The following is a 55,082-nucleotide window of genomic DNA, read 5'->3' on the forward strand; positions in this document are numbered from 1 at the left end:
CGGTCGTCGGCATCGCCTTCGGCGGCACCTTCCTGCTCCGCGTCGGGAACGGCACTGTGCCGGCCAACGACCTGCAGAAGACGTTCTTCAGGGCGGGACACGCCCACGCCGGCGTTCTCGTGACCCTCGGCCTGCTCGTCGCTGTGCTCACCCACGTCGCCGGTGCCTCGCCCGGCTGGGGGACGGCCGGAGCCGTCGCCGTGCTGCTGGCGGCAATCTTCGTTCCGGCGGGATTCTTCCTGTCCGTGCTCGGACCGGACCCGCAGCGGCCGGGACCGATGATCGCGTCGGCGTGGATCGGCGCGGCGACGCTCGTGGCCGGACTCGTGATCTCAGGCGTCTCGGTTCTCGCCGCGGGCCTCGCCGCTGTGTGAGTGTGGCTCGATCCGCGCGATCTCCGCGGAACGCGGCTGCACCGGACCCGCGGTGATCGCGCGGCGCGGCGCCCGCTCCAGATGTTCGCGCGCGAACTCGAGCGCACGCCGCAGCAGCACCGTCCGCTCCGCGCGGGTACGGGCACTCTGGGTGCTCACCTCGAGTACCACCTGCCCGGCGAAGTCGCTGTCGGCGAGCCGACGGCAGATCTCTTCACACGGCTGGGTGCCGTCGCCGGGAATGAGATGTTCATCGAGCGACGCACCGCGACCGTCCGCGAGATGCAGGTGGGCCAGCCGCTCCCCCATCCGGTCCGCGAGCGCCGTCGCATCCATGCCCGCGGTCGCGGTGTGCGACAGATCCAGCGTGTAGTTCGCGAAGCCGGTGTCGGTCGGGTCGATCGACGGACTGTACGCCGACACCGCCCGGCCCGGCCCGCCGCGGCGACGCAGCCGCTCGGCGCTTCGACTGCCGAAGAAGGCATCGGCCCGCATCGGGTACATGTTCTCGACCGCAACCGACACATGGCTGCGTTCCTCGAGTCGCGCGACCTGGTCGGAGAATCCGTCCGCGTAGCGACGCTGCCAGCGGAACGGCGGATGCACCACCACCGTCCGCGCCCCCAGCTGCTCGGCGGCCCGAACCGAACGGTCCAGCTTGGCCGCGGGATCCGCACCCCACACGCGCTGGGAGATCATCAGGCACGGCGCGTGCACGGCCAGAACCGGCATCGCATATTTGCGGATCAACGACTGCACCGCCCCGACATCCTGGCTCACCGACTCCGCCCAGACCATCAGTTCGACACCGTCGTAGCCGAGGTCCGCCGCGAACCGGAACGCCGCCTCGGTCGTCTCCGGATACACCGACGCGGTGGACAACCCCACCAGGATCCGCTGCGCCGTCCCCATGCCTGTGCCGACCTCAGCCGTTCGGCAACAGGAACAGGAGCGGGCCGAACGTGACGAACGCCCCGACGGCCAGTGCGATGAGCTGGCTGGCGATGTCGTCGGTGCGGCGCAGGATGCGCACGACCGCCACCAGCCCGACGATCACCAGCAGCGCCAGCGCGAACGCCACCCACGGCAGCGAATCCCACAAGCGCTCGAAGCCCTTGAACAGCAGCGCGCCGGCGACGATCGCGGCGATGCTTTCACCGGCCAGCATCGCCCACTGCTTGAGACCACCGCCGTCGCTGTCGTCGGAGCCCTCCGAGCGGACGGTCTCGTCGGTGTCGGCTGCGACACCCGTGTCCTTGCCGTCGCGATCCTTGACGGCACCGCGCCGTCGCTTGCCCCGGCCGCGGGAGGCGTCCTTCGAGTCGTCGGCGTCCGCTGCCGAATCCTTCGCGCTCTTGGCACCCGCGCCCGTCGACTTCGCCTTCTTCGGATCGGCAACGCCGGCACCACCGATCAGATCCGTGTCCTCGAGCGAGTCCGCGTCGTCGGACCCGGTTCCGCGCAGGTCGCTGGCGGGTCCGGACAGCAACCTCGGCTCCGGCACGTCGGCCGGTCGCGGCGGGAGCGGCGCGGCAGGCACGACCGCGGGGGCGGCGGCGGTCGTCTCGAGGTGTGCCCGCGCACGACGCGGCAGCACGGACGGGCGGATCACCTCGGTCGGCGATTCGACCTTCGCGCTGTCCGCGGTGGTCGGCGCATCCTCGACGGTATCTCGCGACGGTCCGACGACGGGTGCCGGCTTCACCGCGGCCGGTTCGGGCTCGGACACCCTCGCAGCGATCGGCGCGGGCGCCGGTTTCGGCGACTCGACCACCGCTGCGGCCGGTGTCGGGGGTTCGAGCCTCGGGGGTTCGACGACCGGCGCAGGGGTGGCCTTCGTCTCGACGACCGGTTCGCCATGCGGCGGCACCGACGCCCGCGTGATCGGGATTTCCCCGGTCAGTTCCGCCACCGAGATACCACCGCTGGAGCCGCGGCGCCGGCGCCCACCCGCACGCGAGTCCACCTTCTTGCCATTGCGCGCGAGCAGTTCGGCAACCGAGATCTGCCCGGTATCGGGTTTGCGCTCGGTCATCGGGCCGCCACCACCAGTTCTCCCCCCATCTCCGTGTCCAGCTTGCGCAGGATAAGCCCTTCCCGCAGCGCCCACGGGCAGATCTGCACCGACTCCACTCCGAGCGCCCGCATACTCGCCTCGGCGACGAGTGCACCCGCGACGAGTTGCTGCGACCGGTCCGAGCTCACCCCCTCGAGTTCCGCGCGATCCGACGTGGTCATGCGGGAGATGAACGAGATGAGCTGACGCAGCCCGCTCACGGTCAGCGTCCGGGGTGCCCGGATTCCCGCCGACGACGGTGCCGCGCCGGTCAGCCGCGCCAGGGTGCGGAAGGTCTTCGACGTCGCGACCGTCAGGTCCGGGTCACCGGCGCCGCGCAGGTGCTTGGCCGGTCCGGCCAGCTCCGCGTCGAGCCAGTCCCGCAGCGCCGCGATGCGCCGTTTGCCCGGTGGGTCCTCGCGGAACCAGTCGCGCGTCAACCGGCCGGCACCGAGCTGCAGCGAGTACGCGACCTCGGGATCTTCGTCGCCGCCGAACGCGAGCTCGAGGGATCCGCCGCCGATGTCGAAGTTCAGGATGCGCCCGGCGCTCCAGCCGTACCAGCGGCGAACCGCGAGGAACGTCAGCCGGGCTTCGTCTTCACCGGAGAGCACGTCGAGCGTGACCCCGGCCTCGGTAAGCACCCGGTGCAGCACCGCGTCGGAGTTGCAGGCGTCGCGTACCGCGGAGGTCGCGAAGGCCATCAGCTCACCGCACCCGGAGGTGCGGGCGATGCTCTCGAATTCGCGCACCGTCTCGACCAGCCTGTCGGCGCCCGACGTGCTGATGTTGCCGTCCCCGTCGAGGCTCTCGGCGAGCCGAAGGGTCGCCTTGGTCGAGCTCATCGGCGTCGGGTGTCCGCCCCGATGGGCATCCACCACGAGCAGATGAACCGTATTGCTTCCGACGTCGAGTACCCCAAGGCGCACATACACAAGGTACTGGGTCTACCGTCGGACACTGTGACAGCAGGTATGTCCGGCAGCGAACGCAAGCTCGATCCGGCCCCGGAAGTTCCCCTCGATTTCCCACGAGAATGGGTCGAGTTCACCGACCCAGACAACGACGAACATGTGATCGCCGCAGATCTGACCTGGCTGCTTTCGCGCTGGACATGCGTGTTCGGCACGCCCGCCTGCCAGGGCATCATCGACGGCCGGCCGGACGACGGCTGCTGCTCGCACGGTGCGTTCCTGTCCGACGACGAGGACCTCGACAAGCTCAATGCGGCAGTGAAACATCTCACGGCCGACGACTGGCAGCTCATGCACAAGGGCCTCGGCAAGAAGGGCTATCTCGAGGAGGACGACCTCGAGGACGAGCCTGCATTGCGCACCCGCCGCTACAAGGGTGCGTGCATCTTCCTGAACCGTCCCGGCTTCGAGGGCGGCATCGGCTGCGCCCTGCACAAGATGGCGCTGCGGCGTGGCATCGAGCCGCTCGAGATGAAGCCCGACGTGTGCTGGCAGCTGCCGATCCGCCGGACGCAGGACTGGGTCGAGCGTCCGGACGGCACGGAGATCCTCCGCACCGTCGTCACCGAATACGACCGGCGCGGCTGGGGCGAGGGCGGACACGACCTGAACTGGTACTGCTCCGGCTCCCCCGACGCACACGTCGGGTCCAGGCCGGTGTGGCAGTCGTACGCGCCCGAACTGCGCGAGCTGCTCGGCACCGCCGCATACGACGAGCTGGCACGCCTGTGCCGGCGGCGCGAAGGCCTGGGCCTGATCGCCGTGCATCCCGCGACAACCGCCGCCGCCGAGAAATGACCCGTGCGTGGTTTCGGTAGCAGCCGCTACCGAAACCACGCACGAGGATCAGGCTTCGAGCTTGTACCCGAGACCCCGGACGGTGACCAGGTGCCGGGGCTTGGCGGGATCCGCCTCGATCTTCGATCGCAACCGCTTGACGTGCACGTCGAGCGTCTTGGTGTCGCCGACGTAGTCGGCACCCCACACGCGGTCGATGAGCTGGCCGCGGGTGAGGACTCGGCCGGAATTGCGCAGCAGGTATTCGAGCAGGTCGAACTCCTTGAGCGGCAGCGTGATCTGTTCCCCGTCCACATGGACGACGTGCCGGTCGACGTCCATCCGCACCGGGCCCGCCTCGAGGACCGCGTCGTTGAACTGGCTCTCGGCCTCGCTTTCGGCGCCGCGGCGCAGCACCGCGCGGATGCGCGCGATCAGTTCCCGTGCCGAGTACGGCTTCGTGACGTAGTCGTCGGCGCCGAGCTCGAGCCCGACCACCTTGTCGATCTCGCTGTCGCGCGCGGTCACCATGATCACCGGCACGCTGGATCGGCTGCGTAACTGCTTGCACACATCGGTGCCGCTCATGCCGGGCAGCATCAGATCGAGCAGCACGATGTCCGCGCCGGCGCGGTCGAACTCCGCGAGAGCCGACGGACCGTCGGCGACAACGGTGGTTTCGAAACCCTCCTTGCGCAGCAGGAACGCCAGCGGATCCGCCAACGACTCCTCGTCCTCCACGATCAGCACATTCGTCACCGCTGGGCCTCCGTACCTTTCGTCGTGCGCGACCGTGACGGTCGCGTGGTTCGCCACACGGCGTGCGGCAGTGTCCTTCTTCGCAGCGCGTCCGAGGTCCTTCTTCGCAGCGCATCCGAGGTCTTCATCGCTGTCCGGCCCCTGCCTCGTGTCCCGCCGGGGCCAGGTCCTCGTCGGTGCCGCTCTCGAAGTGGGCAGGGATGAGCAGAGTGAACGTCGAACCGGTTCCGGGACGACTCCACAGGACGATCTCGCCGTTGTGGTTGGCGGCGACATGCTTGACGATCGCGAGACCGAGGCCGGTACCGCCCGTCGCCCGCGACCGCGCCTTGTCGACCCGGAAGAACCGCTCGAACACCCGTTCCTGGTCTTCCTTCGCGATGCCGATTCCGCGGTCGGTGACCGAGATCGCGACCCGCCCGTCGCGCAGCGACCGGCTCACCGAGACGGGTGAGCCCTTCGGTGAGTACGCGATCGCGTTCTCGATGAGGTTGGTGAGCGCGGTGACGAGCAGGCTCTGGTCGCCGAGCACCTCGTATCCGGTGGCCCGGTCGGTGGCGACGGCGATGTCGGCGTTCTCTGCGGTCAGCGCGGTGCGTTCGAGTGCTTCCTCCACGACGGTGTCGACATCGACGATCTCGAGGTCGGGCAGCTTCTCGGCGCCCTGCAATTTGGACAGCGAGATCAGTTCGGTGACCATGTTGCCGAGCCGGTGGGCTTCGCTCTGCACCCGCTGCCCGAAGTGCCGCACCGTGTCGGGGTCGTCGACGGATTCGAGCAGCGCCTCGGCGAGCAGGGCTATCGCACCTACCGGTGTCTTGAGTTCGTGGCTGACGTTCGCGACGAAATCCCGTCGGGTCGCTTCCATGCGCACCATCTCGGAGTCGTCGTAGGCGTAGAGCACGACGAATCGGGGGTCGTTGTCGAACAGTCGGCGCGCGAGGCCACGTACCGCGATGCGGTCCCGGCCCCGCGGGTTCTTCCCGCTGAGGTCCAGTTCGACGACCTGGTCACGGTCGAGCACCCGGTTGGCGGCGACCCAGGCACGATCATCGATGAGCCGGTCGCGGACGAGGCCGAGATCTTCGGCCCGGGGATTGAACAGGATCACGTCGTGGAACTTGTCGACGACCGCGATCCCCGTCGACGCGCTGAAGACCACCCGGTCCAGCACCTGCGCCATGGTCAGTTCGCTCTGGTCCGGGCCGCTGTTCCGGGAGCGCGCGATCCACATCAGTCCGGCTCCGACGGCGACCCCGACGACCGCGGCCAAACCCGCGAGCAGAACGCCCTGCAACACACTCACGTCTCGAATCGTACGTACGACCGAGCGGGCAGTGACGGCGGGTTCGCCCGTTTCGGCGCACGTCACACCCGATTTTTGGGAGGTTTGCCGGTTGTTAACCCGGCGTTTGCCGGGGCCGCACGGTGTCGCCGCGCGGCCCCGGCGGGTGGTCGCCCGTTCCGCCTACGGCCTGAGCTCGGCTGACCTCGCCGGAGCGAACGTGCCATTCGTCTTCTTGAAGAGACGGAATGTACCGTTCGCTCCGGGGAAAGGCGAGGGCTACTACTTGCCGCCCTGGCCGGCGACAGCGGCGGCACCGGCCGCGGCGGCCTCGGGATCGAGGTAGGTGCCACCCCGGTTCAGCGGTCGCAGGTTCTCGTCGAGGTCGTAGCGCAGCGGAATGCCGGTGGGGATGTTGAGGCCGGCGATCTCCTCGTCGGAGATTCCGTCGAGGTGCTTGACGAGCGCGCGCAGCGAGTTGCCGTGCGCGGTGACGAGCACGGTCTTGCCGGCGAGGAGGTCCTTCGAGATGGTCTCCTCCCAGTACGGGATGAGCCGCTCGACGACGTCCTTCAGGCACTCGGTCAGCGGGACCTCGTCGACGTCGGCGTAGCGCGCGTCGGTGTCCTGGCTGTACTTGCTGCCGGCCTCGATCGGCGGCGGCGGGGTGTCGTAGCTACGACGCCACAGCATGAACTGCTCGTCGCCGAATTCGTCCTTGATCTCGGCCTTGTTCTTGCCCTGCAGCGCACCGTAGTGGCGCTCGTTGAGGCGCCAGTCTCGGACGACGGGGATCCAGTGGCGGTCGGCGGCGTCGAGCGCGAAGTTCGCGGTGCTGATGGCACGGCGCAGCAGCGAGGTGTAGAGCACGTCCGGGAGCAGGTCGTGTTCCTTGAGCAGTTCGCCGGCGCGCTTGCCCTCGGCGATGCCCTTGTCGGTCAGGCGCACGTCCACCCAGCCGGTGAACAGGTTCATCGCGTTCCATTCGCTCTCGCCGTGGCGGAGCAATACAAGTGTTCCGATACTCATAGCCCTCAATCCTGGCACGTGACGATCGCCATTCGGCCACGGGAGGGCCGTCCCGTCGACTATATGTGACAACACGCGTTTTCACTCATCTCGCGAACGCTGGGGGTTCCACATGATCGACGCCCGCTTCACCCGCCGCACCGCCCTCACCGCCCTCGGGCTCCTCGGCGCCGCCGCCGCGCTACCGGGCGGTGCCGCGGCAGCGCCCGCACCACGCCCCGGACCGCGGTCGCCCGCACTGCGCTCGACCGGTCGACGGGTCGCGGTTCTCGGTGGCGGCATGGCCGGACTGACCGCCGCGCACGAACTGATCGAGCGCGGATTCGACGTCACCGTCTACGAACCGACCGCGCTCGGCGGAAAGGCCCGGAGCATCCCGTCACCCGGCACCGGCGCGGACGGCCGGCTGGACCTGCCCGGCGAGCACGGATTCCGGTTCTTTCCGGGCTTCTACCAACACATTCCCGACACGATGCGGCGAATCCCGTTCCCCGGCAACCCGAACGGTGTCTTCGACAATCTCGTCGCAGGCGACGCGTTCCGGCTCGCCCTGCCCGGCGCCCCGGATCTGACGGCAACGGCCTCGATCGCACCGTTACGCACCGACATCTACGATCCCGCGACACTGCAGCAGTCGCTGGCCGCGGCGTTCTCCCTCGGCGGCGCGATCCCGCCGCACGAGCTCGCAGTGTTCCTGCGCAAGCTCGTCATGTTCCTCACCAGCAGCCTCGAACGACGCACCGGGGAATGGGAACACCAGACCTGGTCGCAGACGCTCGAGAGCGACGGAAAATCGCAGGGCTACCGCGACATCCTGGTATCGGCGCTGACCCGGCAGCTCGTCGCGGCCCGGCCGGCGGTCGTCTCCACCCGGACCATCGGGATCATGGGACAGGCATTCGTGTGGAACGCAATGGGCACCGTCCCCGCATACGGTCACCTCGATCGCCTGCTGTCCGCCCCGACCAACGAGGCGTGGATCGATCCGTGGGCCCAGCTGCTGCGCGACCGCGGTGTCCGATTCGAGATGGGTTGGGCCGCAGAGGCACTGGAAATGTCGGGCGGACGGATCAGCTCGGTCCGCATGATCGATCGCTCCGGCGGAGCCACGACCGTCGAGGCGGACTGGTTCGTCGCGGCGATGCCCGTCGAACGCGCGGTTCCGCTGTGGTCACCGCAGATCCTCGCCGCGGACCCGCACCTGGAAGGGATGCGACAGCTCCACACCGACTGGATGGTCGGCATCCAGTACTTCCTGCGCCGCCCCGCCCCGATCGCGAAAGGCCATGTCGCCTATCTCGGCTCACCGTGGGCGCTCACATCGATCAGTCAGGCGCAGTTCTGGCGCGGCGACTTCGCCGCGCGATACGGTGACGGCTCGGCACACGACTGCCTGTCGGTCGACATCTCCGATTGGGACACCCCCGGCATCCTGTTCGGGAAGACCGCCAAGGAGTGTTCCCGCGAGGAGATCGCGAAGGAGACGTGGGCACAGATGACGGCCTGCCTCGCCGACAGCGGCGATGCACTCGACGAGAACGATGTGGCGTCCTGGTTCATCGACCCCGGATTGCACTGGGGCACAGGAGGAATCGCCAACGACACTCCGCTGCTCATCAACACCGTGGGATCGTGGGCGAACCGTCCCGACGCGCGGACCGCGATCCCGAACCTGTTCCTGTCCGGCGACTATGTGCGCACCGACATCGACCTGGCGACGATGGAATCGGCGAACGAATCGGCCCGCGCCGCGGTGACGGCCCTGCTCGAGGCCGCCGACTCCCCCGCCGCCCCACCGTCGCTGTACCGGCTCCACGAGCCGCCGGAACTCGAGCCCGCGCGGCGCATCGACGCCGACCGGTATCGGGCGGGCCTACCGCATCTGCTGGCGTAGCGGCAACCTGCACCGGTCCGGAAATGCCGCGCAGCGGGGATCGCGCAGGATCCGAGTCCCGAGACGCTCTCGCGGCGCATCCGGGCCGGATCCTGCGCGGTTGATCGCATTCGGACGCTAGGCGCCCGTCCGCAGGTCCTTCCGGAGAATCTTGCCGGCTGCCGACTTCGGCACCAGGTCGATGAACTGCACCTGGCGGATCTTCTTGTGCGGGGACACCCGCTCGGCGACGAACGTGATCACGTCGTCCTCGCTCAGTTCCGCGCCGGGCTGCAGCACCACGAACGCCTTGGGAACTTCCTCGCCGTCCGCGTCGAGCACGCCGACCACGGCGGCGTCGGCGATCTTGGGATGCGTGAGCAGCAACGCCTCGAGCTCGGCCGGCGGCACCTGGTAGCCCTTGTACTTGATGAGTTCCTTGAGCCGGTCGACGATCGTGACCACGCCGCGTCCGTCGACGGTCGCGATGTCACCGGTGTGCAGGTAACCGTCGGCGTCGAGGGTCTCGGCGGTGGCTTCGGGGTTGCCGAGATAGCCGACCATGATGTTCGGCCCCTTGCACCACAGCTCTCCCGGCTCGGACACACCGGCGCCCTCCGGGTACGCGACCTCCTGCCCGGTGACCGGGTCGACGAGCTTGCATTCCATGTTCGCGACCGTAGGGCCGACGGAGTCGAGAGCGGTCTGGTCGTCGTCGAACGGGATCGCGTGGCTGACCGGGCTCATCTCGGACATGCCGTAACCCTGCCGGACCTTGCAGCCGAGCCGGCGCGCGACGGCCCCGCCGAGTTCCCGGTCGAGCGGCGCCGCACCCGAGAAGATCGTGTGCACGCTGGACAGGTCGTAGTCGTCGACGAGGGGATGCTTGGCCAGCGCAACCGCGACCGGCGGGGCGACGAACACGTAGGTGCACTTCTGCTCGGAGACGAGCGTGAGGAATTGGACGAGATCGAACTTGGGCATCGTGACGAGCGTCGCCCGATTGCACAGGGCGGCGTTGAGCAGCACGGTCATGCCGTAGATGTGGAAGAACGGCAGGACGGCGAGGATGCGATCATCGGCGCCGATGCCCATGCGCGGATTGATCTGGCACACGTTGGCCACGAGGTTGGTGTGGGTGAGCATCACGCCCTTGGGCCGCCCGGTGGTGCCCGACGAGTACGGCAGCACCGCGAGGTGGGTGGCGGGATCGAAACTCACCTCCGGGGCCGGGGCGGCCTCGGTGAGCAGATCACGCAGCGACGGGTGACCCTCGGCGCCGTCGAGGACGATGAGCAGCTCGTCCGGGATCCCGATCTTCGCGGCGGCTTCCTTCGCATGCGGGAGCAGCGGCGAGACGGTGACGAGGATCTTCGCGTGTGAGTCCTGGAGCTGCTTGGCGATGTCCTCGGCGGTGTACAGCGCGTTGATGGTCGTCGCGGTCGCGCCGGCCCGCAGGATGCCGTGGAACACCGCGGCGAAGGCCGGGATGTTCGGCGCGAGCAGGCCGACGACATCTCCGATCCCGACACCGCGTGCGGCGAGCGCACCGGCCACGCCGTTGATCTGCCCGATGAGCGTGCGGTAGTCCGTCACCTCACCCGAGAGACCGTCGACGAACGCGGGACGGTCCAGCTCGGCTTCGGCGATGGAGCCGAACAGGAAGTCGTAGACACTCAGTGCCGGAATCTCGACGTCGGGGAACGGGCTGCGGAAACTCATGGGTTGTCCTCCGGTGCAGACGCGGTGGCACGCAGTGCCAGGTGGGTCGACGGGAATTCTACCCGACACGTGTGAAGACACTCACAATCACGATCGGACGCTACCCGAGATCGCCTCGGGGAATCGCGCGCTGTCGCGACCGAACGCACCGAAGCCCCGCGCGCGAATATCTCGCGCACGGGGCTTCGTGGATGCGTCACCGGACCCACGGGTCCGGGCCGGATCAGAGGTACTGACCGCAGACCGGCCACGCGCCGCGGCCCTGACCGGCCAGGACGTTCTCCGCGACCGCGATCTGCTGATCCCGCGAGGCCTGGCTGGCCGTGGGGGCGTACTGCTGGCCGCCGTAGGCCGCCCAGGTGCTCGGGGAGAACTGCAGGCCACCGTGGTATCCGTTGCCGGTGTTGGTGGCCCAGTTGCCGCCGCTCTCGCACTGCGCGACGGCGTCCCAGTTGCCCGAAGCGGCGTTGGCGGTGCCGGTACCCAGAGCGATCGGGGTGACCAGGAGAGCGGCACCGGCCGCGAGGGAACCGAGGGTGCGCTTGGTGAAGGTGAGCTTTGCCATGATGGGGTGGATCCTCTCCGCGTCTGCTGACGGGCGATCGGCGAAAGGTGCATCCGGAGAACACATGCGACCGAGAACTGGCTCCTGAGAACACAGCTCGCGAAACACGCGGTCCGGAACCGTCGATCGTTCCGTCCCTGCCCCTCGAAGGTTTCGTGTGTCCGATCCCGCGGGGCAGAGCAAGCGGCGGCGGGTCGGTGTTCGGTATGGGCCCGATCGGTTCGGGCCGGGCTCGTCGTTTCGAGCTGATAACGACGTTAAGCGACTATCTCGGAAAGGTCACGCCCCGAATTTTCGGGACGACCGTCCCACATTTCAAGATCAGATCACGCAAGAACGCCAGGTAGCACCGAAATTATCGGGGCCACCGGCGCTTTCGTTTCCACACCCATAACGTGACGAGCGTCACACGGTTTCTGTGGACCGGGTCACGCGTATCGGACGTATTACGAACCCTGCTGCGCGTCCTCATCGGGCGCGTCGCTGCCGGAGATGTCCGGTGATTCCGTTCCCGCACCATCGTTTTCGATCAAGTGCCGGAACGGCTCGAGATTGCGCAGCGACTCGCCGCGGGAGACCCGCCAGGCCCATTCCCGCTTGATCGACGTCAGGAAGCCCAGGCCCAGCAGAACATTGAAGTCGTAGTCGGCCGCCTCGAGGATCTGCCCGAGCACCGCGTCGAGCTCCTCCGGCGTCACGGATTGCTCCGACAGCCGGCCGACCAGATAGATATCGCCGATCTTGTCGAGCGTGTACGCCACGCCGTACAGACGGCGGTTGCGCCGCAACAGGTACTTGTAGACGCCCTCGAAGTTCTCGTCGGGCTTACGGCACACGAACGCCTCGAATCGCACACCGTGGTTGCCGACGGTGAGCAGCGCCGTCGTCTCGAGCTTGTTCTCGCCGGGGAGGGTGACGACGAAGTGCCCGCCCTCCTTCCGCGAGAAATCGAGGCCGCGGTCGTGCAGCGTCGACTCGATCAGTTCGCTCAGGCTCGCACTCATGCCTTCACCCCACCTGTCCGCCGTAGCTTCCACAATCCGCGCTGTCTGCGCAGCGAGAACTCGCCGGCCCCGAATGCCCGGTTCCGCCGCGCACCCGCGGTGCGATAGGCGGTGAGCAGTCCGTCCGCGGTGTGTTCCCACGAGAAGTTCTCCGCGTGCCGCGGCGCGGCCGCCGCCAGCACGTCGCGCCGGCCACGATCGGCGACCAGCGATCCCAATGCCGCCGCCCAGTCCTCGGTGCGGTGCCCGTCGACGAGCACCCCCGTCTCGCCGTCGCGCACCGCCACCCCCAGACCCCCGACATTCGCGGCGAGAACCGGGACGCCACACGCCTGCGCCTCGATCGCAACCAAACCGAACGACTCCGAATAACTCGGCACCGCAACGAGATCCGATGCCCGGTACACCTGCACCAACCGATCGGACGGCTGCGGAGGCAGGAACGTCACCCGCGCCGCGATCCCGAGGTCGGCGGCGAGTTCGATCAACGAATCCGGACGCTCGAGGCCGGTGCCGGACGGTCCACCCACGATCAGCACCCGCAACGGAAGGTCGGGCGCGTCGGCGACGGCGCGCGCGGCGGCGCGCAGCAACACGTCCGGCGCCTTGAGCGGCTGGATGCGACCGACGAACGTCACGATCGTCTCGCGCGGATCCAGCCCCAGTTCCGCCCGGGCGCGGTCGCGGTCGCCGGGGCGGTAGCGCGACAGGTCGGCGCCGGGCGCGACCACGTCGATCTTGGCCGGATCGGCACGGTAGATGCTCTCAAGCGCGTGCGCCTCGTCGACGGTGTTCGCGACCAACCGGTCCGATTCCGCGACGACCTGCTGCTCACCGATCTGCCGCGCCGCGGGCTCCGGGGTGTCTCCCGCCGCGAGGGACGCGTTCTTCACCGCGGCGAGCGTGTGGGCGGTGTGCACGAGCGGCACCCCCCAGCGGTCCCGCGCGAGCCAGCCGACCTGCCCGGACAGCCAGTAGTGCGAATGCACCAGGTCGTAGTATCCGGGCGCGTGGCGGGCCTCTTCGCGTAGTACACCGGCCGCGAACGCGCACAGTTGGGTGGGCAGATCGTGCTTGTCGAGACCTTCGAACGGCCCGGCCTCGATGTTCCGGACCAGGACCCCGGGCGCAGCTTCCTGCACCGCAGGATCCGACGACGACGTGGCCCGCGTGAAGATTTCGACCTCGACGCCGCGGCGGGCGAGCTGCAGGGAGGTCTGCAGTACGTAGACGTTCATTCCGCCTGCATCCCCGGTGCCGGGTTGCGCCAGCGGTGAGGTGTGCACCGAGATCACGGCCACTCGTCGGGGTCTGCCGGGCTGAGACGTCACGCGTTCCATACTGCCCTGTCCGGCACCTCCGCTCCCATCTGCCTCCCCGTTGCGGGCGCGCCCCCTTCCCGTGCGCCTACTCCAGCGTGTCGACGAAGCGCACGACGTCCTCGGCGAATCGCCTCGGGTCCTCGACGAACAAACCGTGCTCGGCGCCGTCCCAATACGAGGTGGTCGCGCGCGGCAGCAGGCTCGCCGCATGCTCGGCCGCCGAGAGGTCGACCACGGAATCGGCGGTGCCGTGCAGCACCAGAACCGGAAGGTCGAGACCGCGCAGCAGGTCGTCGTTGCCCACGGCACGGGCGAACAGTGCCGATCGCACCCGCGGCGGCGTCCTCAGGCTGTTGCCGAGCAGCGCCTGGGCGATCGGCCCGGTCGCGGCGGACCGGCCCGCGCCGACGAGAGAGGCTCCGAATGCGTCGAGCGCCGCGAGCGCGATCTGCGGGTCCTCGGACATCGCGCCCGGGACCGCCGCGCGCATCGCCGCACCGACCTTGCCGCCCTTCTCACCGCGGCCGATGCTCGTGATGGCACCGACCAGCACGACACCGGCGATGTCCGCGGTCCCGTGGACGGCGAGGTAGTCGCAGATGACCAGGCCGCCGTAGGACCAGCCGAGAAGCACCGCGCCGGTGCAGTTCTCGGCGGCCAGTACCGCCCGCACATCCGATGCCCACACGGCGCGGTCGTCGTATCCGTCCGCGGGCGCACCCGAATAGCCGTGCCCGCGCAGGTCGACCGCGATCACCCGGTACCGGCCGGCGAGGTCCTCCAGAAGCGGATCACCCCAGCAGCCCGAGGACTGCGCCCATCCGTGCAGCAGCACCAGCGGCCGCGACGAGGGGTCCCCGAAGGCCCGGTAGACGATGGGTGTGCCGTCGGCACCGAGAACTTCACGCACGGTCATGCCGGCTACGTTAGCCGTGCCGCAATCGAATTCCCGCAGCCAGGGCGCAGCCGACGAGTCCCGCCGCGATCGCCACCCCGATACCCGCGGAGGTGCCGGACCGGTCGATGACCTGTCCGACCAGCGCCGATCCGGCGGCGACACCGACGCCGAGCCCGGTGACCGTCCACGTGATTCCCTCGGTGAGCCGTTCGGCGGGGACGACACGCTCGACGAGCGACATCGTCACGATCATGGTCGGCGAGATCGTCACGCCGGCCAGCAGATAGAGCGCGGCCAGGGCAGGAACGGTGCCGGCGAGCAGCAGCGGCCACAGCAGCACCGCGACCGCGGCGGTCGCGATCAGCAGTTGCCGGGTCAGCGGGGCGGCCACGTGCCGCGCCCCGAAGAAAAGCCCGCTCACGGCGGATCCGGTCGCGAACAGGGCGAGCACGAACGTCGCGGCGCCGGGCGCGTCGCGGTCGGCGGTGAAGGCGACACCGACGACGTCGATCACCCCGAAGATCGTGCCCATCGCGACCATCACGGCCGCGAGGGCGACCAGCACCGGGCTGAGCAGGGAGCCGCGGTGGGGACGCTCGGATCTCACAGCATCGGGACGCTCGGATTTCACCGGTGGTTCGGTGCGGCGCTGAGCTGCGAGGGTGAGGGTGCCGACCAGCAACAGCACCGCCCCCAGCAGCGGCCCCGACTCTGGGAACAGTGCGACGCTCAGCCCCACCGACAGCACCGGGCCGACGATGAAACACACCTCGTCGATCACCGCTTCCAGGGCGAATGCGGTGCGCAACCGGTCGGTGCCGCGGTACAGCTCGGTCCACCGGGCCCGGACCATCGCGCCGATCGTCGGCATGAGTCCGGCAGGGATCGCGCACAGGAACAGCAACACGGTCGGCGCCTCGAGCCGGACCGCGGCGAGCATCGCGACGGTCGCGGCCGCACTGATCGCGGAGGCGGCCGGCAGCACCCGGTACTGGCCGTGCCGGTCCACCGCGCGGGACACCAGCGGCGTCAGGGCCGCGTACGACAACGCGAATACCGCGGACAACGCGCCGCCGAGGCCGTAGTCTCCGCGCAGCTGGGAGAACATCGTCACGATGCCGATCCCCACCATTGCTATCGGCAGCCGCGCGACGAATCCGGCGGCGCAGAATGCGGCCGCGCCCGGCGCGGCGAACAAGGCGCGGTAGGAACTACCCGCTGTCGATGTCACTGATGCTCGTCCTTCTCCAGGATTTCCCGCGTGTCGGTTATCCGTGCCAGCATGCACGGTATGGGTGTCCTGGTCTGCTTTCACGCGCATCCCGACGACGAGGTGTTCACCACCGGCGGGGTGATGCGCCTCGCCGCCGACGCCGGCCACCGTGTGGTGCTGGTGGTCGCGACGGACGGCGCGGCCGGTGAGTCCCCGGAGGGTCTGCTGCGTCCCGGCGAGAGCCTCGCGGCCCGTCGGCTGACCGAGGTCGAGCGGTCCGCCGAGGCGCTCGGCGTGGCGCGGCTGGTTCCGCTCGGTTATCCCGATTCCGGCATGGCGGGCACTCCCGAGAACGCGAACCCCGCGGCGTTCTGCAACGTCGACGTCGATGCGGCGGCCCGTCGGCTGGCCGCGGTGCTGGACGAGGAGGGCGCCGACGTCGTCACGATCTACGACCCGAACGGCGGCTACGGGCATCCCGATCACGTGCAGGTGCATCACGTCGGGTTGCGGGCGAGCGAACTGGTCGGTCATCACGCCGTCTACGAATCGGCATTGAACCGCGACCATCTGCGACGCATGTTCGCCGCGAATCCGGACATGATCGAAGACCGGACGCCCCCGGACCTCGACTCGTTCGGCCTGCCGGAGTCGGAGCTGACCACCACGGTGGACGTCTCCTCGACGATGGCCGCCAAACGGGTTGCGATGCAGGCTCACGCGTCGCAGATCGGCGATTTCGGTCCGATGCTGTCGTTGCCGGACGAAATGTTGCGTGCGGCCTTCGGGTTCGAATGGTTCCGCCGGCTGGGCGCCGCGCCCGGGCTGGCCGAGACGGCACTGCCACTCTGACCTTCAGCGGCCGAAACACCTGGGGCATATACTCTTTCGAGGACGCGCACACCCCTTCCGAGCTATCGGAAGGGGTGTGCGCGTCGCAGCGGGGTTGTGTGCCCTGCCGACACGAGACCGCTCAGCCCTGCGATCGCCGCATCGAGCCGAGCGGATCGGAGTACAGCGAGCTCAGCGCCACCACACCCGATGCGTGCGCCTGCACCCGGTTACCGAATCCGGTGATGCGAATGTCCTTGCGCGGCAGGTTCGATGCCCGCGCAAACGCATCGGCGACGTGCGGCACACCGGCGGGATACTCGGTGAAGGCCTGCCCGCCGAGGGTGACGCGGTCCGGGTTGAACAGGTCGCGGAGCATCGCGACGGTACGGCCGAGGACGGTGGCGCGGTCGATGAGGATCTCGTGTGCGGGCCTCGAACCCTCACGGGCGAGCTTGTACAGCGCGCCGATCGTGGGATCCTCGACGTCGCCGAGCAGGCCGGCCTCGCGCGCCCGCAGCAACACCGCCCGGTCGCTGACGGTGGCCTCGAGGCAGCCGGTCGCGCCGCACGAGCACAGGGCCGTCGAACCGGTCGGCAGATGCGCGATCGAGCCGGGGCCACCGTTCGGGGTGTGCACTCGTCCATCGAAAGTGATTGCAATACCGGTGGTTTCGCGTGCGTAGAAGTAGAGGCCGGTGCCCTTGACGTCGGCTGCTTCCCGGTCCGGGGTGAGCAGCAGTTCCGACGCGGCCATCGCCTCGACGTGCGCGGCAACCGAGACGGGCAGCCCCATGCCACGGCCGATGATCGCGCCGACACGCGCGCCGCTCCAGCCGAGACGCGGGTGGTCGACGAGGCCGGTCTCCGAGTCGACGCGGCCACCCAGTGCGACCCCGACCCACAGCGGGGTGCGGCGATGCCAGCGGGATGCGAAGGCCCGCGCGCTCGCGGTGATCGCCCCGAGGACGACCTCCTGATCGCCTCGGGGCGTGGGGATCTCGACGGCGCCGATGATACGGCCGCGCAGATCGGCGGCGACGATGCCGGTGACGACGGCACCGATGTGGATGCCGATGGTCAGGTAGGGCTCGTGATCGACCTCGAACGGGACGCGGGGGCGACCGATGGCGCCGGACGCCGCGAGATCGGCCCGCTCACGGAGCAATCCGGCGGAGAGGAGGGCCGACACCTGCCGATTGACGGTGGCGATGCTCAGACCGGTGACCTTGGCGGCGACGTCGCGGGACACCGGGCCGCGCGCCGCGGCGACGCGGAACACCGACGCCGCGGTGCCGTCGGCGATCCGCAGGTCCGGCGCGACGATCTGCACCCGAGCAGTGGAACGGGCCCGGGCGGTTGCGGACTGCGAGAGCCCCCGGGCACCGGTGGATGAGCGAGCGGACTGGACAGGAAGCGTGGAAGTCGACACAGGTGTGGATCCTCGTGATTCGGCCCGGCTGGGCTGTCGTGACACGGTCATGAACGCGCCGAACCGCCGCGACGTGCGCAAACACGTCGAACAGCCGATCAGAGGGAAAGCCAGAGCAGGCTCGAACCCGGCGCGAAACTACTTGATGGCACCGTGACTACGACAACAGAGTTCCCGTGCCAGAGGCAGGCGCGAGCCCAGCGCGGCGGTCACGTATGTGACCCGCGGGGCGGAGTGGCGGCCTGCTGACATGCCGTCGAACATAACGCCCGCACGCGTGACTGTCCAATTCAGGCCGAAACGGTAGGGAATCGCCGCGGCGGTGGCCACCGCCCGAATCAGGGCGAGCCGAATGCTTCTCGCTCACCCGGCCCGGTGTTTGAATGGAACCAACCATCCATCGGCACGTTCTGCTCGGCACGCTGGCAGCGTCGCATCCGACCGTCGAGGTCGCCCGGCGCCCGGATCCTGCCTACCGACTCCGGCTGCGGCAAGGCGAACACCTGAGGAACATCACCAGAAACTCGAGTACACCACCCGGTTGGCCTGGCCGCTCGGTGACGTCGCAATCCGAGACAACCGTGCCACCCGGCACTACGCGGTCGCCGGCGACGCGGGCGAGTACTCGATCGTCGAGACCGACACCATCCCCGCCTAGGATCGGGGCCATGACCAACTCCCCGAATTTCCGTGTCGCCGATTCCCGCGTCGCCGTCGTCACCGGGGCCTCGTCCGGCATCGGCGAGGCCACCGCCCGCACGCTCGCCGCGCAGGGTTACCACGTCGTCGTCGGCGCCCGCCGTCTCGACCGGCTCGAAGAACTCGCCGAGGAGATCGGCGGCACCGCACTCGAACTCGATGTCACCGACGAGGATTCGGTCACCGCGTTCGCCACGGTGCTGCCCCGGGTGGACGTGCTGGTCAACAACGCCGGGGGCGCCAAGGGGCTGGCGACGGTCGCCGAGGCCGACGAGGACGACTGGCGGTGGATGTGGGAGACGAACGTCATCGGCACGATGCGCGTGACGAAGGCGCTGTTGCCGAAGCTGATCGATTCCGGGGACGGCCTGATCGTCACGATCACCTCGGTCGCGGCGTTCGAAGCCTACGACAACGGCTCGGGGTACACCTCCGCCAAGCATGCCCAGGCGGTGGTGCACCGGACGCTGCGCGGCGAACTGCTCGGCAAGCCGGTGCGGCTGACCGAGATCGCCCCCGGCGCCGTCGAAACCGAGTTCTCGCTCGTGCGGTTCGAGGGCGATCAGGAACGCGCCGACAAGGTGTACGAGGGCATCACGCCGCTCGTCGCACAGGACATCGCCGAGATCATCGGGTTCGTCGCGTCCCGTCCGTCGCACGTGAACCTGGACCAGATCATCGTCAAGCCGCGTGATCAGGCGAGCGCCGGCCGGTTCCACCGCGTGAGCAACTGATCGGCTGATTGCATGATCCGGTTCGGTGGTCGTAGGGCGATCGACTACCGACCGGTTCGGCATTTCCGTCAGACCCTCCCGCTATGGCCCGACATGCTTTCGAACAGGGTGGGCGGGGACGCGATCGAGGCACGGCTGACCGCCCTCGACGGCCTGCTCGGCGACGACATGACCGGGTTCTCCCGCGACATACCTGGTCGAGTTCTTCCAGCGCTTCGAAACCGTCCTGCGCAAGGCCACCGCGGTCGGGCACCGGGCGGTCGTCGAGGCGGTCGAACGACGGGTTCCCGAAGATCTCGGGTGCCGCTCGATCAACGACTTCCTCATCGGCACCCTGCCGATCTCCGCCGCCGACGCCGCCCGCCGCGTCAACGGCGCCCGGAAGGTCGGGGTGTGGCACGCCGCCTCGCATGGCTGCACCCGACCCGGCTGCGACGCCCCGGCCACCTTGACCGCGGTGCATCACACCACCGACTGGAAGGACGGCGGCCCCGCCGACATCACCAACGAGGACCGCGCCTGCGACGCCTGCCACGCACTCGTGCACGAGGGACCCGGCGGCTGGCAAACGAGAGTCGCACCAACAGAGTCGGAGTATCCGGGCCGCACCGACTGGATCCCGCCCCCCGCACATCGACCCGGACCGGACACCGCTGGTCAACCACCGGCATCGCCTCGGGGATCTGCTGGCCGCGGCGTTGGCGCACCACCGCGCCCGCCGCGACACCGAGCTGCGCGAACACCGACGACGCTGGCTGCGGGAACCGGCCGGGGACGCCGCCGGCGGCGAGGTTCCGTAGCGGATCGCCGCTCGGGGAATCCACCATCTAACCTCTGGAGGTATGCAGCAGCAGCGTCTTTCACCCGGGCCACTGCTCGACGACCGCGGTCGCCTCGAACAGGCCGGCTGGGCCACCACCGAGATCCGCACCTACGACCGGGCGCGGATCTCGGCGTCGCGGCTGCGGATCAAGGAGTGGGACTACTACTGCCTCATCTCCGACCCGGCCTCCGACGATGCTGCCGGCCCCGTCGGTCTCGCACTGACGGTTGCCGACAACGGGTACATGGGTCTGGTCGGGGTGAGCTGGCTGGATCTGGCCGCCGGCACGGAGGTCACCGAGAACAAGCTGATTCCGTTCCCGCTCGGCCGCATGCGGATGCCTTCGAGCGCCGACGCCGGTGACGTGGTCGTGCACCGGGGTGCGTTACGCGTCGAATTCCGCCACGAGACGAGGGGGCGCCGCCTGATCGTCGACCATCCCGGTTTCGACGGCGGACGTGGACTGTCCGGGGAACTTCTGCTGCAGCAGCCCGCCGACGATCGCATGGTGATCGCGACGCCGTTCCCACGGGCCCCGAAGGCGTTCTACTACAACCAGAAGGTCAACTGTCTTCCCGCTTCGGGCACGCTCACCGTCCGCGGCGTGCGGCACGAGTTCGACGCGGCCTCGACGTTCGGCGTCCTCGACTGGGGCCGCGGCGTGTGGACGTACGACAACACCTGGTACTGGGGGTCGGCGTCCGGCCTGCACCAGGGCGCCCGGTTCGGATTCAACATCGGATACGGCTTCGGCGACACCACCGCCGCATCCGAGAACATGCTGTTCCACGACGGGATCGCGCACAAACTCGACCGCGTCCACTTCCACCGCCCGCACGGCACATACGCCGGCGGACCGTGGCGTTTCACGAGCAGCGACAGCCGCTTCGAGATGGACTTCGAGCCGATCGTCGACCGCGCGGCCGATGTCGACGCCCTGGTCCTGCGGTCCACCCAGCATCAGGTGTTCGGGCGGTACAGCGGGCACGTGCTGCTCGACGACGGCACTCGCCTCGAGATCGAGAACCTGCTCGGATTCGCCGAGGAGGTCCGCAACCGCTGGTAGCCGGGGTCCGGATGCCTACAGTGCCGACATCGACTGCCAGGTCGGCCAATCCACGGCCCAGTCCCACAGGTCTCCGTCCGCTTCGGACAGGTCGATCGAGGTGCCGCTGACCTCCACCGGATCCCCGTACATCGCGATCGCGAAGTACTCCTGCGCGTCGGCCGTCGACAGGTTGATGCAACCGTTGGTGACGTTGGAAGCGCCCTGCTGGCCTGTGGTGAGCGGGTTGGCGTGGATGAACTCGCCGTTGTTGGAGATCCGCACCGCCCAGCGCTCGCGCACGTTCTCGTAGTAGGGCGGGTTCGACATGAGGAAGTCCTCGTGTTTCTCGGTGACCACGTGGATGCCGCTGCGCGTGACGTTGCGGGCCTCGTTCCCCTCGCCGTAGCTGACCGGGATGTCCATCACGATCTGCCCGTCGCGCACCACCCGCATGCGGTGGCTCTGCGCGTCCGCGACGACGACCTGGCTGCGGCCGATCCCGAAGTCGAGGGACAGATCCTCTGCGCCGTACGCACCGTCGCCGTAGGCGAGTCCGTAGAGCCGCGCGTCCAGGCTCACCGTCGTGCCGGGCGCCCAATACTGCCGGGGCCGCCAGTGCGCCCGCGCACCGCCGTTGTCGTCGGGCAGCCATGCCCAGGCGCCCTCGGTCGGCGGGTTCGTGGTGACGACGAGCGCCTTCTCGACGGCGGCCTTGTCGCTGATCGGTCCGTCGAATTGCACGATGATCGGTGCGGCGATCCCCACCTCCTGACCGTCGGCGATGTTGAGGGTCGCGGAGACCACTTCTCGCGGTTCGACGGTCGAGAAGCTGCCCTCCAGCGGGAACGTGTCGCCGCCGGGGGCGACCACGGTCCCCGACCATTCGTACGTCGCGCCGTATCCGAGCGGTTCGGTGACGGTGTAGGTGTGACCGTCCGCGGTGAGCGTCCCGTCGACGACGAGCCCCGAGTCGCTGTTGGTCAGCGCGACGTCCCCGAGGGTGCCGCCGGTGGCGGTCACCGAGATCGGCGTGGTGGGGTCGACGTCGGTGGTGCCGTCGGCCGGGTTCACGGTGACCGACACGGCCGGCTCCGGGTCGCCGGTAATCGACCCTCCGCCCGACGTCGAACAAGCGGCGAGCACCGCCACGAGACCGAGGCACCAGAGCCACACCAACCGATTTGTCCGTTTCAGCAGGTCATGCACCCTTTTCACGGTACGCGCGGGCACAGTGTGGCCCAGCTCTCGGCGGCCGGCTCTCGACGGCTCCGGTCTCGGCGACCGGGACTCAGATCTCGCAGCCGACCGGCACCGGTTCCGGTTCGAGCCGCACCCCGAACGCCTGCTGCACACCGTCCCGGACCTGTCGGGCCAGGGCCACCAGGTCCGCGGTGGTCGCGTTCCCCCGGTTGGTCAGGGCGAGGGTGTGCTTCGTCGACAGCCGCGCCGGGGCGTCCTCCGACGGGAACCCCTTGCCGAATCCGGCGCGTTCGATGAGCCAGCCGGCGGACAGCTTGGTACCTCCGTCCGCGGGAAACCGCGGGACCCGGACGTCGGCGCCGACCCGCGCGGCGACCGCCGCGAGCACCGCGGGCAGGGCATCGTCGGACACGATCGGGTTGGTGAAGAACGAGCCGGCGCTCCACGTGTCGTGATCGGCCGCGTCGAGAACCATGCCCTTGCCGCGGCGCAGTGCCAGCACCTGCTCGCGGACCTCCGCGGCCGGTCGTCGCTCACCCTCCTCCGCGCCGAGCGCGGTCGCGAGTTCCCGGTAGCCGAGCGGCGCGCTGGTCCCGTCGGGCCGCACCTCGAGCTCGACGTCGAGGACCAGTGCCGCGTCGGAGTGCTTGAGCACGCTCGTCCGGTATCCGAGACCGAGTGCCTCGGGACCCACCCACCGCACGTCGCCGGTGCGTCGATCCAGCAGCCGCACCCGGTGCAGTACCGAACCGACCTCGACGCCGTACGCCCCCACGTTCTGGACGGGAGTCGCGCCGGCGGACCCGGGTATCCCGGACAGTGCCTCGAGACCACCGAACCCGGCGTCGACGGTTTTCGCGACGACGTCGTCCCACACCGCCCCGGCCTCGGCGCGCACCCGCCCGGCGCCGAGCTCGACCCCGGTGGTCGCGATCCTCACCACGACCCCGTCGAATCCCGCGTCCCCGACGACGAGGTTGGAGCCGCCGGCCAGGATCAGCGTCGGCACGCCCTCGGCGTCGAGCAGACGCACGACGTCGACGAGAACATCGGTCGTGGCGCATTCGGCGAGGACTCGGGCGGGTCCGCCGAGCCGCAGCGACGTCAGAGTCGACAACGGCACCTGCTCGGACACCGTGGCTCCCGATTCGGTGAGCCGGGACGTCATACGTGGATCGGGCACCCGCAAACGGTAGCGTGACGCCCCATGGGTACCCCTATCGACCATTCCGCGCACTACGAGTTCCCCGCGGCGATCGTGCACGCGGCGCTCGTCGATCCGGATTACTGGCGGCAGCGCCTGACGAAGATCGGCGGCCCCGGCGCCACCATCGAGGACGTGACGACCGGCGCCGGCACAATCGACCTGCACATGACGCAGGCCATCCCCGCCGAGCACCTGCCGAGCGTGGTCACCAGCATCCGGCCCGGCGACCTGGTCATCCACCGGCACGAATCGTGGAAGCCGCTCGACGGTGACCGTGCCCGCGGTCGGTTCTCCGCCGGCGTCGACGGGATGCCCGGCAAGGTCGAAGGTGCCGTCACGCTCGCTCCCGGCCGCACCGGGACGATCGTCGAGATCGACGGTGAGGTCGAGGTGAAGATCCCGTTCCTGGGAGGGAAGATCGAGGGCATGATCGCCGAACAGTTGATCGAGCTGTTCGACGCCGAGCAGGAGTTCACGACCGGCTGGCTGGGCCGATCCGGCTCCTGACGATTTCCGGGTGATCGGGGCGAGCCGGTACCCTGGCCCGCTATGGCACGGCGCATGGACTATTCCGCCCGCTATCCGTATCCAGCGGAGCGGGTGTACGCGGCGCTACGCGACCCGGCTCACTGGGAAGCCCGGATGGTGGAGATGCGCAAGTATTCGCAGAACCATCTCGAGTCGTTCGAGGTGTCGGACTCCGGCATCTCGCTGGTGCTGCACCACATCCTGCCCCGGTCCGAACTGCCGGAGATCGCGCAGGCGGTGATGAAGAAGGACATGGTCATCACCCGCAAGGAGTCCTACAGCGCGTTCGACGGGAGGGCGACCGGTCGTTACGAGGCGTCGGTCCCGGCCGGTCCGGGCAGTCTCACCGGCACGATGGAACTGTTCGCCGGCGACGACGGGTGCACGCTGCGCACGACGTCGGAAGCGAAGGTGCACCTGCCGTTCGTCGGCGGCAAGCTCGAAGAGTTGATGCTGCAGAACCTCGTCGACCTGTTCCGCACCGAAGCGGAAATCACGGCCGACTGGCTGGCCCGGCGGTAGGTCGGGTCCGATCGTGCGAGCGCCACGTCCGGAAGGTGTCGTCACCCGCGGCACCACCGGCATCAACCGTCTGCGTCGCAGCGACCGATGGGCGGTGCACCATCCCGACATCGCCGGTGTCCTGCGGTCGGCCCCGGATCCGCTGGTCGTCGATCTGGGCTACGGCGCGATGCCGGTGACCACGTTGGAATTGGCGTCGCGGCTGCGCAGCGTCCGCCCGGATCTGCGGATGGTCGGTCTCGAGATCGACCCGGAACGGGTGGTTCCCGGCCGCGACGGTGTCCGCTTCGCGCGCGGTGGTTTCGAGCTGGCCGGGCTGCGGCCGGTGCTGGTGCGCGCGTTCAACGTGCTGCGGCAGTACCCGGAGGATGCGGTCGCACCCGTGTGGGAGCGGCTGCGGTCGGGGCTGGCACCGGGCGGTCTGCTCGTCGACGGCACGTGCGACGAACTGGGCCGGCGGTGCGCCTGGGTGCTGCTGGATCGGGACGGCCCGCGCACCCTGACGCTGGCGTGGAGTCCGTTCCACATCGACACCCCGTCCGATCTGGCCGAGCGGTTGCCGAAGGCACTGATCCACCGGAACGTTCCCGGCGAGCGGATCCACGACCTGTTGCAGGCCGCGGACCGGGCGTGGGCGACCGCGGCCCCGCACGCCGCGTTCGGGCCGCGCATCCGCTGGCGCGCCACCCTCGACCTTCTACGCGCACAGGGGGTTCCGGTGTCCCCGCAGCGGCGACGCCTGCGCGACTGCGTACTGACCGTCCCGTGGGACGTGGTCGCGCCCGCCTGACTGCGCTACCGCGCCGGTGTGCCCGTCGAGCTGGGCTGGTTCAACTGCCCGGAAGACACACGACTCACCCTGCGGCGAGCAGCGCCAGCTCGATACGGTCGGCGACCGCGGCGGGCTGGTTCGCTACCGCCGCGTGCAGCTGGTCGGTGTTCGCGCGGCCGATCGCGATAGCGTCGCCGACGAGTTCGTCGAGCACTTCCTGGGACACGCCACCGGCGGCGAGATCGACGGCGGTGCGCGCGGGGGTGGTCACGCGGAAGCACCCGACCATCTCGCAGTCCTCGTTCGTCAGCGCCCGGTGGTGCAGCGCGAGCCGGTTGCTCGGGACGGTGCGCTGATCGAGCGTCGACAGGTGCAGGAACCTCGGTTGCAGATGCCCCATCGCGTGGAGTTCCGCGGCGCTCTGGTGCGACACGACCGCGGCGCCCTCGTACCAGGCGCACCACTGCGCGAACTCGTCGAATTTCGTGCGGGGGCTTTCGGCGAGCCGGAACAGCTCGTTCTCGACGCGCATCCACAGCCCCGCATCGATACGCGTGACGAACGCGTCCGCGTCGATACCGTGCCCGATCGCCTGTCGGGCGGTGAAGAATCCGGCCTGCGTCAGCGCGAGTCGGCGGAGCGCTTCGTCCGCGTCGGCCCGCCCGGAGGCCCCGTACCCAGAACCCGTCCAACTCGTCATGCCGCCAACAGTACCGAACAATTGTGGCCCAGCTCACAGTTTCGCGGGGCGGGTCGGCCCGCGCGGCTCAGAAGATCCTCAGAGTTGTCGGAAACAATCGGCTCATGACCAACCCGAAGCGCTCCACCCTCGCCACCGTCGCCGCCGTGGTCGTCGTCGCGCTCGTCGCGGTGCTCGTCGGCGCCGAGGTCTACGTCCGCAACCGGGCGACGACGTGCCTTGCCCAATCACTCGAATCCGAACTGGGAACCGGCGTCGACGTCGATCTCAGCTGGAAACCGGTGCTGCTGCAGCTGATCGACAAGAAGGTTCCGTCGGTGACGCTCGACAGCGACGACGACGCGTTCGGTCCGGCCGAGGAGATGACCGTCCACGCCGTCGCGAAGGACGTCGATCTGAACGCGACGGCCGACAGCACCGGCACGATCGGCAGTTCCCGCGCCGAGGTCGTGTGGCCCGCGAGCGGCATCCTCGCGACCGTCCAGGGACAGGGCCTCGGTTCCCTCGTCACCGCCGTCACCCCGGACGCCGACGCGGGAACCCTGCGGTTCACCGTCGGCGGCGGCGGTCTCGCCGAGTTCACGGTGCGGCCGGTCGTCCAGGCCGGTGTCGTCGCGGTCGAGACCGTCGACGCGTCCGTGCTGGGATTCGGGTTGCCGACCGCGCTCGTCGACAGTGTCGTGCAGATCCTCGCGACCGGCCTGCAGCAGTATCCGCTCGGCATGCAGGCCACCGCGGTCGCCGTCGACGACAACGGCGTGAACCTCACCCTCGAAGGCGGCAGCTTCACGATGCCGCGCCCGCAGGAGGGTGCCCAGCAGCAGGGCTGCAGCCTGATCTGACCGGTGCGATCCGACCGGTGCGATCCGACTACTGCCGCGGCGACCGCTCGTCGACCCGGTCCGGCAGTCCGTCGAGCACGGCACGCGAGGACGACAGGCCGAGCCGGGTGGCGCCGGCGTCGATCATCTCCAGCGCCGCCTCGGCCGTGCGGATGCCGCCGCTGGCCTTCACGCCGAGCCGGCCGCCCACGGTCTCGGCCATCAACCGCACCGCGTGCGCGGAGGCACCACCGGCCGGATGGAACCCGGTCGACGTCTTCACGAAGTCGGCCCCGGCGCGTTCGGCCGTGCGGCACGCTTCGACGATCGCGTCGTCGGACAACACCGCGGATTCGATGATCACCTTGAGCGCAGGATCGAAGCCGATCGCCTCGCGGACGGTGAGGATGTCGGCGAGCACTGCGTTCCAGTCCCCGGCGACCGCTGCGCCGATGTCGATGACCATGTCCACCTCACGCGCGCCCTGCTCGACGGCCAGCCGCGCCTCGGCACCCTTGACCAGCGAATGATGCTTGCCCGACGGGAATCCCACGACGGTCGCGACGGTGACACCCTCGGCACGCAGCGGCAGCATCGACGGCGACACGCACACCGCGTACACACCGAGTTCGACGGCTTCGTCGACGAGCGCGCGCACGTCGGCAGCCGATGCCTCCGGCTTGAGCAGGGTGTGATCGATCATCGCGGCGACCTGGGCGCGGGTGTGTGCGGTGTCCGGCATGCCGCCAGCCTCCCACACCGCCTCACCTCGGTGCGTCCGGCCGGTGAGCGGCCTGTTCCGGTACGCCCCACCGTTCTACGAGATCGGCTAGCGTTCCGGGCATGGCCGATCCGATCGATCAGGTAGCCCGCACGTTCGACGATGCCAGCGACCGGTTCGACAGTCTGACCGCGACCGTGTGGGGACCGGCCGGGCAGTCGCTCGTGTTCGCTCTCGGACTGCACCCCGGCGACACCGTCCTCGACGTGTGCTGCGGCGCCGGAGCGTCCGCGTTGCCGGCCGCCGCAGCGGTCGGGCCGACCGGACGGGTCCACGCCGTCGATGTCGCCGCGGATCTGCTCGAGCTGGGTCGGTTGCGCGCCGAGGAACGTGCCCTGCAGAACATCGATTTCGTGTGCGCCGACGCCACCACGTGGGAGCCGCCGTCGTCGGTGCCCGAGGCCGGATACGACGCGCTCGCCGTCTCCTACGGGGTGTTCTTCCTGCCCCACATGGACGCGACTTTCGCGCGGCTCGTCGGCCTGGTCCGGCACGGCGGCCGGGTCGGTGTGACGGTGTGGCGGACCGGCGCGATGGCGGAGTTCACCGCGCTGGTGTTCGACGTCGCCGCCCGCTACTCCCCCGAGGTGGCCGACCGGTTGTCGCTCCGAGAACGCACGCCCCTGCACCGCATCGACACCCCGGAGACACTCGGGGCGTGGCTCGCCGGCGCGGGCTGCCATTCGGTCGAGGTGGACATCCTGTCGAACCTGCTGCCCGCCACCGACGAACTGTGCTGGAATCTGGTGGTGGGCAGCGGTTTACGCGGCGTTCTCGACGGGCTCGACGAGCCCCTGGTCGACGCGGTCCGACGCGATCTGCTGGCTGCGGTCACCGAGCGCGGTCTGCACACGATCGACGCGACCACCCTGGTCGGCACCGCGACCGTGCGACGTCCCCCGGCAACCGTCTGACCGGCGGACGGAACCCACCTGAGACAATCGGCGGCATGACCGCTGCCTCGACCGACGACCGTCGCTACGTTCTGACCCTCGGCTGCCCGGACACCACCGGCATCGTGGCCCGGATCGCCACCTTCCTCGCCGAGGTCGGCGGTTCCATCGTCGAAGCCGCCTACCACGCCGATCAGGACAGCGGCTGGTTCTTCACGCGGCAGGCGGTGCGCGCGTCGTCCATCCCGTTCGGGATCGACGAGCTGCGGGAGAAGTTCGCGGTCGTCGCCGAGGAAATCGGCCCGGAAACCGAGTGGACGCTGTCGGACACCGGCGAGACCAAGCGCGTCGTGCTGCTGGTGAGCAAGGAAGCGCACTGCCTGCACGACATCCTCGGACGCGTGGCGGCGGGCGAACTCAAGGCCGAGATCTGCGCGGTCGTCGGGAACCATCCGGAACTCGAGACGGTCGCGCGGCGGCACGGGATCGACTACCACTACGTGTCGTTCCCGAAGGACCCGGCCGAGCGCGGCCCGGCGTTCGAGCAGGTGCGCAAACTCGTCGACGTGCACGATCCGCACGCGGTGGTGCTGGCCCGGTTCATGCAGGTACTCCCCGCCGCGTTGTGCGAGCACTGGGCGGGACGGGCCATCAACATCCACCACAGCTTCCTGCCGTCGTTCATCGGCGCCCGCCCCTACCACCAGGCGTTCACGCGCGGCGTGAAGCTGATCGGCGCGACCTGCCACTACGTGACCGCCGAGCTCGACGCGGGCCCGATCATCGAGCAGGACGTGATCCGCGTCGGTCACGGCGACACGGTGAGCGACATGGTGCGCCAGGGCCGCGACGTCGAGAAGCTCGTGCTGGCGCGGGGTCTGCGCTGGCATCTCGAGGATCGGGTGCTGGTGCACGGACGCAAGACCGTGGTGTTCAACTGATCCGGTGTTCGACTGATCCGGTGTTCGACTGACACGAGACGCCCTCACCCGACCGTGACGGTGCGGCTGTGCAGACCCGTCGCACCGTCCGGTACCGGCGGGCGCCGCTGCTCGTCCTGCCCCGCCCCGGTACCGTCGACGGCCCGGACCTCCAGCCTGTGCTCGCCGGGGCTCGCGTCCCACACCCACCGCCATTGGCGCCAGGTGTCCGCCGAATACTCGGTGGCCGGTTCCGTCTCCTGCCAGGGACCTCCGTCGACTCGGATCTCGACCCGGCCGATGCCGCGGTGCTGCGCCCATGCGGTGCCGGCCACGACGACGGGCCCGGCCGTGATCCGCGCGAACGGAGCGGGCACGTCGATCCGCGACGCGGTGCGGATCGGGCCCTGCGGCGCCCAGCCGCGTTGCGTCCAGTAGGCCTGCGCGCGGTCGAACCGGGTCAGTTCCCAGTCGACGACCCATTTCGTCGCCGAGACGTAGCCGTAGAGCCCGGGCACCACCTGCCGTGCCGGATAGCCGTGCTCGAGCGGAAGCGGTTCGCCGTTCATCGCGACGGCGAGAAGCGCGTCACGACCGTCGCGTACCACCGCGACCGGTGTCCCCACGGTGAACCCGTCGACGCTGGTGGACAGCAGCATGTCGGCGTCGGGCCGGACGCCGACGCGGTCGAGGATCTCCGACATGCGGTAGCCGGTCCAGCGGGCGTTGCCCGCGAGGTCGCCGCCGATCTCGTTGGATACGCACGTCAACGTCACCAACCGCTCGACCACCTCGAAGCCGGCAAGATCGTCCCAGGTCAGCGTCGTCTCCCCGTCCACCATGCCGTGGATGCGCAGTCGCCAGTCCGCGGTGGTGAGGCGCGGCACCTGCAGCGCGGTGTCGATGCGGTAGAAGTCGCGGTTCGTCGTGACGAACGAGGTGGCGCCGGGCACCGCGCGCGGTCCGGTCGTCAGGTCGCTGCCGGACGGGACGACCGGGGCGGCGTCGGCGGCGAGCGGCACCCGGAATCGGCTGCGGTCCTCGAGGACCTGCGCCAGCCGGTCCCCCAGGTACCGGCCTGCGGCTCCGGCGGCGACCGCGACCGCGGCACCCGCGCCGAGGACGGCCAGGAAACGCCTGCGGTCGATACCCGACGACGAGGACGGACCGCCCCCGCGCCGCGGCGTCCACAGCACCCGGATCGCGAACTGCAGGAACAACATTCCGGCCACGACCGCGATCACGGTCGGGACCGCCGCGGACGCGGTGGCCCCGGGGCGGTTCAGCACCGCGTACACCCCGACCGCCCCGAGCGCCGCGAGCAAAGCGCCGCCGTAGGGTCGCCGCGGACGCTCGATCAGGCCGGCCACGACCGCGCACGTCGCGAGGAGGACCGACATGCCGACGAACAGCGCCGGCTTGTCGGCGGTGCCGAACGTGCCGATCGCGAACTCGCGTGCCCACGCGGGCGCCCGGTCGACGGTCGTCGCGCCGACCGCGAAGTACGGCGACGCGTCCGGGCCGGTCGTCGCGGCGAGCAGTTCACCGAGCCCGAGCACCAGCCCGGCCGCGACGACCCCGGCCCCGGCACGCGAGAGCATCCCGGGCGTACGGGGGGTCGGCGGCGGTCGGGTGCTCGACGGTGTGGCCATGGCGATCCTCCGGTGTCCCCGGTGGTTCGGACCTGCAGCGCCGTCGGATGGGTCGGTGGGTCAGCCGCCGACGGGTTGGCGGGCGAGTTCGAAGAGGTGCTGCAGTTCGGAGTTGAACACGTCGATCGCCTCGACCGAACTCATGTGTCCGATGCCGTCGACGACGACGAGGTGCTCGAGGTTGCCGGCTTCGTCGAGTTCGGCGGCCAGGCGACGCGCGTGGCTCGGCGGGGTGAGCCGGTCGGCGGTGCCCACCAGGACCGTCGTCGGGACGGTGAGGTTCGCGAGCCCGTCGTGGACGTCGAGGCCGCTCAGCGCGATACCCCAGCCGCCGCGGGTGCGGGGCGGGCAGCCGAGCACGATCTTCTCGCAGAACGCGACCGCAGCGGGCGTCGCGGTCCGCGACAGGGCGACGTACTTGATCGCGCGGGTCGTGACCGGAGATGCGACGAGCGGCACGGTCGCGCCCATCAGCCGGCGCGCGACGGGTACCGGGACGCGAGGGGCGCGCTGCGGCAGCGGCACCACCGTCGAGGACGCGACGAGATTGTCCATGCCGGTGCTCGCGAGGAGCACCCCCGACACCTTGCCGCGCACCTGGTCGGGGTGCCGTTCGGCCCACGCCATGATGCTGATTCCCCCCATGCTGTGACCGGCGAGCACGGCCGTGCGGCCGGCGGGAACGGTCGCGGCGAGCACCGCGGCGAGATCGTCGGCGAGCACGTCGGGTCCGAAGACGCGGCTGCCGGCTTCACTGCGCCCGTGTCCGCGCTGGTCGTAGACGACGACGCGGTACTTCTCGGCGAACGCGTTGATCTGCGGCGTCCAGAATTCGGTGGAGCAGGTCCAGCCGTGGCTCAGCACGAGGATGTCGGCGTCGGGATCTCCGTAGGCACGGACGTGCAGGCGTGCACCGTCGTCCGTGGTGACTTCGACGTCGTCGTGCCCGACCTGCGGATCCGCGAGGAGGGCATCGCTGGGATCCCCGGGTACCGCCACACGGGTGCGGGGTGCGGCGCGGCGGCGACGGGCCGCCACGGCTCCGAGGGTGGCGCCGACGACGACGAGTCCGGCGACCGTGAGCACGGTCCGGCGGGAGGGCTTCTTCACCTGTGTTCTTCTCCGATCTGGGATGTGGCGGGTGCCGGGTCAGATGATGTGTGCGCGGCGCAGCAACACGGTCGAGGGACCACCGATCAGCCCGACCCCGTCAAGGAAGTCGACGGTGCGGCGCGAGGCGTGGCGGATGCGGTCCTGATAGTGGGTGTTGGTCCGGGCCGCCGCCTTCGCCTCGTCGACGTCGAGACCGGCTGCCGCGTAGACGCGGGGGTTCACCAGGTTCGTGACGATGAAGTACGCGGAGACACCGAGATGCATCCGGATCCACGTGCGTTCGAGGCGGGACGCGTCGCGCATGCGGCGCGCGGTCTCCTCGCGGGCGTAGCGGATGTGCCGCGATTCCTCGATCACGTGGATCCGGCTCACGGTCCGGGTGATCGGCTGGACGCGCTCGTCGCGCATGAAGTCGCGCTGCATCGCGTCGAGGATCTCTTCGGCGAACAGTGCCCCGCCGAACGCGAGTGCGCCGGCGGCGACCGCTTTGAAAGCACGTCCGGATTCGCGAACCCAGCGTGGCGGCCGATAGGAGGGGACCCCGAAGTGCTGCGCGGATCGGGCGAACATCGTCGAGTGTCGGCATTCGTCGGCGATCTCGGTGAGGCCGAACTGCACGTAGGGCGTCGCGGGGTCGTGCCGGTAGAGGTCGCGCACGAGCATCTGCATGAGGATCATCTCGAACCAGATCCCGGTTCCGGCGATGCTGGCGGCCTCGTGCCGGGTCAGGGTGATGCGCTGATCTTCGGTCATACGGTCCCACAGGTCGGTGCCGTAGAGGCTGGACCATTCGGGACTCATGCCGTACTTGTCCGGCGGGATCGGCGCGTCCCAGTCGATTTCGATCCCCGGATCGAAGGACGAGCGTGCGGCGGAATCGAGCAGCCGCGCGGCGGTGTCCTGTCGGTCACCGGTGCGGACGGGTCGGGTGAGCGTCACGGCGATCACCTCGTCTCGGAAATTTAGCCGTAACTCCGAGTGTCACTATCTCGCCGTCCGGTGTCAAGGGACGGCATGTGTCACCAGCGCGGGCGCTGCACCTCTTCCACGCGCGGCCGGACGTCCACCAGATACACGGACACCGCCACAACCCCGACGATGCCCAGCATCCCGATGGCTCCGAACAGGAACAGCACGATCAGCGCGACCGCGAGGATCCCGATCCACACCGGCTTGGTGAGCTTGTCCACGGCGGGGAACGCCTCCGCCGGCTGACGCACCGCGTGCACCAACGCGAAGACCGCACCCGCGATCGCCAGGACCTGCAGGGCGAAGAGGATCAGACCGGCAAGAGAATCGACATTTGGCACTCCCCCATCCTACGAGAATCGGCCCCCGTGCGACGTCGCACGGGGGCCGATTCTCCGGTGTTGCTGCGAGGACCTGCGATCAGGCGCCGGTGGTCTTGCGCGGGGCAGCCTTCTTCGCCGGAGCCTTCGCCGCGGCGGACTTGGCGGGCGCCTTGGCCGGAGCAGCCTTGGCGGGAGCCTTTTCCGCAGCAGCCGTCTCCGGGGCAGACTTTTCCGGGGCGGACTTCTCCGTCACGGACTTGACTGCCTCGTCCATCTCCAGCGCGGCGACCTCGACGCGGTCGGCAGCCTCGTCGGCGACCTCTTCGGCCTGGTCCGCAAGGTCGAGGACCTTCATCGCCGCCTCGTCGCCGGCGTCGGAGATGGCCTCGCCCACGCCCTCGGCGGTCTCGGAGATGCGGCCGGCGGCCATGCCGGCCAGCTTCGCCGCACGCTCGCCGACGGCGCGCGTCTGACGAGCGACGGTGCCGAGGGCGTCCTCGGTCAGATCGACGGCGTCACCGAACGCAGCTTCGGCGCGCCCGAGACCCTCCTCGACGGCGGGCTGCTTGCGGAGCCGCTCGACGGTCTCCTCGCCACGCTCGGCGAGCGAGGTGTACAGGTCGGACGCGACCTTCAAGTACGCCTCGGCTACCTTGCGCAGCTCCTCGGGGGTGAACTTCTCGCGCAGATCCGCGAGCTCTTCGGGGAGCTCGGCGGGGAGGCCGGCGAGACGCTCGCGCAGGGACTCGACGGTCTCGGTCAGGTCGCCGAACTTCTCGCGGGCGGTGCCGACGCGCTCGTTGACGTCGTTCCGGTTGGATTCGGCGCGCTCGCGCACCTGGGCGACGACGTCGGCGACCGCCTGGACCACAGCATCGCCCGCGCCGACCGCGGCGTAGAGGGAGGTACGGATGGAGACATTGGGATTGGAGACATTGGGATCGGTCATGTCATTTCTCCTGTTCATCGGGATCGGTCTCGTACAGGGCGGCGGTCCCGGGATCCGTGTCCGGCGCCTGCCCGGGCGGGGCGGACTCGTTCTCGCGACAGAACGAGTCGTAGATGTCGAGCAGAACCTGCTTCTGCCGCTCAGTGAGGACGGCGTCGGCCAGGAGCGCGTCACGTACCGCGCTGTGCGGGCGCTGCTCGAGAATCCCGGCCCGCACGTAGAGAACCTCCGCGGACAACCGGAGGCCCTTCGCGATCTGTCCTAACACCTCCGCAGAGGGCTTGCGCAGCCCACGTTCGATCTGGCTGAGATAGGGATTGCTGACGCCGGCGAGCTGCGACAACTGCCGCAGCGACACCTGCGCCGCCTCGCGCTGGGCACGGATGAACCCGCCGATGTCCTGAGCGGCGGAGTTCACGACGCGCGACGCGAGGTCGCCCGGTCCGGTGGTTCCGTCGACGTCCGAGCCGTCGACCGGTGCGGCGTCCCCTTCGATCGTGGGCATGCTCTCAAGCATACGATCATGTGCTAGCTGGAGCAAGCACTCTGCTAGCACGTGGGCGGCCTCACGAGAACAGCAGCTGGGACACCGTATAGATGGCCAGGCCGGCGAGCGATCCGACGACGGTGCCGTTGATGCGGATGAACTGCAGGTCCCGCCCGACGGCCAGCTCGATCTTGCGGCTCGCCTCGTCGGCGTCCCACCGCTCGACGGTTTCCCTGATGACCGCGGTGATCTCGTCGGCGTAGTTCGAGGCGATGTACCGGGCGCCGCCGAGCAGCCAGCCGTCGACCTTGCCGCGCAACTCGTCGTCGTCGCGCAGGCGTGCGCCGAAGTGCATGACGTTCTCGGCAACCTTGGTGCGCAGGGTGCTGTTCGGATCGTCGACGGATTCGAGAATCATGCGCTTGGCGGTCCGCCACGTGGCGGCCGCGAGCTGCGTCACTTCGTCCCGGCCCATGATCTCCGCCTTGACGCGTTCGGCCTTGGCGATCGTCGCGGGATCGGTCTGCAGGTCGCGGGCGTAGTCGGCGAGGAACTTGTTCGCGGCGAGCCGGACCTCGTGCCCGGGATTGGACCGGACCTTCCAGGTGAATTCGACGAGTTCGCGGTGGATCTTCTCGCCGAGCAGCATGTCGACGAACTTCGGCGACCACGACGGCGAGTCCCGCGAGATGATCCGGTCGATGGTCTCCTGGCTGCCCAGCGCCCACTGGTGGGCCCGCTCGGCGAGCATGTCAATCAGCGGCAGGTGGCGTTCCTCGGCGATGAGCTCGGTCAGCACCCGGCCGATCGGCGGCCCCCACTCCGGCTCCGCGATGCGCTTGACGATCGTGTTGTCGATGATCTGCTGGATGTCCTCCTCGCGCAGCACCGTCACGATGCCGCGCAGCACCGTCGAGGTCTCCTGCGCGACCCGCTGGGCGTTCGCCGGCTGGGCCATCCAGCCGCCGACGCGCAGCGGGATCTGCGCGGACTCGATCTTGGCCGACACGACCTCCGGAGCCAGGAAGTTGGTGCCGACGAACGAACTCAGGCTTGCCCCGAGCTGATCCTTCTTCTTCTTGATGATCGCGGTGTGCGGCACCGGGATACCGAGGGGATGCCGGAACAGGGCGGTCACGGCGAACCAGTCGGCGAGCGCACCGACCATGCCCGCCTCCGCGGCCGCCCGCACGTAGCCGACCCATTCGCCGGCTCCGCGGGTTTCCTGCCAGCGGCAGAAGAGATACACCACCGTGGCGAAGACCAGGAACCCGGTGGCAACCGCCTTCATTCGGCGGAGATCCCCGCGCTTGACGTCGTCGTCGTTGCTCAGAAGCTGCACCTTCGCCATTGTGCCGAAACGGGAGGGACGCCCGCGGAACCCCCGACAAGAAGCCGCTCACCGTAGACTGAGCCGACGATCGAAGACCGAACGGATGTGCCAACCCAGTGCCCAGCAAAAGCGCGACCTCCCCGACCACACCTCCCGAATCCGCAGCCCCGCAGCCGACGCCCGCCAAGCAGGACGGACGTAAGCGCCGCTGGCACGAGCACAAGATCGCGCGGCGCGAGGAACTCGTCGACGGCACGATCGCCGCGATCCGGGTGCGCGGCCACGACGTCGGGATGGACGAGATCGCCGCGGAGATCGGTGTCTCGAAGACGGTGCTCTACCGCTATTTCACGGACAAGAACGACCTGACGACCGCGACGATGATGCGGTACGTCGAGCGAATTCTGGCACCGCAGATCTACGCCGCGGTCGCCGAGGATCTCGACGAGTACGAACTGACCCGGGTGGCGATCGCCGCATACGTCGAAACGGTCGCATCCGATCCCGAGGTCTACCTCTACGTGATGAGCAACAGCTCGTCGGCGAGCCGCGACGTGGTCGCCGATTCCGAGCGGATGATCGCCGAGCTGGTGGCGACGGTCCTCGGTGAGCGCCTGCGGCTGCTGGAGATGGATTCGGGAGGGTCGGTGCCGTGGGCGTACGGCATCGTCGGCGGAATCCAGCTCGCCACGCACTGGTGGATCTCGAACAAGTCGATGACCGCGGAAGACCTCATCGACTACCTGACGATGATGACCTGGGGCGGTATGACCGGTATCGCGTCGGCAGGCGGTTCGCCCGTCAGGTTCAAGTCGCAGCCTCATCCGTTGCGCCGCGAGGACCGCGAGGCAGTAGCGGAGTGACCCGTTTCACGTAACTTGTAGTTACGTGTAAAATCGGGGCCATGTCCGAGGGATACCGTGGCCGCGCAGAGATCCTCGTCGACGGCAGGCAGGTCGTCGTCGACGTCCAGCTCGCCGACTGGTTCGATCCGATCAGCGGCCGCCACCGCTGGCGCGGTCGGTTGCGCGACCTGGCCGCCGCGCTCGCACCGGACGCTCCGCCGTCCACCGGGACCGAACTGACGGTGACGGTTCTCGACACCGGCCGTGCCGCCGCGACCGCGCGCGTCACCGACATCGACCTGTGGGGCAGCCACATGATCGACGGCATCTCCGCGCCGCCCTATCCGGCCGGACCGGACGAACTCGACCTGCTCGACGGCGACCGACCCGACCCGGGTCTTCCGGCCACCGACACGGCCGACATTCGTCGCGAACAGCGCTGACGACCACAGCGTGTGTGGCACGCTTCGTGCCATGCCGAACGACGCCGAGAACAGCCCGTGGACGAAGCCCGTCACCGAAGCGCTGCGCGCCGGACCGGACACCCGTGTCGCCGACATCGATACGGACGCCACACCCGGATTCGAGGGCGACAAGGAACTCGGCACACGACTGCTCGAGGAACGCGGCACGTACCTGTCGCAGCTGCAGGAGAAGCTGTTCGCGAACGGCCGGTCGGGCGACCGCAGATCGGTGCTGCTGATCCTGCAGGGCATGGACACCGCAGGCAAGGGCGGAATGGTGCGTCACGTGATCGGGCACGTCGATCCGCAGGGCGTCGATCACGCGTCGTTCGGGGTGCCGACCCCGGAGGAGCTGCGGCACCACTACCTGTGGCGGATCAACAAGGCACTGCCGCGCGCTGGGCAGATCGGCGTGTTCGACCGCTCACACTACGAGGACGTGCTCGTCGTGCGCGTGCACGATCTCGTACCGGAACGGGTCTGGAGCGCCCGGTACGACGAGATCAACCAGTTCGAACGCGAGATCGTCGAGAACGGCACGACGATCGTGAAGGTCGCCATGTTCATCTCTCTCGACGAACAGAAGAAGCGCCTGGCCGAACGCCTCGAGCGCCCGGACAAGTACTGGAAGTACAACCCGTCGGACGTCAGCGAACGCGCCCTGTGGCCCGCCTACCAGGAGGCATATCAGGCCATGCTCGACAAGACCAACACCGAGCACGCACCGTGGTATGTCATCCCGGCCAACCGCAAGTGGTACAGCCGAGTCGCGGTCGGCGAACTCATGATCGACGCCCTGGAGCGTTTCCGCCTGGACTGGCCCGCAGCGATGTTCGACGTCGAACTCGAGAAGAAACGACTGGCACTGTCCTGAGGGCCCCGCAGCCCTCAGGACAGCGCCGGTCGGACACTGTGCCGGTCAGAACAATTTGGGAGTGACCTGGTGCACCTTGTGGTCGTGGCGGATCGTGCCGCCGATCATCGCCATCGCCAGCCCGGCCGCGACGACAGTGCCGATCCCGGCGACGATCGCCGGTCCGGTGTGGCCGTAACCCGCGGCAAGCAGGAACAGGGCGAGTGAGGCGACCGCGAGTAACCCGAGGGTGTATCCCGCCCAGGCGACGAAGAGGTTGAGTTTCATCCGACGCTCCTTCCTCGTGGACGAATACCGAGGCCGGTGCAGCCGACGGTACCCCACGGTGATGCGCGTCACAAGGTTGCGAAACGCGCACATCGGCCCTGCCGAGCCCGGCAGCATGACAACTTTGACCCATGACGAGTTCCGACCGGTTCGACGACGAGGACGAGCTGCCCGGCGCCCGATACTCGCGGCGTTACGAGAGCGACGCCCAGCAGCTCGACCGGAACTGGTCCAGCCTGCTGCAGGAACTTCGCGTCGTACAGACCGGAGTGCAACTGCTGACCGGCTTCCTCCTGACCCTGCCGTTCCAGAGCGGGTTCGCCGCCCTGTCGAACAACGAGAAGGGCGTCTATCTCGTCACCGTGCTCGCCTCGATCGCGGCGACGATTCTGCTCGTCGCGCCCGTCAGCATGCACCGGCTGCTGTTCCGGCGCAGGCAACTCGACCGGCTGGTGCTCACCGCGCACCGGTTCGCGCTTGCGGGCCTGCTGCTGCTCGGGGTGTCGCTGACCGGCGTCGTCGTCCTCGTTGTCGGGCTCGTCGTGAACTCGACCGTGGCGACCATCGCCGGAATCTGCACCGCCGTGCTGTTCGTCGCGATCTGGCTGGTCTACCCGTGGCGTTTCCGCCGTCGCGCCACGCGCTTCCCCGAACCGGAACAGAGCGAACAGCACCGGAACGAGTGACCGCACACGGTCAGCATCGATCGACCGCTCGCGGTCAGCATCGATCGACCGCTCGCGGTCAGCCGGGCAGCGTCTCGCCCCCGATCGGCGCCAGCACCTCGCCGCTGTAGTACGACGACATCGTGTTCGACGCGAAGAACACATAGGACGGTGCGATCTCGTCGGGCTGCGCCGCGCGCCCGTACGGCGCCTGCTTGCCGAAGTCCGCGACCTTCCCTTCGTCGAGAGTGGCCGGGACCAACGGGGTCCACACCGGCCCCGGCGCGACGCAGTTGACTCGAATTCCCCTGTCCTGCAAGGCCTGTGCGAGCGAGTAGGTCAGCGCCAGCACGGCGCCCTTGGTGGCCGCGTAGTCGATGAGTGTCTTGTTCCCGCGCAGCCCGTTGATCGAGGACGTGTTGATGATCGACGATCCGGACGGCAGGTGTTCGAGCGCGGCCCGCGTGACGTGGAAGAAGCTGTCGATGTTCACCGCGAACGTGCGGCGCCACTGCGCTTCGTCCAGATCGGCGAAGTCGTCGACCGGTTCCTGGTAGGCCACGTTGTTCACCACGATCTGCAGACCCCCGAGCCGGTCGGCCGCCTCGGCCACCACCTCCCGGCAATGTGCCGGATCGGCGAGATCGCCCGGGAACAGGTGACACTCACGCCCTTCGCGCCGGACCAGCTCCGCGGTGTGCTCGGCGTCCCGGTCCTCTTCGAGATAGGCAATGGCGACATCCGCGCCTTCCTTGGCGAACGCGATCGCCACCGCGCGGCCGATCCCGGAGTCCCCGCCGGTGATCAGCGCCTTGCGTCCCTCGAGCAGTCCGCGACCGCGGTATCCGCGCATCTCGTCCTGGGGGGCGTCGGCCATGTCGGCGGTGTCGCCGGGGTAGTCGATCGTGTGCGGGGGATGTACGTGTTCCTGGTCATCGATGCTCATGACCAGCGGATACCCCTCGATACCCGGTTCACACCCACCGGTTTCCTTTGGTCCCGGTCCGGGTATCCGGCGGTCATGCGTGATCCTGCCTCCGCCCCGCTGCCCCGGCCGCGCGGGCCGGTTTCCGACGCCGTCATCACCCGGCTCGCCGGGACGCCGGACGAGTCGCCGTGGCCGCGGCCTCCCGCGGACGTCGACCCGTACGGCGACGATGCGCAGTTGACCCTGACGGTGCTGTACGAATTGCACTACCGGGGGTTTTCGGGCGTCGATCCCGGTTGGGAGTGGGCGCCGGGTCCGCTCGGTGTGCGGGCCGCGCTCGAACGGGCGTTCCTGGACCGCCTGCGCACCGACGTCCCGGCCGGTGTGGATGTCGACGCGACCTTCGATGCGGTGTGCCGGGAGCCGCGCGACGCATGGAGCGTGTCCCATCACCTGGCCGAGCAGGGCACGTGGCCGCAGTTGCGGGAGTACTTCGTGCACCGATCCATCTACCAGCTCAAGGAAGCCGATCCGCAGGCGTGGGCGATTCCGCGACTCACCGGCCGGGCCAAGGCGACGCTGGTGGCCGTCGAATTCGACGAGTACGGCGGCGGGCACCACGACCGTGTGCATGCGCAGCTGTTCGCCGATCTGATGGTCGCGGCCGGCCTGGACGACAGCTACCTGGGATGTCTCGACCGCGTACCCGCGCTGACCCTGGCGCCGGTGAACTTCATGTCGATGTGCGGGTTGCACCGGTCCCGCATCGGCATGCTCGTCGGCCAGTTCGCGGCCGCCGAGATGACGACCGGCCCGAGTGCGCGCCGGCTGGTGCGGGCGCTCGAACGCCTGGAGGCCGCACCGGCGTGCGTGCGGTTCTATACCGAGCACGTCGAGGCGGATGCGGTGCACGAACTGGTGTTGCGGCACGACGTCGTCGGGGACCTGCTCGAGCGCGATCCGGGCGCGGCACGCGACGTGGTGTTCGGGGCCGAGGCCATCGAGTTTCTCGAGGGCCGGCTCGGCAGCCACCTGCTCGACCGGTGGTCCCGCGACGAGTCATCGCTGCTCGAACCGGCAGAGCTGCTCGAAACCGAAGAGGCGACCTGAGTCCCGTTCAGCTTCTGTCGATGTCGTCCTCGTCGACGATGTGCACGGCCGCTTCCTCGGCCGCAGCTCCCGCACCGTCGATGCCGACGTCCTCGGCGATGAGTTCGGATTCGGTGTCCTCCCCCGTTCCCTCGTCCGGTGCGACGAGCCGGCCCGCGCGCCGGGTGTCGGCGCCGCGGGGTCCGGTGTCCGGTTCCTCCTCCGCCAGACGCGAATCGAGGTCGTCGTGCGGTTCGAGGGCGACCGGACGTTCGGGCGGCGAGATCCCTTCGTCCAGAACGTCGTCGACTCCGCGATCGATGAGGGTGTCCTCGCGCTGCAACTGATCCTCGTCGTCGACGCTGTATTCACCCGGGACACTCGCCCCGGGATTTTCCGAAGTAGGCATGTTACGACCATGCCACCGCCGGGCGGGTTGCGCCACATCTGTGGAATCCGGTGTGGGAAAGGGTATCCAACAGGCTCGGCCGGCGCGCGGGGGATTTCCGTCCGCTGGCGGGGGGTTTGAAATGCCCTGATCGGGGTATTCACTCCCATCGTCCGAGCCAATTCGAGCACGGGCACCGACAGCAAGGTGACGATCATGATCATCCTCGGCTTGATCCTGCTGGTGGTCGGATTCCTGACCGGGATCTCGATCCTGTGGACGCTCGGCATCATCCTCGTCGTGGTGGGCGTCATTCTGGCACTGCTCGGCGCCACCGGACGGGCGGTCGGTGGCCGCAAGTACTGGTATTGACACTTCCCACCCCCGGCACTTCTCACCGCCGGAGCCTCCGGCACTTCTCACCGCCGGAGCCTCCGGCACCAGTCACCGCCGGGGCGTGCGCGCGCTCCGGCGGTGACTGGTGTCGCACAACGGATAGATGCCGCTGCGATGGCAGCGGCACACCGCGACCACGAAACGATCCGACGTCACTTCGGTGCCGTCCTCACCCACAATCCGCACCGGTCCCTCGACGAGCATCGGGCCGCCCGGCACGAGCCGGACGGTCCGGGCGTCTGTTCGCAGGTCACCGGGTGTGTTCCGGTCGATCGGCACGGATCACCACCACTTCCTCGGTCTCGGTTCCGGCCTTGCTCTCGATCGCGACAACGGAAGCATCTGCCGCAGAATCTGTTCGACGGTGCTGCAGGTAGTCGGCACGACTGCGCATCACCGGGCCGAACGGTATCCGCTCCCGCGCGACCACGGTGGCTTTCACGCCGCCGGCCCGCAGCATGTCGAGCGTGGTGTCCACGCCGGTGAATTCGGAGTGCACGACGAGGGCGAATCCACCCGGCCGCAACAACTCCGGGATCTCCCGGCACAGCGGGTCGACGACGGAGCGCCCGTCGGGGCCGGCATCCCAGCGCGGGTCGTGAGCCCCACTGGGTGCCGGCACGTAGGGGGGATTCGAGACGATCACGTCGAACGGTGCGAGTCTGCGCGCAACTCCGAGGCCGCCACGAAGAACCCTGATGGGCAGTCGCCGTGACCATGCGTTGAGCCGAGCGGTGAGTACCGCGCGGGGCGCGATATCCAGTGCCGTCACCGATTTCGCGCCGGCCCGCGCCGCCGCAACCGCCAGGATTCCGGTGCCCGTGCAGAAGTCGAGGACCTTTGCGTCCGGGGGTGGACCGGCGCAGCCGAAGGCGTGCTCGAGCAGCCACGAATCCTCTTGCGGCCGGTACACACCCGGCATCCGCCATACCACTCCCGATCGCGTCACTACAGGACTCCAGGCTCGTGGGTGGAGGTGCCGCCGGATCCGCCCAGCCGGCGCCGCCGGAAGTTGAGAACGATCATCACTGCACCGACGACGAGGAGGGCGACGGCAACGATCGTTGCGACGGCCGTCCAGCCTTCGAAACCGCCTCCGGCAGCGGTCAGGACCAGAGCTATCGCGACGACACCCGCCAGGACACACGCAAACCCGACCCAGCCCGCGAGCCGGGTTCCCGTCGTGGGGCCACCGCGATTCGTTGTATTCGCCATGCGGGCGGTTACCCATCCGTGCGGTCACCGAAACCGGACCGGAGCAGCACCGGAATCCGGCCGGGCCCGGAACACGATCACGGTCTCGATCGTTGCTCCGGGTATGACTTCCGTGAATCCGGTACCGAATGTGGCGCTCAGCGACGGAAACTCGATTCCACAGATCGGGTTCGGAGTCTGGCAGGTGCCCGACGACGAGTGTTTCACCGCGGTCACCAGCGCTCTGACCATCGGATATCGCAGTATCGACACGGCTGCGATCTACGGGAACGAGGTCGGAACCGGACGGGCGATCGCGGCGGCCGGGGTGCCGCGCGACGAATTGTTCGTCACCACCAAGCTGTGGAACAGCGCCGATCGACCGTGGACCAGGGACCGCGTGCTCGCCGAGTTCGACACGTCCCTGGACCGCCTGGGGCTGGACTACGTCGACCTGTACCTGATCCACTGGCCGCGGCCGATGCGCGAGGACTACCGCACGATCTGGCAGGCGTTCACCGAGTTGCAGGCAGACGGTCGGGCCCGGTCAATCGGCGTGTCCAATTTCCAGCCGGCTCAGCTGCGCACGATCATCGCGGACACGGGCGTGGCGCCGGTGATCAACCAGATCGAGGTGCATCCGGATTTCGCGCAGGCCGAACTGCGGGCGGTGCACAAGGAACTGGGCATCGTCACCGAGGCGTGGTCGCCACTCGGCCAGGGACGGGGCCTGCTCGACGATCCCACGCTCACGCGGATCGCACTCGAACGTGATCGCACTGCCGCGCAGGTGGTGCTTCGGTGGCATCTGCAGATCGGCAATGTGGCGATCCCGAAGTCGGTGACACCGCATCGGATCCGGCAGAACCTCGAGATATTCGACTTCGAGCTCGATGCGGCCGAGATCGAGGCGATCGAGGCGCTGGACACCGCGAATCGGCTCGGCGGCGACCCCGCCACCTTCGACGTGGGGTGACGGGGCAGCGGGTCGATCCGTTCGCACGGCTACGATTCGCCGGGTGACCGACTACGACGATTTCGACATGTTCGGCGGCCTCGACGCCTCGTCCCTGCCGCTGCGTCAGCAGCAGATCCTGGCGGTGATCCGGGACTGGGCGGCGGCCAACGGATGTGCGCCGAGCACCCGGCAGATCGGGGATGCGGTCGGACTGCGGTCGACGTCGTCGGTGTCCAAACATCTCCGCAGCCTCGAGGACAAGGGGTTCCTGCGGCGGGGTTCGGCGGTGGCGCGCCAGCTGGATGTGCGCCCGTTCCTCGCCGCATCGGCTCCGGCCGGGTCCGACCGGACGGTCGCGGTTCCGGTCGTAGGCGACATCGCGGCCGGGATGCCGATACTCGCCGAGCAGCACACCGACGACGTGCTGGCGCTGCCGCGCGAGCTCGTCGGTTCCGGCACGGTGTTCGGCTTGCGGGTGCGTGGCGATTCGATGGTCGACGCGGCGATCTGCGACGGTGACGTCGTGGTGGTGCGGCAGCAGAGCGAGGCGCATTCGGGCGAGATCGTGGCCGCGATGATCGACGGCGAGGCCACCGTCAAGGTACTGCGCCGGCGCAACGGGCATGTGCAGCTCGAGCCCCGGAATTCTGCGTATCCGGTTCTCGACGGTGATGGCGCCGTCGTGCTGGGCAAGGTGGTGTCGGTGATGCGGCGGATCTGACCTGCGCGCCCGGTCAGGGCGGGCGACGAAATCTACGACGAGAAGTAGTAAACGGACGTGGATCGGTCCTACCATCGGCCTGTGAGCACCACGCGCCCGGCGAAGCGACCCAAGAGCTGGCACCAGCGCGCCGGAATGCCCGTGCGTGTCTGGCTCGTGCTGCTGGTCCTCGCGGGTCTGACGCACCCGTTCCTCCCCGAATCCCGATGGCTGCTGGTGCATCTGTTCACCCTCGGTGCCGTCACCAATTCGATCGTGGTGTGGTCCCAGACCCTCGCCGAACGATTTCTCGGCTATCACCTTCCCGAGAGCGCCCGCGCACCGCAGCTCGCCAAGATCTACCTGCTCAACGCGGGCATCGTCGTCACCGTTGCCGGTGTCCTCGGCGGATGGTTCCCCGTCACACTCGTGGGTGCGGTCCTCGTCGGCGCGATGCTCGCATGGCATGCCGTCTCGCTGCTGCTGCTGATCCGTCGGGCCCAGCGGTCGCGGGCGGCCGGCGGCGAGGAACCCGCACTGCACGCGCAGAGCGTGTGGTTCCTCGTCGCGTCGTCGGCGCTGCTGCCCATCGGAGCCGGATTCGGTGCCGCACTCGCCTACGGACAGACCGACAGCACCGAAGCCGGGTTCCTGCTCGCCCACCAGGCGATGAACCTGCTGGGCTTCCTCGGCCTGGCCGCCGCCGGGGTGCTGACGGTGATGTACCCGAACCTGATCGGCATGGACAGCGGCAGCGACACCCCCCGTCGCTCCGCTCGCCCCGACACCCCCCATCGCTCCGCTCGCCCCGGCACCGGGGCACGCCGACGACCGGTCGCGCTCGCGGTCCTGCTCACCGGAATCGCCGTGCTCCTCGTCGGCGCCCTGACCGCGCATCCGCTGGCCGCGGCGGCCGGATGCGCGATCTACCTGGCCGGATGGGTCGTCGTCGCAGGTCCGCTGCTGCGCGGAGCCGTGTCACATCCCCCCGCCGGGTTCGCGCCTGCCTCGATCACCGCGGCGATGCTGTGGCTGCTCGGGTCGTTGCTGAGCCTGACCGTCGTGCTCGCGACCGGTCCCATGACCCCCGAGCGCGCCACGCTGATGACCGTGCCGTTCCTGGCCGGCTTCGCGGCACAGTTGCTGTTCGGCGTGATGAGTCATCTGCTGCCCACCCTGATGGGCGGCGGGCCGGCTGTCGTCGGCGCCGGCGTCGACAAGATGAACCGGTGGTGGGTGTGGCGGCTCGTCGTCGTCAACGTGGGGCTGCTGCTGTGGTTGCTGCCGCTCGCGAGCTGGATGCGCGTGGGTGTCTCCGCGATCGTCATGCTCGCGTTCGTGCTGTTCCTGCCCATCATGGTCACCAGCGCCAAGGCTTCGGTGGCGGGCCGCCGCGCCGTGATGTCCGGCAACGCCGCGCCCGAGTACACACCGGCACCCCAGCACCGCGGGTTGCAGGCCACCGCCGCCCTCGCGTGTCTCGCACTCGTCGCCGCCGTCACCGCGGGTATCGGCGGAACCGGTTTCGACAACGCCGACGCCTCCGCGGGGGTGACACCCACCGGCAACACCACCGAGGTGCAGGTCGACATGGTCGGGATGCGTTTCGTCCCGGACCGGATCACGGTGCCGGCCGGCGACCGGCTGATCCTGACCGTCACCAACTCCGACGATCAGGTCCACGACCTGGTGCTGTCCACCGGCCAGGACAGCGGCCGGGTCGCGTCCGGCGGGACCGCGACGGTCGATGTCGGGGTCGTCGGCACCGACATCGACGGATGGTGCTCGATCGTCGGGCACCGGCAGCAGGGGATGCTCCTGAGCATCACCGCCGAAGGCACCGACAGCACCGCCGAAGGCACCGACAGCAGCGGTGCAGGCGTGCACGATCACGGCTCGGGCGGTCCACCGGACGTCGATCTCGCCGCCGCCCCGGACGACGGCTTCGTCGCCCGCGATCCGGTCCTCGCCCCGGCACCCGGCGGCACCACCCACCGCTACACGTTCGAGGTCACCGAAGTTCAGGGCGACTACGCGGTCGGTGCGCGACAGACCATGTGGACGTACAACGGGCAGCCCATGGGGCCGACACTGCGCGGCCGCCTGGGCGATGTCTTCGAGATCAGGCTGGTCAACAACGGAACCATGGGCCACTCCATCGACTTCCACGCCGGGATGGTCGGGCCGGACGAACCGATGCGCACCATCGACCCCGGCGCGGAACTCGTCTACCGGTTTCGTGCCGAACACAGCGGAATCTGGTTGTATCACTGCGCAACCGCCCCGATGGCCGTACACATTGCCGCGGGCATGTTCGGTGCGGTCGTGATCGATCCGCCGAGCTTGACACCGGTCGACGCCGAATATCTCGTGGTGCAGTCGGACGTGTATCTCGGCGACGGCACGGTCGACGCGGACAAGGTCGTCGCGGCGGCGCCGGATCTGGTGGTGTTCAACGGTTTCGCGAACCAGTACGTGCACCGGCCGCTGCGCGCGAAGGTCGGCGACCGAATCCGCGTCTGGGTGCTCGATGCCGGCCCGGCCGAGAGCGTCAGCTTCCATGTCGTCGGAAGCCAGTTCGACACCGTATACAAGGAAGGCGCGTATCTGTTGCGCGCGGGCGACCCCGATCGCGGCGGTGCCCAGGCGCTCGATCTGGCGGTGGCGCAGGGCGGATTCGTCGAAATGGAGATCCTCGAACCCGGGACCTACACCTTCCTCAACCATCGGATGTTCGATGCCGAACGCGGCGCGAAGGGCAAGATCGTCGTCGAGTGAAGGTTCCGTCACCGAAAATGCTCACGGATTCGGAATCCGCCCGCTCTACAGCGTGTCGAGGATTCGGACCCACCGCGTAGACACCAGGTGGCGGGTCGGCCGTTTTCTCCCATGGCTTCCGGGGTACGCGTCGAGCATGTCCACGTCGAACATCTCCACACAGACTCCCCATCGTTCCCCGCCGCTCGCACGACTGCTCGAGAGCACCGAATCGGCGTCCTGGCTCGACCGTCCCGCGACGAGGGTCCGCGCACTGGTGCGGCCGCTCGCCGACGGCCCGGCCGGGGGCGTGCTGCGCGGCGACTTCCTCGGCCATCCGCTGCATCCCGCACTGGTGGCGGTCCCTATCGGCGCATGGTCCTCGGCAGCGGTCTTCGATCTGGTCTTCCGCCGCCCGGATGCGGCCCGGCGCCTGCTGGGAATCGGCCTGGCCGCGACCCCGCCGACGCTGGCCACCGGATGGTCCGACTGGTCCCGGTGCACCACGGTCCAGCGGCGAGTCGGTCTGATCCACGCGGTGACGAATGCCGCGGGCATCGCGCTGACGGCCGCGTCCTATCGACGCCGGCGGTGCGCCTCCGAATCCTCGGCGTCCGCGGTGGCGCTGAGCCTCGCCGGTCTCGGGCTGATCGGTGTCGGCGGCACGCTCGGCGGGCACCTGGCATACGTCCTCGGCGCCAGGGTGTCACCGCACGCGGACGTGCCCGATGCCGAGGCGAACGGTCCCGCATACGATCCCGTGCTCGCCGAACCGGTCACGCCGGCAGATCGGTGAGCCGGGATCCCAGGTATCTCCAGACTCAGGGTTCGAGGAGGATCTTCACGGCCCCGTCCGCCTTGCGCTGGAAGATGTCGTAGGCGTGGGGTGCCTCGGACAGCGGGAGCCGGTGCGTGGCGAACGTGTCGACGCCGAGCGGATCATCGTCGGTGAGCAGGGGGATGATCTCCGGCACCCAGCGATTCACGTTGGCCTGCCCCATGCGCAGCGTGATCTGCTTGTCGAACAGGGTGAGCATGGGCAGCGGGTCGGCCGCGCCGCCGTACACGCCGCTGAGCGAGATGGTGCCGCCGCGCCGCACCACGTCGATCGCGCTGTAGAGGGCGGCGAGCCGGTCGACGCCTGCCTTCTGCATCAGCGGTTCGGCGATCGCCGACGGCAGCAACCCGGCCGCGGTCTGGGCCAGTTTCGCCACGGGACTGCCGTGCGCCTCCATGCCGACCGCGTCGATCACGGAGTCGGTGCCGCGCCCGTCGGTGAGGTCACGGATCCGGTCGCCGAGTGCACCGTCGGTCCCGTTCAGGTCGATCGTCTCGATTCCCCGGGCGTCGGCGCGGGCCAGACGCTCCGGCACGAGGTCGACGCCGATGACCCGGGCACCTCGATGGTGCGCGATCCGGGCGGACATGTCGCCGATCGGACCGAGGCCGAGGACCGTGACCGTGCCACCCTCGGGAATGTCGGCGTACTCGACCGCCTGCCATGCGGTCGGCAGCACGTCGGACAGGTATACGAACCGGGAATCGGGCGGACCGTCGGGAACCGTGATGTGCGTGGACTGTGCATGCGGGACCCGCAGGTACTCCGCCTGGCCACCGGGAACACTTCCGTACAGCTTCGAGTATCCGAACAACGCTGCCCCGCTGCCATATTCGCGCACCTGGGTTGTCTCGCACTGTGAGAACAGGCCGTGCCCGCACATGAAGCAGCCGCCGCACGAGACCTGGAACGGGATCACGACCCGGTCCCCGGCCTTCAGGTTCGTCACCTCGCTGCCAACTTCCTCGACGATCCCCATCGGTTCGTGTCCGAGGATGTCGCCCGGCGTCATGAACGCGCCGAGCACCTCGTACAGGTGCAGATCCGAGCCGCAGATGTTGGTGGTGGTGACGCGGACGACGGCGTCGGTCGGCTCCTCGATCCGCGGGTCCGGCACCGTACCGACCTCGACCTTGCGCTTGCCCTGCCACGTCACGGCCTTCATCGCTGCATCGCCTTCATCGCTGCATCCTTCCCGGTTCTTCTCCGGCCTGGTTCGTTCCTGTCCTCGATTACCGCCGAGCGGTGCCGTTCAAACGCCCCGGAGCCACCCGACGGGAGTCGCGCTCGCCGGAGCACTGACGGTCGCCGTCGCCGCGGCGCCGAGGTAGGCGAAACGGCGGCCACGCCGCACCCGCCGGATACCGGACGAGGTGGTCACGCTGCGCCGCAACCTCATCCGTCCCTCCACTCGACGCGTTCCGTCTTCGGAGGAATATCCGGATTGGGCCTCTCCTACACTCCCGCCCCGCGGGTACCCGGTGTTTCCCCACCCGGTTGCGGGTACCCCATGGCGGACGACGAAAGGACGGTCAACCATGAATTCTTCGGATACCGGCCCGCTGGCGTCGCGCCGGGTCGCGATCCTGGCCACCGACGGGGTGGAGGAGGTCGAACTCGTCGAACCGCGGCGCGCCGTCGAACGCGCCGGCGCCGAGACCCGGCTGCTCTCGCTGTCCTCGGGAGAGATCCAGGCGATGAACTCCGACGTGAATCCGGCGGGTAAGCACCACGTCGATCAGGTCGTGGCCGACGCCTCGGTCGATGACTTCGATGCTCTGCTCCTACCGGGCGGCACCACGAACCCCGATCACCTGCGCCAGGATTCGGACGCGGTGGCGTTCGTCCGGGACTTCGTCTCGTCGGGACGCCCGGTGGGCGTCATCTGCCACGGGCCGTGGACGCTCGTCGAGGCGGATGTGGTGCGCGACCGTACCCTCACCTCGTATCCGAGTGTGCGCACGGACATCCGCAATGCCGGCGGCACGGTGGTCGACCAGGAGGTGGTCATCGACCGGAACCTCGTGTCGAGCCGCAACCCCGGCGATCTGCCCGCGTTCTGCGACGCCGTCGTCGACGTGTTCTCCAGAGCCTGACACCCGCGAGAGCCGGACACCCACAATCAGACAGGACAGCCGCACACGGATATCCGTGTGCGGCTGCCTCTTTCGTCTTCGGATTCCGCCTATGCGCGGGCCTTGTCGGCGGCTTTGCGTTCGGTCGCGGCCCCGCTGTTCGCGAGGCTTCCGGACGCGTTCTCGAGGTGCGCACGCACGAACCACTGGAACTTCTCGAGCTGGCCGGTCTGCCCGATGAGCAGGTCCTCGGTGATGGGATCGAGTTCTCCCACTTCGGATATCGCCTTGCGATTGCCCGCGATCAGCCCGTCGTACACCAGATCGAGGGCGGCCAGATGCGCCTGCGCGCTGTCACGCCCCACCGAGTAGTCGTCCCAGGTGCGATGCTTCTCGATCGCACCTGGCGTACCCTGCGGCGAAGCCCCCAGCGCTGCAATACGTTCGGCGACATCGTCGGCGTAGGACCGCACGAGTTCCACCTGGGGGTCGATCATCTCGTGCACCCCGATAAAGTTGGGGCCCACCACGTTCCAGTGAATATGCTTGAGCGTGAGGTGAAGATCATTGTAGGCACTCAGACGTTCCTGGAGGACCTCCGCGACGCGCTCGCCGTCCTTCTCGCTCAGACCCGGAACTGTGAACTTACCCATGTGTTCTCCTCTCGACTACACCGTCCGCCCGACCGCGGAATCGGCACCACGGTAGCGACGATGGGTAACATCTACCCGTTCGATCTCACCGGTAAACCTCGCCGAATTCCGAAGTCTCAGAACCTCCGTGGTGATACAATCGCGCCACCGGATCCGAACTACGGACCGCAGTTCCGTGAGGAGGACCGCAGTTCATAGGGGCCTTTCGGGACGACTTCCGAAGGCCGTGGCGTCGCCACGTTCGCCGGAACACCGGGCGTCGGCGCCGCCGGAATCGTGAAACAGGGGCTGAAAATCGTGATAGATGCGACTCACGCAGATTTCCTGGTAGTGGCCAATCGGCTGCCCGTCGACCTCGAACCCGATCCGGAGGGTGGTCCGGGAACGTGGCACCGCAGCCCCGGTGGCCTGGTCACCGCGCTCGAACCGATCCTGCGGCACGCGAACGGCGCGTGGGTGGGCTGGCCGGGAACACCCGACGTCGATCTCGATCCGTTCATCGAAGACGGGCTGAAACTGCATCCGGTCGGGCTCACAGAAACCGAGGTCGCCGAATACTACGAAGGTTTCTCCAACACCTCCCTGTGGCCGCTCTACCACGATGCCGTGGTCACGCCCACTTTCGACCGCCGCTGGTGGCGGACGTACGTGCAGGTCAACGAGAAATTCGCGCAAGCAGCCGCCCGCGCGGCAGCGCCCGGGGCGACGGTGTGGGTGCACGACTACCAGCTCCAGCTCGTGCCGCGCATGCTCCGGGAGGCACGACCGGACCTGACGATCGGTTTCTTTCTGCACATCCCGTTCCCGCCCCCGGAACTGTTCCTCCAGCTGCCGTGGCGCTCGGAGATCGTCCAGGGTCTGCTCGGAGCCGATCTGGTCGGATTTCACCTTCCCGGCGGCGCCGAGAACTTCCGGTTCCTGACGCGGCGGCTGTTCTCCGCGTCCCGGGTCGGATCCCTCGGCGCGGTCGACACCGGGGAACGCCTCGTACGAGTCGGCGCGTATCCGATCTCGATCGACTCGGCGCACATCGACGAGCAGTCACGCTCGGCCTCGACGCAGTTGCGGGCCAAGCAGATCCGGGTCGAGCTCGGCGACCCGGACATCGTCCTGCTGGGCGTCGACAGGCTCGATTACACGAAGGGCATCGACATCCGGCTCGATGCGCTGCGTGAGCTTCTCGAGGAAGGCACGCTGGACCCGGCGAAGGCGGTCATGGTGCAACTCGCGACGCCGAGCCGCGAACGACTCACCGCCTACGCGCAGCTCCGCGACGACGTGGAACGGCAGGTCGGGAACATCAACGGCGAATTCGGCCGGCTCGGCCGCCCGGTCGTGCACTATCTGCACCGGCCGGTGGACCGCGACGAGCTGATCGCGATGTACGCGTGTGCCGACGCCATGCTCGTCACTCCCCTGCGCGACGGGATGAATCTTGTCGCCAAGGAGTACGTGGCCTGTCACGGCGACGGCAGCGGCGCCCTCGTCCTCAGCGAATTCGCGGGTGCCGCCTCGGAACTGCGCCGCGCGCACCTGGTGAATCCGCACGATCTCGACGCGGTCAAGCGTGCGATCGTCGCCGCCGTGACGGAAGAACCCGCGGTCGCGGCGCGACGGATGCGCTCGATGCACAACCAGGTGATGAAGCACGACGTCGACCGATGGGCACGAACGTTTCTGGACGATCTTCGCGCCGGGTGATCAGCTGCTGGGTTCGGGCAGACGGCAGTCCTCGATCCTCGGGTTGACCCCGAAGTAGTTGAGCGGACCCGCGATCACCGTCACCACCACAGTGGCGACACCCGCGCAGTTCTGCTCGGAATTGCTGAAATAGCCCCGCTGCCCGGCGGCGACGGCACCGACCACCAGCCAGATCAACACCACGAGCGTGAGAATCCGCACGACTGTGACACCTCCCTGTGACGGCAGTGCGGCCGGGTCCGCAGGACACCGGCCGCACCGCGAGGACCTCACTGTTGTGAGCGCTGCCTGGCTTCGTCCGCCTCGGCCTTCGCCCTGGCCTTCTCCGCCTCCGCTTCCTTGCGGGCGACCTCACGCTGGTCTTCTGCCTTGTCCTGCTGGGCGCGACCTTCGCGGGTCAGATCGTCGTTGCCGCTGACGGCACCGACGGCCTCCTTTGCCTTGCCCTTGACGTCCTCCACGACGCCCTTGACGCCCTCGCTGGGACCACTCTTCTCGTCTGCCATGCGAATCCTCCTGTCGGATCTCTTCACGGACACAGGGGGTCTACCCCACCGTCGCCGGTCTCAACCGGTCCGGGAGCGGGTTCACACCATCGCGGCGATCAGACCGATGATGACGGCGACGAAAACGATCACGATCACGATCACCGCGCCGAGCGTCATCCAACCCGTCGCGGGGAAACGCTTCCGGGTCTCCGGCTCCGGGGCGGACAGCCCCGAGGTGCCGGCCGATTCGGGAGGCGTGGTTCCGGGCGGTACTCCCCCACCGGGCTCGAGACCGGGCGTGCTGTCGGGATCGGGATCGGTGTTGCCGTGTTGTTCGGGATCGGGAACGGTCATCGGACCCACCTTCCGGACGGAACGTGCTGTCCTGATCGCATACCCTCACTCGACGGCCGCGACACCTCCCCCTACACCGCCGTAGTCGGCGACCGCCCGCAGCGCCTCCTCGCGGGTCCCGTGGGCCGGGGTCGTGCGCAGCGCCCGTCCGTCGCGTCGGAGACGTTCCACGAACGACCGCACCGCCGACGGCGGCGGGACCCGCGCCGACCCGAGGTAGCCCGCGAGGATCATGTCCTCACCCGATCCGGTCTCCACGGCCAGCGCCCATCCTTCGTCCGGATTCCACACGAGCGCCACCTCACGACCGGGGTACAACTCCAGCTCCGGGATACCGACGTAACCCTCCCAGGCATCGTCGTCGCGCACCGCCCAGTTCCCCGCCGGAACGCCCAGCTCCTGAGCCACCCGCTCGGTGTAGTGGGCGAATCCTCGGACCATCACCTCGTCACCCGACGGCCGTACCATCACGCTCTCCTCACTTCCGCAGGATCCGCTCGGCGCGGATCCAGCGGAAACGGGAATACCCACGCCGGACGAATCCGACACCGGTGCGTGCTCCTCAGTATCCTCCCGGATCCTCCCGGCGCATCTCGTTTGGCCGGGTACCGACAGGGGCACCCGATCGGAGAGTCCTAGGAAGGGAGCGATCTCATGGCTACGTGCGACACCTGCGGAAACGATTACGACAAGACTTTCACCGTGACCCGTGACAGCGTCACCGGCACCTACGACAGCTTCGAATGTGCGGTCAACGCGATGGCCCCGGTCTGCGCGCACTGCGACTGCCGGATCCTCGGCCACGGCGTCGAGGTCGACAGCACCATCTACTGCTGCGCGCACTGCGCGCGTGCTGCCGG

The 55,082-nt window shown here is 68.9% G+C and carries 62 protein-coding genes (2 of these 62 running past the window's edge); 25 read left to right on the top strand and 37 right to left on the bottom strand.

Features of this window, described 5'->3' with window-relative positions; all coding sequences use genetic code 11:
• On the top strand, positions 1-374 hold the 3' portion of the coding sequence (locus tag RZ1_RS09215; protein ID WP_072811184.1) for a hypothetical protein. It extends 43 nt beyond the left edge of the window; 374 of the gene's 417 nt are visible here — the last part of the coding sequence; its start codon lies off the left edge, out of view; the stop codon is at positions 372-374.
• On the opposite strand, the gene RZ1_RS09220 is transcribed toward RZ1_RS09215, so the two are convergent.
• Genes RZ1_RS09220 through RZ1_RS09230 form a run of 3 tightly spaced genes read right to left on the bottom strand, consistent with a single transcriptional unit; the run spans position 333 to position 3,359 of the window.
• The gene (locus RZ1_RS09220; protein ID WP_072811186.1) at positions 333-1,286 is read right to left on the bottom strand and encodes a sugar phosphate isomerase/epimerase family protein; all 954 of its coding nucleotides are present in this window, start codon (positions 1,284-1,286) and stop codon (positions 333-335) included. The two genes, RZ1_RS09215 and RZ1_RS09220, sit on opposite strands and share 42 nt — an antisense overlap.
• Positions 1,287-1,299: 13 nt before the next feature.
• Positions 1,300-2,409: an Rv0497 family membrane protein gene (locus RZ1_RS09225; protein ID WP_072811188.1), complete on the bottom strand. Its 1,110-nt coding sequence runs from the start codon at positions 2,407-2,409 to the stop codon at positions 1,300-1,302.
• Positions 2,406-3,359: a Ppx/GppA family phosphatase gene (locus tag RZ1_RS09230; protein ID WP_072811383.1), complete on the bottom strand. Its 954-nt coding sequence runs from the start codon at positions 3,357-3,359 to the stop codon at positions 2,406-2,408. Before RZ1_RS09230 ends, RZ1_RS09225 begins: the two co-directional genes overlap by 4 nt.
• A gap of 45 nt (positions 3,360-3,404) precedes the next feature.
• Here RZ1_RS09230 and RZ1_RS09235 point away from each other — a divergent pair, with 45 nt between their 5' ends.
• The gene (locus tag RZ1_RS09235; protein WP_072811190.1) at positions 3,405-4,202 is read left to right on the top strand and encodes a DUF3109 family protein; all 798 of its coding nucleotides are present in this window, start codon (positions 3,405-3,407) and stop codon (positions 4,200-4,202) included.
• A gap of 48 nt (positions 4,203-4,250) precedes the next feature.
• Here the strand turns inward: RZ1_RS09235 and RZ1_RS09240 are convergent, their stop codons facing one another.
• From RZ1_RS09240 to RZ1_RS09250, 3 genes are all read right to left on the bottom strand, one after another.
• Positions 4,251-4,940 carry a winged helix-turn-helix domain-containing protein gene (locus RZ1_RS09240; protein ID WP_072811382.1) on the bottom strand — a complete coding sequence of 230 codons (690 nt, stop codon included), beginning with the start codon at positions 4,938-4,940 and terminating at the stop codon, positions 4,251-4,253.
• Between the two features lie 124 nt (positions 4,941-5,064).
• Positions 5,065-6,246, bottom strand: coding sequence for a sensor histidine kinase (locus tag RZ1_RS09245; RefSeq protein WP_072811191.1), 1,182 nt, complete (start codon positions 6,244-6,246; stop codon positions 5,065-5,067).
• A gap of 261 nt (positions 6,247-6,507) precedes the next feature.
• Positions 6,508-7,263 (bottom strand): phosphoglyceromutase, encoded by a 756-nt coding sequence (locus RZ1_RS09250; RefSeq protein ID WP_171061458.1) that lies wholly within the window; start codon positions 7,261-7,263, stop codon positions 6,508-6,510.
• Positions 7,264-7,366: 103 nt separating this feature from the next.
• Between RZ1_RS09250 and RZ1_RS09255 the strand changes: the two genes are divergently transcribed.
• Positions 7,367-9,148, top strand: coding sequence for a hydroxysqualene dehydroxylase (locus RZ1_RS09255; protein WP_072811195.1), 1,782 nt, complete (start codon positions 7,367-7,369; stop codon positions 9,146-9,148).
• A gap of 117 nt (positions 9,149-9,265) precedes the next feature.
• Here the strand turns inward: RZ1_RS09255 and RZ1_RS09260 are convergent, their stop codons facing one another.
• The 6 genes from RZ1_RS09260 to RZ1_RS09285 all read right to left on the bottom strand — a co-directional run bounded on the left by RZ1_RS09260 (position 9,266) and on the right by RZ1_RS09285 (position 15,869).
• The gene (locus RZ1_RS09260) at positions 9,266-10,849 is read right to left on the bottom strand and encodes an AMP-binding protein (RefSeq protein ID WP_072811197.1); all 1,584 of its coding nucleotides are present in this window, start codon (positions 10,847-10,849) and stop codon (positions 9,266-9,268) included.
• A 223-nt stretch (positions 10,850-11,072) separates the two neighbouring features.
• Positions 11,073-11,414, bottom strand: a complete 342-nt coding sequence (locus tag RZ1_RS09265; protein ID WP_072811198.1) for a transglycosylase family protein — start codon at positions 11,412-11,414, stop codon at positions 11,073-11,075.
• Positions 11,415-11,860: 446 nt separating this feature from the next.
• Positions 11,861-12,418: a type III secretion system chaperone family protein gene (locus tag RZ1_RS09270; RefSeq protein WP_072811199.1), complete on the bottom strand. Its 558-nt coding sequence runs from the start codon at positions 12,416-12,418 to the stop codon at positions 11,861-11,863.
• Positions 12,415-13,758 (bottom strand): D-inositol-3-phosphate glycosyltransferase, encoded by a 1,344-nt coding sequence (mshA, locus tag RZ1_RS09275; RefSeq protein ID WP_171061445.1) that lies wholly within the window; start codon positions 13,756-13,758, stop codon positions 12,415-12,417. The genes RZ1_RS09270 and mshA overlap by 4 nt, the downstream gene beginning before the upstream one ends.
• A 67-nt stretch (positions 13,759-13,825) precedes the next feature.
• Entirely contained in the window at positions 13,826-14,656 is an 831-nt protein-coding gene (locus RZ1_RS09280; RefSeq protein ID WP_072811201.1) for an alpha/beta fold hydrolase, read from the bottom strand.
• Positions 14,657-14,666: 10 nt separating this feature from the next.
• Positions 14,667-15,869, bottom strand: a complete 1,203-nt coding sequence (locus RZ1_RS09285; RefSeq protein WP_072811202.1) for an MFS transporter — start codon at positions 15,867-15,869, stop codon at positions 14,667-14,669.
• Between the two features lie 60 nt (positions 15,870-15,929).
• Between RZ1_RS09285 and RZ1_RS09290 the strand changes: the two genes are divergently transcribed.
• Positions 15,930-16,703 (top strand): PIG-L family deacetylase, encoded by a 774-nt coding sequence (locus tag RZ1_RS09290; RefSeq protein ID WP_072811385.1) that lies wholly within the window; start codon positions 15,930-15,932, stop codon positions 16,701-16,703.
• A 121-nt stretch (positions 16,704-16,824) separates the two neighbouring features.
• On the opposite strand, the gene RZ1_RS09295 is transcribed toward RZ1_RS09290, so the two are convergent.
• On the bottom strand, positions 16,825-18,165 hold the full coding sequence (locus RZ1_RS09295) for an ROK family transcriptional regulator (protein WP_083583613.1): 1,341 nt from the start codon (positions 18,163-18,165) through the stop codon (positions 16,825-16,827).
• Between the two features lie 617 nt (positions 18,166-18,782).
• On the opposite strand from RZ1_RS09295, the gene RZ1_RS09300 reads away from it, so the two are divergent.
• On the top strand, positions 18,783-19,547 hold the full coding sequence (locus RZ1_RS09300) for an SDR family NAD(P)-dependent oxidoreductase (RefSeq protein WP_072811206.1): 765 nt from the start codon (positions 18,783-18,785) through the stop codon (positions 19,545-19,547).
• Positions 19,548-20,389: 842 nt separating this feature from the next.
• A complete protein-coding gene (locus RZ1_RS09305; protein ID WP_072811207.1) occupies positions 20,390-21,436 on the top strand; it encodes a DUF2804 domain-containing protein in 1,047 nt (348 codons plus the stop codon).
• 15 nt (positions 21,437-21,451) lie between these two features.
• Here RZ1_RS09305 and RZ1_RS09310 read toward each other — a convergent pair whose 3' ends face one another.
• Positions 21,452-22,624, bottom strand: a complete 1,173-nt coding sequence (locus RZ1_RS09310) for a L,D-transpeptidase (RefSeq protein ID WP_218020451.1) — start codon at positions 22,622-22,624, stop codon at positions 21,452-21,454.
• 82 nt (positions 22,625-22,706) lie between these two features.
• Entirely contained in the window at positions 22,707-23,786 is a 1,080-nt protein-coding gene (locus tag RZ1_RS09315; protein WP_072811209.1) for a UDP-N-acetylmuramate dehydrogenase, read from the bottom strand.
• Between the two features lie 39 nt (positions 23,787-23,825).
• Here RZ1_RS09315 and RZ1_RS09320 point away from each other — a divergent pair, with 39 nt between their 5' ends.
• Genes RZ1_RS09320 through RZ1_RS09330 form a run of 3 tightly spaced genes read left to right on the top strand, consistent with a single transcriptional unit; the run spans position 23,826 to position 25,665 of the window.
• Positions 23,826-24,332, top strand: a complete 507-nt coding sequence (locus RZ1_RS09320; RefSeq protein WP_072811210.1) for a DUF2505 domain-containing protein — start codon at positions 23,826-23,828, stop codon at positions 24,330-24,332.
• 42 nt (positions 24,333-24,374) lie between these two features.
• A complete protein-coding gene (locus tag RZ1_RS09325; RefSeq protein WP_072811212.1) occupies positions 24,375-24,875 on the top strand; it encodes a DUF2505 domain-containing protein in 501 nt (166 codons plus the stop codon).
• Between the two features lie 10 nt (positions 24,876-24,885).
• Complete coding sequence (locus tag RZ1_RS09330; RefSeq protein WP_371306610.1) at positions 24,886-25,665, top strand: class I SAM-dependent methyltransferase; 780 nt, start codon at positions 24,886-24,888, stop codon at positions 25,663-25,665.
• 64 nt (positions 25,666-25,729) lie between these two features.
• Here the strand turns inward: RZ1_RS09330 and RZ1_RS09335 are convergent, their stop codons facing one another.
• A complete protein-coding gene (locus RZ1_RS09335) occupies positions 25,730-26,347 on the bottom strand; it encodes a type IV toxin-antitoxin system AbiEi family antitoxin domain-containing protein (protein ID WP_072811216.1) in 618 nt (205 codons plus the stop codon).
• A 104-nt stretch (positions 26,348-26,451) separates the two neighbouring features.
• Between RZ1_RS09335 and RZ1_RS09340 the strand changes: the two genes are divergently transcribed.
• A complete protein-coding gene (locus tag RZ1_RS09340; protein ID WP_072811218.1) occupies positions 26,452-27,189 on the top strand; it encodes an LmeA family phospholipid-binding protein in 738 nt (245 codons plus the stop codon).
• A gap of 28 nt (positions 27,190-27,217) precedes the next feature.
• Here the strand turns inward: RZ1_RS09340 and deoC are convergent, their stop codons facing one another.
• On the bottom strand, positions 27,218-27,910 hold the full coding sequence (deoC, locus tag RZ1_RS09345) for a deoxyribose-phosphate aldolase (protein WP_072811219.1): 693 nt from the start codon (positions 27,908-27,910) through the stop codon (positions 27,218-27,220).
• A gap of 101 nt (positions 27,911-28,011) precedes the next feature.
• On the opposite strand from deoC, the gene RZ1_RS09350 reads away from it, so the two are divergent.
• Positions 28,012-28,863, top strand: coding sequence for a class I SAM-dependent methyltransferase (locus RZ1_RS09350; RefSeq protein ID WP_072811221.1), 852 nt, complete (start codon positions 28,012-28,014; stop codon positions 28,861-28,863).
• A 35-nt stretch (positions 28,864-28,898) separates the two neighbouring features.
• Complete coding sequence (gene purU / locus RZ1_RS09355) at positions 28,899-29,783, top strand: formyltetrahydrofolate deformylase (RefSeq protein ID WP_072811223.1); 885 nt, start codon at positions 28,899-28,901, stop codon at positions 29,781-29,783.
• Between the two features lie 44 nt (positions 29,784-29,827).
• On the opposite strand, the gene RZ1_RS09360 is transcribed toward purU, so the two are convergent.
• The 7 genes from RZ1_RS09360 to RZ1_RS09390 form a co-directional block, all read right to left on the bottom strand.
• Positions 29,828-31,414 carry a molybdopterin-dependent oxidoreductase gene (locus RZ1_RS09360; protein ID WP_244899322.1) on the bottom strand — a complete coding sequence of 529 codons (1,587 nt, stop codon included), beginning with the start codon at positions 31,412-31,414 and terminating at the stop codon, positions 29,828-29,830.
• 60 nt (positions 31,415-31,474) lie between these two features.
• Positions 31,475-32,524 (bottom strand): alpha/beta fold hydrolase, encoded by a 1,050-nt coding sequence (locus tag RZ1_RS09365; RefSeq protein WP_072811226.1) that lies wholly within the window; start codon positions 32,522-32,524, stop codon positions 31,475-31,477.
• Positions 32,525-32,563: 39 nt separating this feature from the next.
• Positions 32,564-33,466, bottom strand: coding sequence for an AurF N-oxygenase family protein (locus RZ1_RS09370; protein ID WP_072811387.1), 903 nt, complete (start codon positions 33,464-33,466; stop codon positions 32,564-32,566).
• A gap of 80 nt (positions 33,467-33,546) precedes the next feature.
• Positions 33,547-33,837 carry a DUF2516 family protein gene (locus RZ1_RS09375; protein ID WP_072811228.1) on the bottom strand — a complete coding sequence of 97 codons (291 nt, stop codon included), beginning with the start codon at positions 33,835-33,837 and terminating at the stop codon, positions 33,547-33,549.
• 79 nt (positions 33,838-33,916) lie between these two features.
• Entirely contained in the window at positions 33,917-34,768 is an 852-nt protein-coding gene (locus tag RZ1_RS09380; RefSeq protein ID WP_072811230.1) for a prolipoprotein diacylglyceryl transferase, read from the bottom strand.
• A gap of 1 nt (position 34,769) precedes the next feature.
• Positions 34,770-35,273: a helix-turn-helix domain-containing protein gene (locus RZ1_RS09385; RefSeq protein WP_072811232.1), complete on the bottom strand. Its 504-nt coding sequence runs from the start codon at positions 35,271-35,273 to the stop codon at positions 34,770-34,772.
• Between the two features lie 61 nt (positions 35,274-35,334).
• Complete coding sequence (locus tag RZ1_RS09390; protein WP_072811233.1) at positions 35,335-36,606, bottom strand: DUF445 domain-containing protein; 1,272 nt, start codon at positions 36,604-36,606, stop codon at positions 35,335-35,337.
• Positions 36,607-36,812: 206 nt separating this feature from the next.
• On the opposite strand from RZ1_RS09390, the gene RZ1_RS09395 reads away from it, so the two are divergent.
• The 3 genes from RZ1_RS09395 to RZ1_RS09405 are packed head-to-tail and all read left to right on the top strand — an operon-like array spanning position 36,813 to position 38,771.
• Entirely contained in the window at positions 36,813-37,451 is a 639-nt protein-coding gene (locus tag RZ1_RS09395) for a TetR/AcrR family transcriptional regulator (RefSeq protein WP_238071613.1), read from the top strand.
• 41 nt (positions 37,452-37,492) lie between these two features.
• Positions 37,493-37,876, top strand: a complete 384-nt coding sequence (locus RZ1_RS09400) for a DUF4873 domain-containing protein (protein ID WP_072811238.1) — start codon at positions 37,493-37,495, stop codon at positions 37,874-37,876.
• Between the two features lie 31 nt (positions 37,877-37,907).
• Positions 37,908-38,771 (top strand): polyphosphate kinase 2 family protein, encoded by an 864-nt coding sequence (locus RZ1_RS09405; RefSeq protein WP_072811241.1) that lies wholly within the window; start codon positions 37,908-37,910, stop codon positions 38,769-38,771.
• A 45-nt stretch (positions 38,772-38,816) separates the two neighbouring features.
• Here the strand turns inward: RZ1_RS09405 and RZ1_RS09410 are convergent, their stop codons facing one another.
• Positions 38,817-39,038, bottom strand: a complete 222-nt coding sequence (locus RZ1_RS09410; protein ID WP_072811242.1) for a hypothetical protein — start codon at positions 39,036-39,038, stop codon at positions 38,817-38,819.
• 131 nt (positions 39,039-39,169) lie between these two features.
• On the opposite strand from RZ1_RS09410, the gene RZ1_RS09415 reads away from it, so the two are divergent.
• The gene (locus RZ1_RS09415) at positions 39,170-39,724 is read left to right on the top strand and encodes a DUF6328 family protein (RefSeq protein WP_072811244.1); all 555 of its coding nucleotides are present in this window, start codon (positions 39,170-39,172) and stop codon (positions 39,722-39,724) included.
• 58 nt (positions 39,725-39,782) lie between these two features.
• On the opposite strand, the gene RZ1_RS09420 is transcribed toward RZ1_RS09415, so the two are convergent.
• Complete coding sequence (locus RZ1_RS09420) at positions 39,783-40,649, bottom strand: SDR family oxidoreductase (RefSeq protein ID WP_072811246.1); 867 nt, start codon at positions 40,647-40,649, stop codon at positions 39,783-39,785.
• A 75-nt stretch (positions 40,650-40,724) separates the two neighbouring features.
• Here RZ1_RS09420 and RZ1_RS09425 point away from each other — a divergent pair, with 75 nt between their 5' ends.
• Complete coding sequence (locus RZ1_RS09425; RefSeq protein WP_072811248.1) at positions 40,725-41,741, top strand: iron-containing redox enzyme family protein; 1,017 nt, start codon at positions 40,725-40,727, stop codon at positions 41,739-41,741.
• A 7-nt stretch (positions 41,742-41,748) separates the two neighbouring features.
• Here the strand turns inward: RZ1_RS09425 and RZ1_RS09430 are convergent, their stop codons facing one another.
• Positions 41,749-42,129 carry a DUF5709 domain-containing protein gene (locus RZ1_RS09430; protein ID WP_072811250.1) on the bottom strand — a complete coding sequence of 127 codons (381 nt, stop codon included), beginning with the start codon at positions 42,127-42,129 and terminating at the stop codon, positions 41,749-41,751.
• A gap of 195 nt (positions 42,130-42,324) precedes the next feature.
• On the opposite strand from RZ1_RS09430, the gene RZ1_RS30460 reads away from it, so the two are divergent.
• Positions 42,325-42,480, top strand: a complete 156-nt coding sequence (locus RZ1_RS30460; RefSeq protein ID WP_169917888.1) for a DUF6131 family protein — start codon at positions 42,325-42,327, stop codon at positions 42,478-42,480.
• 72 nt (positions 42,481-42,552) lie between these two features.
• Here RZ1_RS30460 and RZ1_RS09435 read toward each other — a convergent pair whose 3' ends face one another.
• From RZ1_RS09435 to RZ1_RS09445, 3 genes are read right to left on the bottom strand one after another with little or no spacing between them, the layout of a single operon-like run.
• On the bottom strand, positions 42,553-42,708 hold the full coding sequence (locus RZ1_RS09435; protein WP_072811388.1) for a CDGSH iron-sulfur domain-containing protein: 156 nt from the start codon (positions 42,706-42,708) through the stop codon (positions 42,553-42,555).
• 46 nt (positions 42,709-42,754) lie between these two features.
• Positions 42,755-43,417, bottom strand: a complete 663-nt coding sequence (locus tag RZ1_RS09440) for a HemK2/MTQ2 family protein methyltransferase (RefSeq protein ID WP_072811389.1) — start codon at positions 43,415-43,417, stop codon at positions 42,755-42,757.
• Between the two features lie 35 nt (positions 43,418-43,452).
• Positions 43,453-43,719 carry a hypothetical protein gene (locus RZ1_RS09445; RefSeq protein ID WP_072811252.1) on the bottom strand — a complete coding sequence of 89 codons (267 nt, stop codon included), beginning with the start codon at positions 43,717-43,719 and terminating at the stop codon, positions 43,453-43,455.
• Positions 43,720-43,822: 103 nt separating this feature from the next.
• On the opposite strand from RZ1_RS09445, the gene RZ1_RS09450 reads away from it, so the two are divergent.
• The 4 genes from RZ1_RS09450 (at position 43,823) to RZ1_RS09465 (ending at position 48,909) form a co-directional block, all read left to right on the top strand.
• Positions 43,823-44,674, top strand: a complete 852-nt coding sequence (locus RZ1_RS09450) for an aldo/keto reductase (protein ID WP_206022822.1) — start codon at positions 43,823-43,825, stop codon at positions 44,672-44,674.
• 43 nt (positions 44,675-44,717) lie between these two features.
• Positions 44,718-45,377 (top strand): transcriptional repressor LexA, encoded by a 660-nt coding sequence (gene lexA / locus RZ1_RS09455; RefSeq protein WP_072811253.1) that lies wholly within the window; start codon positions 44,718-44,720, stop codon positions 45,375-45,377.
• An 81-nt stretch (positions 45,378-45,458) separates the two neighbouring features.
• Entirely contained in the window at positions 45,459-48,134 is a 2,676-nt protein-coding gene (locus RZ1_RS09460; protein WP_218020452.1) for a multicopper oxidase domain-containing protein, read from the top strand.
• Between the two features lie 136 nt (positions 48,135-48,270).
• Positions 48,271-48,909 (top strand): DUF2231 domain-containing protein, encoded by a 639-nt coding sequence (locus tag RZ1_RS09465; protein WP_072811255.1) that lies wholly within the window; start codon positions 48,271-48,273, stop codon positions 48,907-48,909.
• Positions 48,910-48,934: 25 nt separating this feature from the next.
• On the opposite strand, the gene RZ1_RS09470 is transcribed toward RZ1_RS09465, so the two are convergent.
• Together RZ1_RS09470 and RZ1_RS31645 are read right to left on the bottom strand one after the other, a co-directional pair.
• The gene (locus tag RZ1_RS09470; protein ID WP_072811257.1) at positions 48,935-50,116 is read right to left on the bottom strand and encodes a zinc-dependent alcohol dehydrogenase; all 1,182 of its coding nucleotides are present in this window, start codon (positions 50,114-50,116) and stop codon (positions 48,935-48,937) included.
• An 87-nt stretch (positions 50,117-50,203) separates the two neighbouring features.
• Positions 50,204-50,332, bottom strand: a complete 129-nt coding sequence (locus RZ1_RS31645; RefSeq protein ID WP_274595862.1) for a hypothetical protein — start codon at positions 50,330-50,332, stop codon at positions 50,204-50,206.
• Between the two features lie 157 nt (positions 50,333-50,489).
• Between RZ1_RS31645 and RZ1_RS09475 the strand changes: the two genes are divergently transcribed.
• The gene (locus RZ1_RS09475) at positions 50,490-51,047 is read left to right on the top strand and encodes a type 1 glutamine amidotransferase domain-containing protein (protein WP_072811258.1); all 558 of its coding nucleotides are present in this window, start codon (positions 50,490-50,492) and stop codon (positions 51,045-51,047) included.
• 89 nt (positions 51,048-51,136) lie between these two features.
• On the opposite strand, the gene RZ1_RS09480 is transcribed toward RZ1_RS09475, so the two are convergent.
• Positions 51,137-51,679 carry a Dps family protein gene (locus RZ1_RS09480; RefSeq protein ID WP_072811260.1) on the bottom strand — a complete coding sequence of 181 codons (543 nt, stop codon included), beginning with the start codon at positions 51,677-51,679 and terminating at the stop codon, positions 51,137-51,139.
• A gap of 273 nt (positions 51,680-51,952) precedes the next feature.
• On the opposite strand from RZ1_RS09480, the gene RZ1_RS09485 reads away from it, so the two are divergent.
• Positions 51,953-53,380 (top strand): alpha,alpha-trehalose-phosphate synthase (UDP-forming), encoded by a 1,428-nt coding sequence (locus tag RZ1_RS09485; protein WP_371306608.1) that lies wholly within the window; start codon positions 51,953-51,955, stop codon positions 53,378-53,380.
• Here the strand turns inward: RZ1_RS09485 and RZ1_RS09490 are convergent, their stop codons facing one another.
• The 4 genes from RZ1_RS09490 to RZ1_RS09505 all read right to left on the bottom strand — a co-directional run bounded on the left by RZ1_RS09490 (position 53,381) and on the right by RZ1_RS09505 (position 54,690).
• Positions 53,381-53,581 carry a hypothetical protein gene (locus RZ1_RS09490; protein WP_072811262.1) on the bottom strand — a complete coding sequence of 67 codons (201 nt, stop codon included), beginning with the start codon at positions 53,579-53,581 and terminating at the stop codon, positions 53,381-53,383.
• 68 nt (positions 53,582-53,649) lie between these two features.
• Positions 53,650-53,886 (bottom strand): microaggregate-binding protein 1, encoded by a 237-nt coding sequence (gene mbp1 / locus RZ1_RS09495; RefSeq protein WP_072811264.1) that lies wholly within the window; start codon positions 53,884-53,886, stop codon positions 53,650-53,652.
• A gap of 81 nt (positions 53,887-53,967) precedes the next feature.
• Positions 53,968-54,222, bottom strand: a complete 255-nt coding sequence (locus RZ1_RS09500; protein ID WP_072811266.1) for a DUF6480 family protein — start codon at positions 54,220-54,222, stop codon at positions 53,968-53,970.
• Between the two features lie 45 nt (positions 54,223-54,267).
• A complete protein-coding gene (locus tag RZ1_RS09505; RefSeq protein ID WP_072811268.1) occupies positions 54,268-54,690 on the bottom strand; it encodes a DUF6292 family protein in 423 nt (140 codons plus the stop codon).
• Positions 54,691-54,876: 186 nt separating this feature from the next.
• Here RZ1_RS09505 and RZ1_RS09510 point away from each other — a divergent pair, with 186 nt between their 5' ends.
• Positions 54,877-55,082, top strand: partial view of a metallothionein gene (locus tag RZ1_RS09510; protein WP_072811270.1) — the 5' portion only. The gene runs 37 nt beyond the window's last position; only the first 206 of its 243 coding nucleotides appear in the window; it begins with the start codon at positions 54,877-54,879; its stop codon lies off the right edge, out of view.

Origin of the sequence: Rhodococcus zopfii NBRC 100606 = JCM 9919, from assembly GCF_001895025.1 — a bacterium.
Classification (GTDB): Bacteria; Actinomycetota; Actinomycetes; order Mycobacteriales; family Mycobacteriaceae; genus Rhodococcus; species Rhodococcus zopfii.

Coding starts and splice junctions, on each gene's coding strand:
- RZ1_RS09220 (WP_072811186.1), bottom strand. CDS start 1,286: ATGGGGACGGCGCAGCGGATCCTGGTGGGGTTGTCCACCGCGTCGGTG.
- RZ1_RS09225 (WP_072811188.1), bottom strand. CDS start 2,409: ATGACCGAGCGCAAACCCGATACCGGGCAGATCTCGGTTGCCGAACTG.
- RZ1_RS09235 (WP_072811190.1), top strand. CDS start 3,405: ATGTCCGGCAGCGAACGCAAGCTCGATCCGGCCCCGGAAGTTCCCCTC.
- RZ1_RS09255 (WP_072811195.1), top strand. CDS start 7,367: ATGATCGACGCCCGCTTCACCCGCCGCACCGCCCTCACCGCCCTCGGG.
- RZ1_RS09260 (WP_072811197.1), bottom strand. CDS start 10,849: ATGAGTTTCCGCAGCCCGTTCCCCGACGTCGAGATTCCGGCACTGAGT.
- RZ1_RS09265 (WP_072811198.1), bottom strand. CDS start 11,414: ATGGCAAAGCTCACCTTCACCAAGCGCACCCTCGGTTCCCTCGCGGCC.
- RZ1_RS09270 (WP_072811199.1), bottom strand. CDS start 12,418: ATGAGTGCGAGCCTGAGCGAACTGATCGAGTCGACGCTGCACGACCGC.
- mshA (WP_171061445.1), bottom strand. CDS start 13,758: ATGGAACGCGTGACGTCTCAGCCCGGCAGACCCCGACGAGTGGCCGTG.
- RZ1_RS09280 (WP_072811201.1), bottom strand. CDS start 14,656: ATGACCGTGCGTGAAGTTCTCGGTGCCGACGGCACACCCATCGTCTAC.
- RZ1_RS09290 (WP_072811385.1), top strand. CDS start 15,930: ATGGGTGTCCTGGTCTGCTTTCACGCGCATCCCGACGACGAGGTGTTC.
- RZ1_RS09295 (WP_083583613.1), bottom strand. CDS start 18,165: ATGACCGTGTCACGACAGCCCAGCCGGGCCGAATCACGAGGATCCACA.
- RZ1_RS09300 (WP_072811206.1), top strand. CDS start 18,783: ATGACCAACTCCCCGAATTTCCGTGTCGCCGATTCCCGCGTCGCCGTC.
- RZ1_RS09305 (WP_072811207.1), top strand. CDS start 20,390: ATGCAGCAGCAGCGTCTTTCACCCGGGCCACTGCTCGACGACCGCGGT.
- RZ1_RS09315 (WP_072811209.1), bottom strand. CDS start 23,786: ATGACGTCCCGGCTCACCGAATCGGGAGCCACGGTGTCCGAGCAGGTG.
- RZ1_RS09320 (WP_072811210.1), top strand. CDS start 23,826: ATGGGTACCCCTATCGACCATTCCGCGCACTACGAGTTCCCCGCGGCG.
- RZ1_RS09325 (WP_072811212.1), top strand. CDS start 24,375: ATGGCACGGCGCATGGACTATTCCGCCCGCTATCCGTATCCAGCGGAG.
- RZ1_RS09335 (WP_072811216.1), bottom strand. CDS start 26,347: ATGACGAGTTGGACGGGTTCTGGGTACGGGGCCTCCGGGCGGGCCGAC.
- RZ1_RS09340 (WP_072811218.1), top strand. CDS start 26,452: ATGACCAACCCGAAGCGCTCCACCCTCGCCACCGTCGCCGCCGTGGTC.
- deoC (WP_072811219.1), bottom strand. CDS start 27,910: ATGCCGGACACCGCACACACCCGCGCCCAGGTCGCCGCGATGATCGAT.
- RZ1_RS09350 (WP_072811221.1), top strand. CDS start 28,012: ATGGCCGATCCGATCGATCAGGTAGCCCGCACGTTCGACGATGCCAGC.
- purU (WP_072811223.1), top strand. CDS start 28,899: ATGACCGCTGCCTCGACCGACGACCGTCGCTACGTTCTGACCCTCGGC.
- RZ1_RS09360 (WP_244899322.1), bottom strand. CDS start 31,414: ATGGCCACACCGTCGAGCACCCGACCGCCGCCGACCCCCCGTACGCCC.
- RZ1_RS09380 (WP_072811230.1), bottom strand. CDS start 34,768: ATGACCGATCCCAATGTCTCCAATCCCAATGTCTCCATCCGTACCTCC.
- RZ1_RS09385 (WP_072811232.1), bottom strand. CDS start 35,273: ATGCCCACGATCGAAGGGGACGCCGCACCGGTCGACGGCTCGGACGTC.
- RZ1_RS09390 (WP_072811233.1), bottom strand. CDS start 36,606: ATGGCGAAGGTGCAGCTTCTGAGCAACGACGACGACGTCAAGCGCGGG.
- RZ1_RS09400 (WP_072811238.1), top strand. CDS start 37,493: ATGTCCGAGGGATACCGTGGCCGCGCAGAGATCCTCGTCGACGGCAGG.
- RZ1_RS09405 (WP_072811241.1), top strand. CDS start 37,908: ATGCCGAACGACGCCGAGAACAGCCCGTGGACGAAGCCCGTCACCGAA.
- RZ1_RS09410 (WP_072811242.1), bottom strand. CDS start 39,038: ATGAAACTCAACCTCTTCGTCGCCTGGGCGGGATACACCCTCGGGTTA.
- RZ1_RS09415 (WP_072811244.1), top strand. CDS start 39,170: ATGACGAGTTCCGACCGGTTCGACGACGAGGACGAGCTGCCCGGCGCC.
- RZ1_RS09420 (WP_072811246.1), bottom strand. CDS start 40,649: ATGAGCATCGATGACCAGGAACACGTACATCCCCCGCACACGATCGAC.
- RZ1_RS09425 (WP_072811248.1), top strand. CDS start 40,725: ATGCGTGATCCTGCCTCCGCCCCGCTGCCCCGGCCGCGCGGGCCGGTT.
- RZ1_RS09430 (WP_072811250.1), bottom strand. CDS start 42,129: ATGCCTACTTCGGAAAATCCCGGGGCGAGTGTCCCGGGTGAATACAGC.
- RZ1_RS30460 (WP_169917888.1), top strand. CDS start 42,325: ATGATCATCCTCGGCTTGATCCTGCTGGTGGTCGGATTCCTGACCGGG.
- RZ1_RS09435 (WP_072811388.1), bottom strand. CDS start 42,708: ATGCTCGTCGAGGGACCGGTGCGGATTGTGGGTGAGGACGGCACCGAA.
- RZ1_RS09445 (WP_072811252.1), bottom strand. CDS start 43,719: ATGGCGAATACAACGAATCGCGGTGGCCCCACGACGGGAACCCGGCTC.
- RZ1_RS09450 (WP_206022822.1), top strand. CDS start 43,823: ATGACTTCCGTGAATCCGGTACCGAATGTGGCGCTCAGCGACGGAAAC.
- RZ1_RS09465 (WP_072811255.1), top strand. CDS start 48,271: ATGTCCACGTCGAACATCTCCACACAGACTCCCCATCGTTCCCCGCCG.
- RZ1_RS09470 (WP_072811257.1), bottom strand. CDS start 50,116: ATGAAGGCCGTGACGTGGCAGGGCAAGCGCAAGGTCGAGGTCGGTACG.
- RZ1_RS09475 (WP_072811258.1), top strand. CDS start 50,490: ATGAATTCTTCGGATACCGGCCCGCTGGCGTCGCGCCGGGTCGCGATC.
- RZ1_RS09480 (WP_072811260.1), bottom strand. CDS start 51,679: ATGGGTAAGTTCACAGTTCCGGGTCTGAGCGAGAAGGACGGCGAGCGC.
- mbp1 (WP_072811264.1), bottom strand. CDS start 53,886: ATGGCAGACGAGAAGAGTGGTCCCAGCGAGGGCGTCAAGGGCGTCGTG.
- RZ1_RS09500 (WP_072811266.1), bottom strand. CDS start 54,222: ATGACCGTTCCCGATCCCGAACAACACGGCAACACCGATCCCGATCCC.
- RZ1_RS09505 (WP_072811268.1), bottom strand. CDS start 54,690: ATGGTACGGCCGTCGGGTGACGAGGTGATGGTCCGAGGATTCGCCCAC.